The 56,660-nt window shown below is 71.0% G+C and carries 49 protein-coding genes and 1 pseudogene (2 of these 50 cut by a window edge); 23 read left to right on the top strand and 27 right to left on the bottom strand.

Annotated features, from left to right (window positions below; all coding sequences use genetic code 11):
* On the top strand, window positions 1-250 hold the final stretch of the coding sequence (locus B0I32_RS06345; protein ID WP_106235781.1) for a glycosyl hydrolase family 18 protein. The gene continues 1,706 nt to the left of window position 1, outside the view; the window shows 250 of its 1,956 coding nt (coding positions 1,707-1,956); its start codon lies beyond the left edge, outside the window; it ends in the stop codon at window positions 248-250.
* A gap of 172 nt (window positions 251-422) precedes the next feature.
* Here B0I32_RS06345 and B0I32_RS06340 read toward each other — a convergent pair whose 3' ends face one another.
* A complete protein-coding gene (locus B0I32_RS06340) occupies window positions 423-1,268 on the bottom strand; it encodes an aldo/keto reductase (protein ID WP_106235779.1) in 846 nt (281 codons plus the stop codon).
* Window positions 1,269-1,413: 145 nt separating this feature from the next.
* Here B0I32_RS06340 and B0I32_RS06335 point away from each other — a divergent pair, with 145 nt between their 5' ends.
* Complete coding sequence (locus B0I32_RS06335) at window positions 1,414-3,015, top strand: M28 family metallopeptidase (protein WP_106235777.1); 1,602 nt, start codon at window positions 1,414-1,416, stop codon at window positions 3,013-3,015.
* Window positions 3,016-3,123: 108 nt separating this feature from the next.
* Here the strand turns inward: B0I32_RS06335 and B0I32_RS06330 are convergent, their stop codons facing one another.
* The 5 genes from B0I32_RS06330 to B0I32_RS06310 all read right to left on the bottom strand — a co-directional run bounded on the left by B0I32_RS06330 (window position 3,124) and on the right by B0I32_RS06310 (window position 8,552).
* Window positions 3,124-4,485, bottom strand: coding sequence for a sulfatase family protein (locus tag B0I32_RS06330; RefSeq protein WP_181307076.1), 1,362 nt, complete (start codon window positions 4,483-4,485; stop codon window positions 3,124-3,126).
* A 14-nt stretch (window positions 4,486-4,499) separates the two neighbouring features.
* Complete coding sequence (locus tag B0I32_RS06325; RefSeq protein WP_106235775.1) at window positions 4,500-5,306, bottom strand: carbohydrate ABC transporter permease; 807 nt, start codon at window positions 5,304-5,306, stop codon at window positions 4,500-4,502.
* Window positions 5,306-6,181 (bottom strand): carbohydrate ABC transporter permease, encoded by an 876-nt coding sequence (locus B0I32_RS06320; RefSeq protein ID WP_106235773.1) that lies wholly within the window; start codon window positions 6,179-6,181, stop codon window positions 5,306-5,308. Before B0I32_RS06320 ends, B0I32_RS06325 begins: the two co-directional genes overlap by 1 nt.
* 89 nt (window positions 6,182-6,270) lie before the next feature.
* A complete protein-coding gene (locus B0I32_RS06315; protein WP_106235771.1) occupies window positions 6,271-7,536 on the bottom strand; it encodes an ABC transporter substrate-binding protein in 1,266 nt (421 codons plus the stop codon).
* A gap of 14 nt (window positions 7,537-7,550) precedes the next feature.
* Window positions 7,551-8,552 (bottom strand): LacI family DNA-binding transcriptional regulator, encoded by a 1,002-nt coding sequence (locus B0I32_RS06310; RefSeq protein WP_106235770.1) that lies wholly within the window; start codon window positions 8,550-8,552, stop codon window positions 7,551-7,553.
* 334 nt (window positions 8,553-8,886) lie between these two features.
* Here B0I32_RS06310 and B0I32_RS06305 point away from each other — a divergent pair, with 334 nt between their 5' ends.
* The 4 genes from B0I32_RS06305 to B0I32_RS06290 all read left to right on the top strand — a co-directional run bounded on the left by B0I32_RS06305 (window position 8,887) and on the right by B0I32_RS06290 (window position 13,790).
* Window positions 8,887-10,497 (top strand): multicopper oxidase family protein, encoded by a 1,611-nt coding sequence (locus tag B0I32_RS06305; protein ID WP_245955633.1) that lies wholly within the window; start codon window positions 8,887-8,889, stop codon window positions 10,495-10,497.
* Window positions 10,498-10,656: 159 nt separating this feature from the next.
* Window positions 10,657-11,595 carry a thermonuclease family protein gene (locus B0I32_RS06300; RefSeq protein ID WP_181307075.1) on the top strand — a complete coding sequence of 313 codons (939 nt, stop codon included), beginning with the start codon at window positions 10,657-10,659 and terminating at the stop codon, window positions 11,593-11,595.
* Window positions 11,596-11,671: 76 nt separating this feature from the next.
* Complete coding sequence (locus B0I32_RS06295; protein WP_106235766.1) at window positions 11,672-12,280, top strand: hypothetical protein; 609 nt, start codon at window positions 11,672-11,674, stop codon at window positions 12,278-12,280.
* A gap of 178 nt (window positions 12,281-12,458) precedes the next feature.
* The gene (locus B0I32_RS06290; RefSeq protein ID WP_106235764.1) at window positions 12,459-13,790 is read left to right on the top strand and encodes a glycoside hydrolase family 30 protein; all 1,332 of its coding nucleotides are present in this window, start codon (window positions 12,459-12,461) and stop codon (window positions 13,788-13,790) included.
* 69 nt (window positions 13,791-13,859) lie between these two features.
* Here the strand turns inward: B0I32_RS06290 and B0I32_RS06285 are convergent, their stop codons facing one another.
* The 4 genes from B0I32_RS06285 to B0I32_RS06270 form a co-directional block, all read right to left on the bottom strand.
* Window positions 13,860-14,675, bottom strand: coding sequence for a carbohydrate ABC transporter permease (locus B0I32_RS06285; protein ID WP_106235762.1), 816 nt, complete (start codon window positions 14,673-14,675; stop codon window positions 13,860-13,862).
* Window positions 14,668-15,627 (bottom strand): carbohydrate ABC transporter permease, encoded by a 960-nt coding sequence (locus B0I32_RS06280; RefSeq protein ID WP_245955632.1) that lies wholly within the window; start codon window positions 15,625-15,627, stop codon window positions 14,668-14,670. The genes B0I32_RS06285 and B0I32_RS06280 overlap by 8 nt, the downstream gene beginning before the upstream one ends.
* A gap of 1 nt (window position 15,628) precedes the next feature.
* Window positions 15,629-16,885 carry an ABC transporter substrate-binding protein gene (locus B0I32_RS06275; RefSeq protein ID WP_106235759.1) on the bottom strand — a complete coding sequence of 419 codons (1,257 nt, stop codon included), beginning with the start codon at window positions 16,883-16,885 and terminating at the stop codon, window positions 15,629-15,631.
* 70 nt (window positions 16,886-16,955) lie between these two features.
* On the bottom strand, window positions 16,956-18,083 hold the full coding sequence (locus tag B0I32_RS06270; protein ID WP_106235757.1) for an ROK family protein: 1,128 nt from the start codon (window positions 18,081-18,083) through the stop codon (window positions 16,956-16,958).
* Between the two features lie 75 nt (window positions 18,084-18,158).
* Here B0I32_RS06270 and B0I32_RS06265 point away from each other — a divergent pair, with 75 nt between their 5' ends.
* Window positions 18,159-19,406, top strand: a complete 1,248-nt coding sequence (locus B0I32_RS06265) for a Gfo/Idh/MocA family protein (protein ID WP_106235755.1) — start codon at window positions 18,159-18,161, stop codon at window positions 19,404-19,406.
* A gap of 6 nt (window positions 19,407-19,412) precedes the next feature.
* On the opposite strand, the gene B0I32_RS06260 is transcribed toward B0I32_RS06265, so the two are convergent.
* From B0I32_RS06260 to B0I32_RS06250, 3 genes are read right to left on the bottom strand one after another with little or no spacing between them, the layout of a single operon-like run.
* Window positions 19,413-20,516 carry a 5-methyltetrahydropteroyltriglutamate--homocysteine S-methyltransferase gene (locus B0I32_RS06260; protein WP_106235753.1) on the bottom strand — a complete coding sequence of 368 codons (1,104 nt, stop codon included), beginning with the start codon at window positions 20,514-20,516 and terminating at the stop codon, window positions 19,413-19,415.
* A gap of 6 nt (window positions 20,517-20,522) precedes the next feature.
* Entirely contained in the window at window positions 20,523-22,004 is a 1,482-nt protein-coding gene (locus B0I32_RS06255) for an acyl-CoA synthetase (RefSeq protein ID WP_106235751.1), read from the bottom strand.
* Window positions 22,005-22,055: 51 nt separating this feature from the next.
* Complete coding sequence (locus tag B0I32_RS06250; RefSeq protein ID WP_245955631.1) at window positions 22,056-22,847, bottom strand: PaaX family transcriptional regulator; 792 nt, start codon at window positions 22,845-22,847, stop codon at window positions 22,056-22,058.
* A gap of 108 nt (window positions 22,848-22,955) precedes the next feature.
* Between B0I32_RS06250 and B0I32_RS06245 the strand changes: the two genes are divergently transcribed.
* The 5 genes from B0I32_RS06245 to B0I32_RS06225 are packed head-to-tail and all read left to right on the top strand — an operon-like array spanning window position 22,956 to window position 27,395.
* The gene (locus B0I32_RS06245; RefSeq protein ID WP_106235748.1) at window positions 22,956-24,143 is read left to right on the top strand and encodes an ABC transporter substrate-binding protein; all 1,188 of its coding nucleotides are present in this window, start codon (window positions 22,956-22,958) and stop codon (window positions 24,141-24,143) included.
* Between the two features lie 3 nt (window positions 24,144-24,146).
* Window positions 24,147-24,917, top strand: coding sequence for an ABC transporter ATP-binding protein (locus tag B0I32_RS06240; protein WP_106235747.1), 771 nt, complete (start codon window positions 24,147-24,149; stop codon window positions 24,915-24,917).
* Entirely contained in the window at window positions 24,914-25,573 is a 660-nt protein-coding gene (locus B0I32_RS06235; RefSeq protein WP_106235745.1) for an ABC transporter ATP-binding protein, read from the top strand. Before B0I32_RS06240 ends, B0I32_RS06235 begins: the two co-directional genes overlap by 4 nt.
* A complete protein-coding gene (locus B0I32_RS06230) occupies window positions 25,570-26,430 on the top strand; it encodes a branched-chain amino acid ABC transporter permease (protein ID WP_106235743.1) in 861 nt (286 codons plus the stop codon). The genes B0I32_RS06235 and B0I32_RS06230 overlap by 4 nt, the downstream gene beginning before the upstream one ends.
* On the top strand, window positions 26,427-27,395 hold the full coding sequence (locus B0I32_RS06225; protein WP_106235742.1) for a branched-chain amino acid ABC transporter permease: 969 nt from the start codon (window positions 26,427-26,429) through the stop codon (window positions 27,393-27,395). The genes B0I32_RS06230 and B0I32_RS06225 overlap by 4 nt, the downstream gene beginning before the upstream one ends.
* On the opposite strand, the gene B0I32_RS06220 is transcribed toward B0I32_RS06225, so the two are convergent.
* Complete coding sequence (locus tag B0I32_RS06220) at window positions 27,363-28,103, bottom strand: class I SAM-dependent methyltransferase (RefSeq protein ID WP_181307073.1); 741 nt, start codon at window positions 28,101-28,103, stop codon at window positions 27,363-27,365. The two genes, B0I32_RS06225 and B0I32_RS06220, sit on opposite strands and share 33 nt — an antisense overlap.
* Window positions 28,104-28,282: 179 nt before the next feature.
* Between B0I32_RS06220 and B0I32_RS06215 the strand changes: the two genes are divergently transcribed.
* Complete coding sequence (locus B0I32_RS06215; protein WP_106235738.1) at window positions 28,283-29,740, top strand: COG1361 family protein; 1,458 nt, start codon at window positions 28,283-28,285, stop codon at window positions 29,738-29,740.
* 32 nt (window positions 29,741-29,772) lie between these two features.
* Here B0I32_RS06215 and B0I32_RS06210 read toward each other — a convergent pair whose 3' ends face one another.
* Complete coding sequence (locus B0I32_RS06210; RefSeq protein WP_106236084.1) at window positions 29,773-30,222, bottom strand: Lrp/AsnC family transcriptional regulator; 450 nt, start codon at window positions 30,220-30,222, stop codon at window positions 29,773-29,775.
* Window positions 30,223-30,395: 173 nt separating this feature from the next.
* Between B0I32_RS06210 and B0I32_RS06205 the strand changes: the two genes are divergently transcribed.
* Both B0I32_RS06205 and B0I32_RS06200 read left to right on the top strand, forming a co-directional pair.
* The gene (locus B0I32_RS06205; protein ID WP_106235737.1) at window positions 30,396-33,752 is read left to right on the top strand and encodes an indolepyruvate ferredoxin oxidoreductase family protein; all 3,357 of its coding nucleotides are present in this window, start codon (window positions 30,396-30,398) and stop codon (window positions 33,750-33,752) included.
* Window positions 33,753-33,976: 224 nt separating this feature from the next.
* On the top strand, window positions 33,977-35,125 hold the full coding sequence (locus tag B0I32_RS06200) for an acyl-CoA dehydrogenase family protein (RefSeq protein ID WP_106235736.1): 1,149 nt from the start codon (window positions 33,977-33,979) through the stop codon (window positions 35,123-35,125).
* Between the two features lie 414 nt (window positions 35,126-35,539).
* On the opposite strand, the gene B0I32_RS06195 is transcribed toward B0I32_RS06200, so the two are convergent.
* On the bottom strand, window positions 35,540-37,003 hold the full coding sequence (locus tag B0I32_RS06195) for a serine hydrolase domain-containing protein (protein WP_106235734.1): 1,464 nt from the start codon (window positions 37,001-37,003) through the stop codon (window positions 35,540-35,542).
* A 364-nt stretch (window positions 37,004-37,367) separates the two neighbouring features.
* On the opposite strand from B0I32_RS06195, the gene B0I32_RS06190 reads away from it, so the two are divergent.
* The gene (locus tag B0I32_RS06190; RefSeq protein WP_106235732.1) at window positions 37,368-38,105 is read left to right on the top strand and encodes a TetR/AcrR family transcriptional regulator; all 738 of its coding nucleotides are present in this window, start codon (window positions 37,368-37,370) and stop codon (window positions 38,103-38,105) included.
* A 40-nt stretch (window positions 38,106-38,145) separates the two neighbouring features.
* Here the strand turns inward: B0I32_RS06190 and B0I32_RS06185 are convergent, their stop codons facing one another.
* Together B0I32_RS06185 and B0I32_RS06180 are read right to left on the bottom strand one after the other, a co-directional pair.
* On the bottom strand, window positions 38,146-38,802 hold the full coding sequence (locus B0I32_RS06185) for a DUF3159 domain-containing protein (RefSeq protein ID WP_106235730.1): 657 nt from the start codon (window positions 38,800-38,802) through the stop codon (window positions 38,146-38,148).
* Window positions 38,799-39,944 carry an FAD-dependent oxidoreductase gene (locus B0I32_RS06180; protein WP_219911664.1) on the bottom strand — a complete coding sequence of 382 codons (1,146 nt, stop codon included), beginning with the start codon at window positions 39,942-39,944 and terminating at the stop codon, window positions 38,799-38,801. The genes B0I32_RS06185 and B0I32_RS06180 overlap by 4 nt, the downstream gene beginning before the upstream one ends.
* A gap of 168 nt (window positions 39,945-40,112) precedes the next feature.
* Between B0I32_RS06180 and B0I32_RS06175 the strand changes: the two genes are divergently transcribed.
* Together B0I32_RS06175 and B0I32_RS06170 are read left to right on the top strand one after the other, a co-directional pair.
* Complete coding sequence (locus B0I32_RS06175) at window positions 40,113-40,652, top strand: TetR/AcrR family transcriptional regulator (protein WP_219911663.1); 540 nt, start codon at window positions 40,113-40,115, stop codon at window positions 40,650-40,652.
* 426 nt (window positions 40,653-41,078) lie between these two features.
* On the top strand, window positions 41,079-41,708 hold the full coding sequence (locus tag B0I32_RS06170) for a class I SAM-dependent methyltransferase (RefSeq protein WP_106236081.1): 630 nt from the start codon (window positions 41,079-41,081) through the stop codon (window positions 41,706-41,708).
* A gap of 14 nt (window positions 41,709-41,722) precedes the next feature.
* Here B0I32_RS06170 and B0I32_RS06165 read toward each other — a convergent pair.
* From B0I32_RS06165 to B0I32_RS56330, 4 genes and pseudogenes are all read right to left on the bottom strand, one after another.
* Window positions 41,723-42,621, bottom strand: a protein-coding gene (locus tag B0I32_RS06165; protein WP_146178070.1) for an IS5 family transposase whose coding sequence is annotated in 2 segments (ribosomal slippage) — window positions 41,723-42,271 and window positions 42,274-42,621 — 897 coding nt in all. Because the reading frame shifts where the segments join, the coding sequence is not laid out codon by codon here.
* A 61-nt stretch (window positions 42,622-42,682) separates the two neighbouring features.
* Window positions 42,683-43,108: a tetratricopeptide repeat protein gene (locus B0I32_RS06160; RefSeq protein ID WP_106235727.1), complete on the bottom strand. Its 426-nt coding sequence runs from the start codon at window positions 43,106-43,108 to the stop codon at window positions 42,683-42,685.
* Between the two features lie 101 nt (window positions 43,109-43,209).
* A pseudogene (locus B0I32_RS61370) lies at window positions 43,210-43,361 on the bottom strand (IS630 family transposase); the annotation flags it as partial.
* A 281-nt stretch (window positions 43,362-43,642) separates the two neighbouring features.
* Window positions 43,643-43,858 carry a hypothetical protein gene (locus tag B0I32_RS56330; RefSeq protein ID WP_146178061.1) on the bottom strand — a complete coding sequence of 72 codons (216 nt, stop codon included), beginning with the start codon at window positions 43,856-43,858 and terminating at the stop codon, window positions 43,643-43,645.
* A gap of 148 nt (window positions 43,859-44,006) precedes the next feature.
* Between B0I32_RS56330 and B0I32_RS06155 the strand changes: the two genes are divergently transcribed.
* Window positions 44,007-44,186 carry a PIN domain-containing protein gene (locus B0I32_RS06155; protein ID WP_106235725.1) on the top strand — a complete coding sequence of 60 codons (180 nt, stop codon included), beginning with the start codon at window positions 44,007-44,009 and terminating at the stop codon, window positions 44,184-44,186.
* A 448-nt stretch (window positions 44,187-44,634) separates the two neighbouring features.
* On the opposite strand, the gene B0I32_RS06150 is transcribed toward B0I32_RS06155, so the two are convergent.
* Genes B0I32_RS06150 through B0I32_RS06140 form a run of 3 tightly spaced genes read right to left on the bottom strand, consistent with a single transcriptional unit; the run spans window position 44,635 to window position 47,100 of the window.
* Window positions 44,635-45,051: a Dabb family protein gene (locus tag B0I32_RS06150; RefSeq protein ID WP_106235723.1), complete on the bottom strand. Its 417-nt coding sequence runs from the start codon at window positions 45,049-45,051 to the stop codon at window positions 44,635-44,637.
* 36 nt (window positions 45,052-45,087) lie between these two features.
* On the bottom strand, window positions 45,088-45,945 hold the full coding sequence (locus B0I32_RS06145; protein WP_245955630.1) for an SDR family oxidoreductase: 858 nt from the start codon (window positions 45,943-45,945) through the stop codon (window positions 45,088-45,090).
* Between the two features lie 60 nt (window positions 45,946-46,005).
* Window positions 46,006-47,100 carry an MFS transporter gene (locus tag B0I32_RS06140; protein ID WP_245955629.1) on the bottom strand — a complete coding sequence of 365 codons (1,095 nt, stop codon included), beginning with the start codon at window positions 47,098-47,100 and terminating at the stop codon, window positions 46,006-46,008.
* Window positions 47,101-47,434: 334 nt separating this feature from the next.
* Here B0I32_RS06140 and B0I32_RS06135 point away from each other — a divergent pair, with 334 nt between their 5' ends.
* Window positions 47,435-49,738, top strand: coding sequence for a M20/M25/M40 family metallo-hydrolase (locus B0I32_RS06135; protein WP_181307071.1), 2,304 nt, complete (start codon window positions 47,435-47,437; stop codon window positions 49,736-49,738).
* A 274-nt stretch (window positions 49,739-50,012) separates the two neighbouring features.
* A complete protein-coding gene (locus B0I32_RS06130) occupies window positions 50,013-51,518 on the top strand; it encodes an ATP-binding protein (RefSeq protein WP_106235717.1) in 1,506 nt (501 codons plus the stop codon).
* Window positions 51,519-51,860: 342 nt separating this feature from the next.
* On the opposite strand, the gene B0I32_RS06125 is transcribed toward B0I32_RS06130, so the two are convergent.
* Window positions 51,861-52,070: a hypothetical protein gene (locus B0I32_RS06125; RefSeq protein ID WP_106235715.1), complete on the bottom strand. Its 210-nt coding sequence runs from the start codon at window positions 52,068-52,070 to the stop codon at window positions 51,861-51,863.
* Between the two features lie 91 nt (window positions 52,071-52,161).
* Window positions 52,162-52,809, bottom strand: coding sequence for an adenylate kinase family protein (locus B0I32_RS06120; protein WP_106235714.1), 648 nt, complete (start codon window positions 52,807-52,809; stop codon window positions 52,162-52,164).
* A gap of 147 nt (window positions 52,810-52,956) precedes the next feature.
* Here B0I32_RS06120 and B0I32_RS06115 point away from each other — a divergent pair, with 147 nt between their 5' ends.
* Window positions 52,957-54,201: a peptidase C39 family protein gene (locus B0I32_RS06115; RefSeq protein ID WP_106235712.1), complete on the top strand. Its 1,245-nt coding sequence runs from the start codon at window positions 52,957-52,959 to the stop codon at window positions 54,199-54,201.
* 129 nt (window positions 54,202-54,330) lie between these two features.
* Window positions 54,331-56,660 carry the 5' portion of a caspase, EACC1-associated type gene (locus B0I32_RS06110; protein ID WP_106235710.1) on the top strand. The gene runs 2,167 nt beyond the window's last position, so only the first 2,330 of its 4,497 coding nucleotides appear in the window; it begins with the start codon at window positions 54,331-54,333; its stop codon lies off the right edge, out of view.

The following is a 56,660-nucleotide window of genomic DNA, read 5'->3' as shown; positions in this document are numbered from 1 at the left end:
GGGGACGTACGAGCAGGGCATCGAGGACTACAAGGTGCTCAAGACGCGCTGCCCGGCCACCGGCACGGTCGGCGGGACGGCGTACGCGTACTGCGGCAACCAGTGGTGGAGCTACGACACGCCGGCCACCATCGGCGGCAAGATGAGCTACTCGAAGAACCAGGGCCTCGGCGGCGCGTTCTTCTGGGAGCTCAGCGGTGACACCACGAACGCCGAACTGCTCACGGCCATGCGCAACGGCCTGGGCTGACCGGCGGCAGACCCGATCGGCCGGTCACGAACCGGCCGATCGGCGGCACCGGCTGATCGGCCGACCAGCCCACCGGCTGATCCGCTGTCCGGCCGGCCGCGTGACCGGCCGATCGGAATGAGCGGCCGGTCGGCAGGCGGGCCGGCCCTCCGTCCGGGGAGGGCCGGCCCGCTCAGCCGAGCTCGCGCACCTGCTCGTCCGTCAGCGTCACCGTCGAGGCCCCCAGGTTCTCCTCCAGGTGCGCGATCGACGAGGTGCCGGGGATCGGCGCGACCACCGGCGAGCGGGCCAGCAGCCAGGCCAGGGCCACCTGCGAGGGCGTCGCCCCGACGGCCTTGGCGACGTGCTGGACCGGGCTGCCCGACCCGGCCAGCGCCCCCTTGGCGACGGGGCTGTAGGGGATGAACACGATCCCCTCCCGCTCGCAGTGCTCCAGCACCTCCTCGGAGTCGCGCAGGGTGAGGTTGTAGCGGTTCTGGACACTGGCGATGCCGGTGACGCGGCGGGCCCGTTCCAACACGTCGACGGTCACCTCCGACAGGCCGATATCGGCGATCTTGCCCTCGTCCCGCAGCGCCTTCAGCTCGCCCACCTGCTCCTCCAGCGGCACCCGCGGGTCCACGCGGTGCAGCTGCAGCAGGCCGAGCCGCTCGGCGCCGAGCCGGCGCAGGCTCATCTCGACCTCCTGCCGCAGGTATTCCGGCCGCCCCACCGGATGCCACTGGCCCGGCCCCGTGCGCACGAACCCGGCCTTCGTCGCGATCAGCAGGTCCTCCGGGTAGGGGTGCAGCGCCTCGCGGATGAGCTCCTCGTTGACGTAGGGCCCGTACGAGTCGGCGGTGTCGATGAAGTTCACGCCCAGCTCGACCACCCGGCGCAGCACCCTGATCGCCTCGTCGTGATCGCGCGGCGGCCCCCAGACGCCGGGCCCCGTGAGGCTCATGGCCCCGTAGCCGAGGCGGTGCACGGTCTTGCCGCCGAGGGTGACGGTGCCGGTGGACGGGAGGGAGATGGACATGCGGTTCCCCGTTTCGAGTGCGACGTTCCAGGTCCGTGATGCAACGGATACGCGGTCAATCTTCCCTATCACCCCGCCGATGAATACGTTTCGGGGGCACGTGCGCATTTTGACCCGATTCACCGTCCACGTTCGAGGAGCAAGCATGCGTTCCCGCTTACGTAAGGGCGTGCTCGGCGCCATCACCGCCGCCGCCGTGGCCCTGTCGCCTCTGGCCATCGCCTCCCCCGCCGGCGCCCAAGGACCCGGACACGGGCACGGGCCCGGACACGGACACGGACCCGGTCCCGGACAGGGGCACGGACCCAAGGACGCCGTGGACAAGCTGGTCAAGGCGGTCTCCGGCAAGAACGTCAAGAAGCACCTGAAGGCGTTCCAGGCCATCGCCTCCGCGAACGACAACACCCGTGTCTCGGGGACGCGCGGGTTCGACGCCTCCCGCGACTACGTGGCCGGCAAACTGCGCCACGCCGGGTACGACGTGACGATCCAGCCCTTCGAGTTCACCTTCGAGGGCTACATCACGCCGCCCGTGCTGCAGAAGACCGACGGGACGCCCAAGTCGTACACGTACGGGTTCTTCAGCGACTACGTCGCGATGGTGGACTCCCCCGCCGGCGGCGTCACCGGCACCGTCCAGAACGTGGACCTCGTGCTGCCGCCGGGTGAGCCGAACTCCTCGACCTCGGGCTGCGAGGCCGCCGACTTCGCCGGGTTCACGGCCGGAAACATCGCGCTCATGCAGCGCGGCACCTGCAACTTCCGCGTCAAGGTGGACAACGCCATGGCCGCCGGCGCCTCCGGCGCCATCGTCTTCAACGAGGGGCAGGAGGGCCGTACGGAGGTCGACCTCAACCCGACGCTGGGCGGGCCCGGCGTGACGATCCCGTCGTTCTTCGCCAGCTTCGCCGTCGGCCAGGAGCTGGCCGCGGCCGGCAGCACGGTCAAGATGAACTGGGACCCGATCGTGGAGACCAGGACCACCTACAACGTGATCGCGCAGAGCAGGAAGGGCGACCCGGACAACGTCGTCATGCTCGGCGCGCACCTGGACAGCGTCCAGGAGGGCCCCGGCATCAACGACAACGGCTCGGGCAGCGCCGGCACCCTGGAGGTCGCGCTGCAGATGGCCAAGATCAAGCCGAAGAACCAGCTGCGCTTCGCCTTCTGGGGCGCCGAGGAGTTCGGCCTGCTCGGCTCGCAGCACTACGTGGACACGCTGACGCCGGAGCAGCGGGACAAGATCACGCTGTACCTGAACTTCGACATGATCGGCTCGCCCAACTACACGTTCGGCATCTACGACGGCGACGGTGACGCCTTCGGCACCGCCGGGCCGCCCGGATCCGACGTGATCGAGGAGGACTTCGAGAAGTTCTTCGCCAAGCGCGGGCAGCCCTTCACGGCGACGGCGTTCACCGGGCGCTCCGACTACGGGCCGTTCATCGCGGTCGGCATCCCGTCGGGCGGCCTGTTCACCGGCGCCGAGGTGCGCAAGACCGAGGAGGAGGCGGCGATCTTCGGCGGCACGGCCGGCATCCCGCTCGACCCCTGCTACCACAGCTCCTGCGACACCATCAAGAACATCAACGACAAGGCGCTGGACGTGAACTCCGACGCCATCGCGACCCTCGCGGGCCGGTACGCCTTCGACACCGGCACGATCGGCACCACCCCGCCGGCGCCGGCGGCCCGGAGCGGCGCCGCCGAGGCGCACACCCACGGGCCCGCGGTCTCCGCGAGCTGAACCCCGGCCGCCCCGCGCCTCCTCCCGGAGAGGCGCGGGGCGGCCCTATGAGCGGGGCTGTCCAGGGGCGGGCTGTTCAGGGACAGGGCTGTTCAGGGAGAGGGCTGTTCAGGAACGGGGCTGGTGGCCGAAACGGACTGGTTTCGGGCCGCGGAGCCGTACCTCCGGGTCGGGCATCGCCTGCTCGCGCCCCGCCCGCGCCACGGCCGGCTCGACGACCGGCTCGGCCTCGCCCGCCGCCACGATCCGCCGCACCAGCCGCTCCCGCAGCCCGGCGGCGACCTCGGCGTGCGAGCCGTACCCCGCCAGGTTGACCAGCTCGTACGGATCGTGCTCCAGGTCGTAGAGCGCCTGCTCCCGGTAGCGGTCGGCGGCCGGGACGTCCCACGGGTCGGCGCCCTCGGCGACGGCGTAGTACTTCCACCGCGAGGTGCGGATGCCGCGCCCCACCTCCGACTCGCTCACCTGGAAGAAGACCTCCTCCGGCCAGTCGGCGCGGGAGTCGCGCACCAGCGGCAGGAACGAGCGGCCCTGCATCTCCGCCGGCACGTCCAGCCCGGCGGCGTCCAGCAGCGTCGGCGGCAGGTCGAGGGTGCTGACCGGCCGGCCGATCGCGCCGCCGCCGTCGAAGCCGGGCCCGCGCAGCGCCAGCGGCACCCGCAGGGAGGCGTCGTGGCAGGAGCGCTTGTACTCGCCGTTGCGAGTCTTGAAGTGGTTGCCGTGGTCGGAGGTGTAGGCCACGATCGTGTCGTCCAGCAGGTCCATGCTGCGCAGCGCGTCGAGCAGCCGGCCGAGCCCTTCGTCCAGGCGTTTGACCTGGCCCAGGTAGCCGCCCATGTGCCGGTGCGCGGTCCCGCCGAGCGCGGCCAGGTCCGGCGGCATCCAGCGGCCCTGGTGGCGCTCCTCGTAGCCGTCGGGGGCCGGGTAGTCGTCCGTCTCGTTCTGGTGGTGCGGCTCCAGCAGCGACAGGAAGAGGAAGAACGGCTCGCCGGCGTGGTCGGCGACGAACCGCACGGCCGCGTCCATCAGCGCGTCGGAGCGGTAGCCGGGCAGCAGGACGGGCTCGTTCGCCTCGTCGTAGACGATCGTCCGGTAGGCGTCGGAGGTGTGCTCAAGGGCGTTGGCGCCCAGCCACGACCGGTAGCCGCCGCGCCGCTCCTCGGGGACCGGCTCGGTGCCGGCCAGGTGCCACTTGCCGATGTAGCCGGTGGCGTAGCCGGCCGCGCCGAAGTGGTGCGCCAGCGTGCGCTCCTCCGGCGGCAGCACGCGGCCGTTGCGGTGCACGCCGGTCGTGGTCGGATAGCGGCCCGTCTGCAGGGCGGCGCGGGCGGGCGCGCACACCGGCTGCGGGGTGATCGCCACCGTGGCCTGCGTGCCGTGCCTGGCCATCCGGTCGAGGTTCGGGGTGAAGGGACCGACGGTGTCCCACCGCTGCTGGTCGGTGAAGACGACGATCACGTTCGGGCGCAAGATGCTGGAACTCCTTATTTGAGGCCGGTCAGGGCGATGCCGCGGACGAAGTAGCGCTGGGTCAGGACGAACAGGACGGCGGTGGGGACGAAGAGGATCACCGAGCCGGCCGCCGTCAGGTGCCACAGCGTGAAGTACTCCTGGTTGAACAGGGTGAGCCCGACCGGAATGGTGCGCATCTCGGGCGTGCTGGTGGCGACCAGCGGCCAGAGGAACTCGTTCCACTGGAAGACGAAGGTGAACAGCCCGAGCACGGCCAGCGCCGGCCGCGTCTGCGGCAGGATGACGCTGCGGTAGATCCGCAGCTCGGAGGCGCCGTCGATGCGGGCCGCGCTGATCAGGTCGTCGGGGATGGGCTGGATGAACTGCCGCATGAGGAAGATGCCGAACGCGTCCATGAGGAACGGCGTGATCAGCCCCTGGTACGTGTCGAGCCACCCCAGGTTGGCCATCAGCACGTACAGCGGGATCATCCGCACGAAGAACGGCACCATCAGCGTGGCCAGCAACGCCACGAACAGCGTGTTGCGCAGCGGGAAGCGGAACTTGGCGAAGACGTACCCGACGAGCGGGTCGAACAGCAGGTGCGCCAGCGTGATGCAGCCGGCCACGACGAGGCTGTTGACGATGAAGTCGCCGAACGGCGCCCGCGCGAACAGCTCGGCGTAGTTGCCCCACTGCGGCGCGTCCGGCCACAGGACGGCGTCGGCCGCCAGCGTCTCCGCCTCCGTCTGCAGCGACAGCGAGACCATGTAGAGCAGCGGCAGGACCGTGACCAGGCAGGCCAGGCCGAGCAGGGTGTAGAGCAGCGGCCTGCGCATCAGTACGTCACCTCCCCGCGCCGCCCCGCCCTGAGCTGGACCAGGGTGAAGGCCACGATCACGATCAGCAGCAGCACCGACTGCGCCGAGGAGTAGCCGAAGTCCCTGGTACGGAAGGCGACGTTGAAGATGTGGAAGACCGACAGGTCGGTGGCGTCGCCAGGGCCGCCGCCGGTGATGATGTACGCCTGCCCGAACGCCTGCAGCCCCGAGATGACCGCCATCACCGACACGAACAGCGTGGTCGGGGCGAGCAGCGGCAGCGTGATCCGCCAGAAGCGGCGCCAGGCGTCGGCCCCGTCGATCTTCGCGGCCTCGTGGTAGGTCTCCGGGATGCCCTGCAGCCCGGCCAGGAACAGCACCATCGTGTAGCCGACGCTCTGCCAGAGGGTGACGGCGGCGATCGTGAGCAGCGGCGCGGTGTTGAGCCAGGTCTGTCCCGGCAGGCCCATCGCGCCCAGCACCCGGTTCAGCACGCCGAGTTCGGGGTCGAGGATGTTGCGCCACAGCAGGCCGACGATGGCCACGGAGGTCAGGTACGGCACCAGCAGCAGCACCCGGAACAGCACCCGGCCCCTGAGCGGCTGGTCGATCGCCATGGCCAGGGCCAGCCCGATGACGATCGACCCGGCCACCACCATCACGGCGAACCCGGCCGTGACCAGGAACGAGTGCCGGACGGCCGGATCGGACAGGGCCTGGCCGTAGTTGTCCAGGCCGGCCCACTGGTCGGCCATCGGGCCCGTGCGGAAGCCGGTGGCGACCACGTTGCCGATCGGCAGGTAGAAGAAGGCGGCGAAGAACAGGATCGCGGGCAGCAGGAACAGGTAGGCGGTCCTGGCGTACCGGCCCTGCAGCGTGCGCGGCCGGAACACGGCGAGGCCACCGGGGCGGGGCCGGTGCGCGGCAAGGCCACGGGACGTGGCGGACCGGTGCGCGGCGGGGGCAGGCGGCGTGCGGGGCCTCACTTCAGGAAGCTCTCGGCGCTCGCGGCGAACCTGCGCAGCGTCTCGTCCGCCGGCTGGTTCTGGATCAGCACCTGCTGGTACATGACCTTGAGCGCCTCCTCCCACTTGCCCAGCTTTCCGGTCAGGCGTACCTGCTGGGAGGAGTCCCTGGCGTCGGGGAGCGCGTCGGCGAAGACCTTGAGCGCCGCGTCCGAGCGCACCTCGGGCAGCTCGGCCCAGGAGACGCGCGGCATGAGCATGCCGGTCTCCTTGGTGGCGGCCCGTTCGACGTCGAGGGCGGTGACGCGCTTGATGAAGTCCCACGACAGGTCGGGCCTGGCCGCCTTGGCCGGCACGAACATGCTGACCCCGGCCGCCTGCGTGGCCGCGACCTTGTGCTTGAGCGGCGGCGCGACGCCCAGGTCGATGTCCGGGCTGGTCTTCCTGATCGGCTCCAGGTCCCAGGGGCCGGTGAGGATCATCGCGGCGCGCCCGGCGGAGAACAGCTTCTGCGGGCCCGAGTAGTCGGTGCCGGACACCGGCACCGGGGCGACCTTGTGCTTGTGCACGAGGTCGGCCTGGAACTGGAGCGCGGCGACCGCGTCCGCGATCGGGGTCATCACCTTGCCGGTCTCCGGGTCGTACGGGGTGACGCCGGCCTGCACCATCCACGGCCACAGGTAGGTGTAGTCCTGGTTGAGCGCCACGCCGTGGACGCCGTCCCCGGTCAGCTTCTTGGCCGCGTCGAGGAACTCCTCCCAGGTGGTGGGCACCGCCACGCCCGCGTCGCGGAGCATGGCCTGGTTGTAGAGCAGCGTGTTGCAGGTCAGGTGCAGCTGCACCCCGTACACCTTGCCCTGGTAGGAGTTGCGCTCGACCGTCACCGGCTGCCAGTCGGAGGGGAAGCCCATCGCCTCGCCGTCGCGGTCGACGTAGTCCTGCAGCGAGCGGGCGTTGCCGGAGATCGCGAACTCCTGCACCCATCCGCCGGGCTCCTCCACCAGGTCGGGAACGGTCCCGGAGGCGAAGTCGGCCAGCAGCCTGGTCCGCAGGTCGGGCCACTGGTACTTCTGCAGGTTGACCTTGACCTTGTTGGCCTGCTCGAACTCGGCGATCACCTTGCGGTAGGCCTGGTAGTCGTGGCCGGCGTTCCAGTAGACGGTGAAGGTGCCGGGGGCGGCGCTCTGCGTGGTGGGCGCTCCAGCGCAGGACGCCAGCACCGGAACGGCGGCGGCCGCCCCGGCGAGACGGAACAGGTCACGGCGTGAGGGGTGGGAGGGCATCTCGGATTTCCCTTCTAGGACGAGCCCCGCCGGATGAAGGTCCACGAACGGACGATCTCGCGGGCGGGCGGCGGCTCCTCGGCCTGGAGGCGGTCGAAGAGCAGGCGTACGACGTCGGTGTAGTCGTGCCGGAGCGGGCCGACGGTGCTGAGCGGCGGATTGCTGATGAGACCCTCGTCGATGTTGCCCGCGCCGACGATCGCGACGTCCCCCGGCACGCTCAGCCCGAGGTCCCTGGCCGCCCAGATGGCGCTGATCGCGGCCCGGTCGGAGGCGGCGAAGATCGCGTCGGGCCGGTCGGGCGAGCTCAGCAGCTCGGTCGCCGTCTGGTACGCCGAGACGCGGTCGTCCGCGCCCCCGGTGACGATCCGCTCCTCGACGCCGTGCCGGTCGAGGGCCGTGGTGTAGCCGAGCAGCCGCCCCGCGGGCCGATCCCGGTAGACCTCGTGCCGGTGCGCCATGAACGCGACCCGCCGGCGCCCGCTGCCCAGCAGGTGCCCGACCGCCTCCGCGGTCGCCTCGGCCTCGGGCGTGCGGACGACGTCGCAGCCCGCGAGCCCGCTCTCGTTGCTCATCACCACCAGCGGCAGCCCCGTGCCGGCCAGGCCGGCGAGCAGGTCGCGGGTGAGGTGGTCGCCGCCGAGGTTGACCAGGGCGCCGTCGGCGATGCCGCCGCGCAGCACCTCGACCGCGGACTTCGCGCGGGCCTCGGAGTAGACGGACAGCGACACCACGGAGTAACCCCGCGCGTCGGCCATCTCGTGCAGGTCGGTGGCCAGCCGCTCGTCGCTCGGCACGCCGCCGAACGAGCTGAGCACCAGGCAGACCCGCTGGGTGCGGCGCTTGCGCAGGCTCCTGGCGGCCTGGTCGGGGGTGTAGCCGAGCTGTCTGGCGGCGTCGAGCACCCGCTGCCTGGTCTCGGCGGCGACCGGACGGTTCCTGCCGCTGAGCACGTAGGAGACGGTCGCCACTGACACGTTCGCCAGTTCGGCCACTTGTCGCGCTGTTGGTCTCATGTTAGTCGAATAACCTAGCATTCCTACAGGACATTAGGGTAATTTCGGAGGCCGGATCTCGGTGGACAGGTCAGCCTAGGGAGGATGTTCATCCCCCGGCTCACGGGCGATGTGAATCGATTAACACCGTATGCCGCGCCCTGCGCCCGGATCAAGAGCCGATTCCGGATGGGCGTCACCCGCTCGGGACGGAGGCGGCTCGCGTGCCGCTGGAGCGTGGCGCGCGGATTTCTTGATCACTCTCGGTTACCTTGCCAGGTGGATGGGGGGATCTGTTGTGAATGGTTCGGCACGCGCGCGGGGTCCGGTTTCTCGCAGGTTGTTCGTCACCGGCATGTTCGCCGCCCTGGGCGCCACCCCGGCCGCCGCTCGGGCGGCCACCGGGGGCGCTGGGGGCGCTGGGGGCGCTGGGGGCGCTGGGCTCGCCGGGAGCGCCGAAGGCGCGGGCAGGGCGGCGCGGCCCGCGCGCGGGGTGACGTTGCGGGCGCGTCCCGCGTCGGTCTCGCTGGGGCGGCGTACCGTCTCCACCTGGGCCTACGGGGAGTCGCTGCCCGGGCCGCGCATCGAGGCCACCGCCGGCGGCATCGTCCGGGCCAGGCTCGTCAACGACCTGCCCGCGCCGACCACCGTGCACTGGCACGGCATCAGGATCGACCCCCGGATGGACGGCGCCCCCGGCTACACCCAGCAGGCGACCCGGCCTGGCGGCACGTTCGACTACGTCTTCGAGGTCCCCGATCCGGGCACGTACTTCTACCACTCGCACGTCGGCATGCAGAACGACCGCGGCCTGTACGGGCCGCTGATCGTCGAGGACCCGCGCGAGCCGCTCGGGTACGACGAGGAGTTCACGGTCGTGCTCGACGACTGGCTCGACGGGATCTCGGGCACGCCCGACGACGCGCTGCGCCGGCTGAACGCCAGCACCGAGCACGACGACACCCTGCGCAGCGACCTGCTGGGCGGGGTCGTGGGCGAGCTGGTCCATCCGTACCACCTGGTCAACGGCCGCACGCCGGACGCGCCCGCGGTGTTCACCAGCCGTCCGGGGCGGCTGGTCCGGTTCCGGATGATCAACGCGGCGGCGGACACGCCGTTCCGGGTGGCGCTCGGCGGGCACCGCATCGCCATCACGCACACCGACGGCTTCCCGTGCCGGCCGGTCACGGTGGACACGTTCCTCATCGGCATGGGCGAGCGGTACGACTTCCTCGTCCGGCTGGGGCCGGGGGCGTTCCCGCTGGTGGCGGAGGCGGAGGGCAAGCGGGCGCGGGCGTTCGCCGTCGTCCGTACGACGAAGATCGCCGCCACCCCGAACAGGAACGTCCGGCTGCCCGAGCTGGACGGGCGCATCCTCACCTACGCCGACCTGGAGGCCCGCGGCTCCGACGAGCTCCCGCGCCCGGCCAGGCGGGTGACGGTGACGCTCGGCATGCGGCCGTCGGGCAACGAGTGGACGATGAACGACCGGCTGGCGAACGACCCGATGCGGCTGCGCGTCGAGCGGGGCGAGACGATCAGGATCGTCCTGGACAACCAGTCGCCGATGTGGCACCCGATGCACCTGCACGGCCACACCTTCCAGCTGCGCGGCACGGGGTGGGGCGGGCCGCGCAAGGACACCGTGAACATCAAGCCGCGCGAGCGTCTGAACATCGACGTGAAAGCCGACAATCCCGGCGAATGGATGTTCCACTGCCACAACCTCTACCACCAGGAACAGGGCATGATGGGCACCTTCGGCTACGGCCCTCCCCCGGCCGGCGTCGGCCACGGCGGCCACGGCGGACAGGGCGGTCGCGGCGGCCAGGACGCTCGCGGCGGTCGCGGCCGCGATGCCGGCCACGCCGGTCACGGCGGCGACGGCGGTCGCGGCGCGAGCCGTCCCGACAAACCGGCCGAGCGGGCCGACTCCCGCCGCCACCGGCGCAAGCCCAAGCGCTGAGCCGGCCCGAACCGCCGCACCGGCGGCGATCCCGTAGTGCTGCCACGACCCGCCACACTGCCGTGCCCGGCCGCGCCGTCCATGGACCGGGCTGTTCCGGCGAGTTACGCTCCGCTGGCGACCTGTCGGGGGACAAACCGACACCGATGGGGGGCCATCATGACGTACACCCTGATCCGCGGCAGCTTCGTGATCCGGTATCCGGACCGGCCGCGTCAGGGCCCCGAGCCCGACGGCGACACCGTCAAGTTCAAGCCTGACACGCCCGCCCTGGTCGAGGCGCTGCCCCGGCGCTCCGGCCGGCCGGCGGCGATCACCGCGCGCGGCGTCTCCGCGCGGCTGGAGGCGATCGACGCCCTGGAGACCCACTTCGCGGAGACCCACCAGGAGGAGGACGGCGCCTACGCGGCCCGCGACGAGCTGCTGCGGCTGCTCGGCTTCACGAACGTGACCTTCTGGGAGGACCTGCCCAACCGGGTGCGCTCGGCCGACCAGGACTCCCTGCGCGGCCACGTGCTCAGCAACGGAATCGACGCCAACGGCCGCATGATCGCGTTCTGCTACGCCGGTGACCATCTGGACCCGGACGGGACCACCGTGTTCGTGGACGGGCCGATGGCCGATCGTTCCGCGAACGCGCAGTTGCTGGGCGCCGGGCTCGCCTACCCGGCGTTCTACGCCACGTTGCCCGCGGACCTGCGGGCGCATCTGGCGGAGGCGTCGCAGGCGGCCAGGCGCAAGGGCTCAGGGCTGTGGCCGCGCTCGGACGCCGACCCGGACGGCGCGGCCACCGTGCGGGATCTGGCCGAGCTGGAACGGCTGGTGATGTGGCCGAAGCTGTTCCGGCGGATCGTGCCGTACCTGGCGGCGGGGTTCGCGGACTTCGACGGCTTCGACGCCTGGCTGCGCGCGGATCCGGTCAACCGGGACGACGAGCTGTTCCTGATCCCGAAGCTGGAACGGGGCAACCTGCACGACGTCGTCATCGGGGCGGGGGCCGGGATCCAGCTCACGATGTGGCCGGAGGACTTCATCATCAGCCCGGACCCGCCCGCCCCCGGCGCACCCGTCACCCCACCACCGGACGCACTCCCCTGACGGGGGGCTACCGAGTTGATCCGGCGCGGTCCCCGTCGGAGACTGGGCGTTCCGACAGCCGAACGAAGGAGACCGTATGTTCTCGCTCGTGCCGCGCTCGCTGTTCAGGCTCGCGACCGGAGCGGCGGCAGGCTACCTGTTCGCGCTCCGGCCCTGGCAGCTGCGCTGGGGCGCCGACGAACGCGAGGTCCACGCGGAGATGCCCGGCGACGACCTGGCCGGCCGCGCGCAGTACCAGGCCACCCGCGCGATCACGGTGGCGGCTCCGCCGGCCGGCGTCTGGCCCTGGCTGATCGAGCTCGCCGGCGACCGCCCCGGCGCCGGGACCGACCGGCCCGCCTCCGCCCCCTCGGCCGGCACCCCCGGGGAGGAGCCCGCCGGGCAGGGGCTCAAGGTCGGTGACGTGCTGCTCGGCCGGAACGACGGCAACGCGTTCATCGTGGAGCGGATCGACCCCCCGCACACGCTCGTCCTGGCCATGCGCGGCGCCGACGCCACCACCACCTGCTCCGTCTCCCTGCGCGAGGTGGACGGCGGAACCCGGCTGATCTTCCGCACACGCGTCCGCGCCGAGCCGAACGTGCGCGGCACCACCTACCTCGCGGCCACGGACCTCGGCGACTTCCTCACCACCCGCCGCCGGCTCCTGACCATCAAGGAGCGCGCCGAGTCCACCCACCAGTAGCCGCGCGTCGGCCGGACCGCCCCGCTGAAAGTCCGCGGGCGCTCCGGCCGCCGAGTCACTTGACGCAGCCGTCGACTCCACGGTTGACGGCGCTTATTGACGGGGGAGCCTCCGCGAGCTTACGGTTCCGGCGATCGGCGAAACATATCGTCACGAGCCCGAAATTTTCGGAGGCGCCATGTTACGAGGACTCGTCGCCATCTCGCTGCTCGGCCTCCCCGCCGTGCATCCCACACCCCCCGCCGGCCCGCCCGCCATCACCGTGAACGAGCGCGTCCGGCACCAGGAGATCGACGGCTTCGGCATCTCCCAGGCCTTCCGCCGCAACGAACTGCTCGCCGCCCTGTCTCCGGCCCAGCAGCGGGAGGTCCTCGACCTGTGGTTCGACCGCCGGAAGGGGGCCGGTCTGAGCATCCTGCGGCTCGGCATCGGCTCCTCCCCCGCCGGCAGCCCGTACGACCACATGGTGTCGATCCAGCCCGAGAACCCCGGCGGCCCCGACGCCCCGCCGAAGTACGTGTGGGACGGCGACGACAACAGCCAGGTCTGGGTGGCCAAGGAGGCCAAGCGGTACGGCGTCGAACGCTTCTTCGCCGACGCCTGGAGCGCCCCCGGCTACATGAAGGACAACGGCGACGACAAGAACGGCGGCACCCTGCTGCCCGAGTGGCGGCGCGCGTACGCGAACTACCTGGTCGCCTACACGAAGTTCTACCGCCGTGAAGGCATCAAAATCACCGACCTGGGGTTCACGAACGAGCCCGACTGGACGGCCACGTACGCCTCGATGCGCTTCACCCCCGAGCAGGCCGCCGACTTCGTCAAGGTGCTCGGCCCGATCGCCAAGGACGTCAAGCTGGCCTGCTGCGACTCCTTCGGCTGGACCGAGGCGAAGGCGTACACGGCGGCGATCGAGGCCGACCCCGAGGCCCGCCGCTGGGTGAAGACGCACACGGGCCACACCTACGCCAGCCCGGTGGACGGCCCGCTGCCGACGGCCAGGAAGACGTGGATGTCGGAGTGGAACCCCAACGGCGACACCTGGAACGAGAACTGGGACGACGGCAGCGGCTACGACGGCCTCACCATCGCCCAGGCCGTGCACGACGCGCTCACGCTGGGCCAGGTCAGCGCGTACGTCTACTGGCTGGGCGGCTCGCGCGGGGCGACCAGGGCGCTGCTGCAACTCGACGACGCGGCCAAGCAGTACCACGTGTCGAAACGGCTGTGGGCGCTGGCCGGCTACAGCCGGTTCATCCGTCCGGGCGCGGTGCGGCTGGAGGCGTCGGCGGCCGATCCGGCGGTGAAAGTTTCAGCCTTCAAGAACCGTGACGGCTCCCGGGTGGTGGTGGCGCTCAACACCGGCACCGCTCCCGTCGCGTGGCAGGGCGTGCGCGGCCGGGCGGCGGCGTACGTGACCGACGAGACCCGTTCGCTCACGCCCGCCCCGATCAAGGGCCGCACGGTGACGCTGCCACCGCGGGCCCTGACCACGATCGTCGTGAGCTGACGGGTTCGAGCCCGCCGAGGTCCGCGCGGGCCACGCGGACGTCCGCCCGACCGGCCGCAGGGGAAGAGCTCAGCCCTTGCTGCCGGTGTGGGCGACGCCCTGAATGAACTGCCGCTGCAGGAACACGAAGACGGCGATCACGGGCAGCGAGGCGATCAGCGAGCCGGCCATCAGCACGGGATAGTCGGTCTGGTACTGCCCCTGCAGCGCCGCCAGCCCCGCCGACAGCGTCATCTTCTCCGGATCGGTGTTGACCACCAGCGGCCAGAACAGGTCGTTCCACGCCCACAGCAGGGTCAGGATGCCCAGCGCGATCAGCCCGGGCCGGGCCAGCGGCAGCATGACCGACCAGTAGATGCGCACGGGGCCGGCCCCGTCGAGCCGGGCCGCCTCCTCGATCTCGCGCGGCAGGGCGAGGAAGAACTGCCGCAGCAGGAACACCCCGAACGCGCTGAACAGGCCGGGCACGATGATCGCCTGGAGGCTGTTGAGCCAGCCGAGCGAGGACATGATCTGGTACTGCGGGATCACGAACAGCTGCGGCGGCACCATGAGCACCGACAGGAAGACGCCGAACAGCAGGTTCCGGCCGGGGAAGCGCAGGCGGGCGAAGGCGTAGGCGGCCATCGAGCAGAACAGCACCTGCCCGGTCACCCGGCCCGCGGCCATGATCACGGTGTTGAGGAACTGCTCGCCGAACGGCAGCAGGTCGAAGACCTTGGCGTAGTTGTCCCAGCGTCCCTCGGGCAGGAACGTCGGCGGCACCGCGGTGGTGCTGCTGAGCGTCTTGAGCGAGGTGATGATCTGCCAGACGAACGGCGCCACCATCAGCAGCGACGAGACGGCGAGGATGGCGTGCACGCCCAGCGGGCGGCGCTCAGACATAGTGCACCCACTTGCGCTGGAGGCGGAACTGCGCGACCGTCAGCGCCGCGATGAGCACGAGCAGCGCGATCACGATGGCGGCGGCGTAACCGCGATCGTTGGTGACGAACGCCCGCTCGTAGAAGAGCTGGACGACGGTCTGCAGCCGCGAGTACGCCGGGTTGGCCCGCGCCGACTGCCCGGACCCGGTCATCACGAAGACCAGGTCGAACAGCTGCAGCGAGCCGATCACCGACACGATCGAGATGAAGAACGCGGTCGGCGACAACATCGGCAGCGTGATCCTGAAGAACTGGCGGACGCGGCCGGCGCCGTCCATGGAGGCGGCCTCGTACAGCTCCTTGGGGATGCCCTGCATGCCGGCCAGGAAGATGATCAGGTTGTAGCCGACGCTGCTCCAGATGCCGACCACGACCAGGGCGTACATGGCGGTGGCCGGGTCGGCGATCCAGTTGGGCCCGTCGATGCCGGCGATCGAGAGCACCTGGTTGACCAGGCCGTAGTCGCCGTTGTAGAGCCAGCGCCAGAGCATCGCGACCGCGACCGGCATGGTCACCACCGGCAGGAAGAACGCCGTGCGGTACACGCTCACCCCGCGCAGCCCCTGCCGGTTCATCAGCGCGGCGAACACGATGGCGACGGGGATCCCGATCAGGCCGAGCGCGGTGTACATGAGCGTGTTGAGCATCGCCCGGCCGACCTCGGGGTCGGCGATCAGCCGCGTGTAGTTCTCCAGGCCGACCCAGGTGTGCCCGCCGAACGCGCCCCATTCGGTGAAGGAGAAGTAGGCGGTCTGCAGGACGGGCCACAGGTAGAAGACGGCCAGGCCGAGGCCGGTGGGGGCGATGAACGCGTACCCCCACAGGGCCTCGGTGCGCGGCCCGCGCCGCTTCGCCGCGTGGGCGGCTCCCGCGGACGAGCGCGGGGGCCGCGTTCCGGCGGTGGTGGTCACGTCACTCCTTGGCCAGCAGGTCGTTCATGCCGGCCGCGAGGTCCGCGGCGGCCTTCTCGACCGGCACCTCGCCGGTCCACGCCTTGGTGAGGTGGGTGAGCTCGGCCTCCTGCCAGGCGGCGGTGTTCTTGGACACCGGGTACGGCACCGCGTACGCGACGGAGTCGAGGAACGTCTGCAGCTTCCACTCGGGGTGGGCGGCCACCCAGTCGTTCTGGGTGCCGTTGTAGGCCGGGATCGGGCCCTTCTTGCCGAGGATGTCGGCGGCCGGCTTGGAACCGAGGAACTTGACCAGCTCCAGCGCCTCGGCCGGGTGCTCGGTCTTGGCCGACACCACGTTGGCCACGCCGTGGATGATCGTGGCCTGCTTCTCGCCCTTGGGCAGCGGGGCGACGTCGACCTTGTCCTTGGTGTAGTCGTTCTTGCCGAACTCGGCCACGTTCCAGGACCCGCCCCAGTACATCGCCAGCTTGCCGGCCTCGAAGAGCTGCAGCGGGGCGGTGTCGGTCATGGTCTTGAGGTCGGGCGACTGCTTGGCGGCGATGAGGTCGGTCCAGAACTTCAGGCCCTGGATCGTCTTCGGGTCGTCGTAGCCGGACTTCTTGCCGTCGGGCGAGATCACGTGGCCGCCGGCCTGGTAGATCGTGTTGTACTGGTATTCCTGGAAGCTGGTCAGCTCGGCCCCGACGGCGTAGACGCCCTTGTCCGGGTCGGTGAGCTTGGCGGCGCTCTCCTTGAAGTCGGCCCAGGTCCAGTCGTCGGCCGGATACTTCACCTTGGCCTGGTCGAAGAGCGTCTTGTTGTACCAGACGCCGACGGTGTCCATGTCCTTGGGCAGGCCGTACAGCTTGCCCTCGTAGGTGTAGAGGTCCACCAGCGCCTTGGGGTAGACCGAGGTGTCGACCTGCTCCTCGATCGGCTTGATCACGCCGTTGGAGGCGTAGAGCTGGAAGTTGGGGCCGTTCATCCAGAAGACGTCGGGCGCGGCGCCGCCGGTGACGGCGGCCTTCATCTTCGTCCAGTAGTCGGCCCACGGGGTGAGCTGGACGTTGACGGTGACGTCCGGGTGCGTCTTGGTGAACTCCGCGGCCAGTTCCTGCATGACCGCCTGCTGGGTGGCGTCCCAGACGCCGTAGGACAGCGTCACCTTCTCTCCGGGCTGCGCGTCCGTGCCGCCGGCCTGCTCACCGCCGCCGCAGGCGGAGGCGAGCAGCGCCGCGCAGAGGAGGGCCGCACCGCTCCGTGCCGACTTCCACATCTCCCAGTCCTCTCCTAGAACGTGGGAGTAATCATGGAGTCCAGTGAAATACTTGGCAAGAGTGAGCGTGTTACAGATGGCTCACGAGCGGGCTGCGGCCGTCGAGCACCCGGTCTTCGACGTCGTCCAGCGCGAGCCGTACGGCGCCGAGCACCACGGCCTCGTCGCCCAGTGCCGACATGCGCACCTCGGGGGTGCGGATGCACCAGCGGTCCAGCTCCCGCCTGAGCGGCTCGATGAGCACGTCGGCCGAGCGCGAGTAGCCGCCGCCGACCACGACCATCTGCGGATCCAGCGTCAGGACCAGCGCGGACGCCCCGAGCGCGAGGTCCTTGACGTAGCGGCGCACGGCCGCGACCGCCGCCTTGTCGCCCTCCCGCGCGGCGGCGAACACGTCGCCCGCCTCGCCGCTGGCGGCCACCAGGTGTTCCTGGGCGCGGATCCAGCCGAGCACCGGCAGCGCCCCGATCTCGCCCGAGGCGTTGGCAAAGCCCCGGTGCAGCTTGCCGTCGATGATCAGACCGGCTCCGGTACGCAGCCCGGCCAGCAGGAACACCAGGTCCTTGGCGTAGCGGGCCACCCCCCGCCAGCACTCGGCCAGGGCGGCGAGCTTGCCGTCGTTCTCCACCAGCACCGGGGCCGGGACCATTCGGCGGACGTGGGCGGCCAGGTCGACGCCGGTCCACTCGGGCAGCGCCTCCGACAGCAGCACCCGGCCGGCGCCGTCCACCAGGCCGGTGGTGCCGACGCCTGAGGCCCACACGTCGCCGCCGGTCAGCCCGGCGCCCTCCAGGCACTCCGCGACCGCCCGGTCCACCGCCGCCAGGCGTTCGAGCCGGCCCATCTCGGGCGTCACGGCGACCCACGCGCCGTGCTGCACCTCGCCGTCGAGGTCGGCGACCACCGCGCGGATCTTGTGCCCGCCGATGTCGACGCCGAGCACCCGGCCCGCCTCGGACCTGAACCGGTAGCGCCTGGCCGGGCGGCCCACCCCGCCGGCCGTGGCGCCCGCCTCGGCGACCCAGCCCTTCTGCAGCAGCTCGCGCACCACGTCCTCGGCCGACGCGCGTGACAGCCCCGTGCTCTTGGCCACCTCGGTCAGCGTGAGCGACGAGCCGCCCTGCAACACCTTGATCACGGCCTGCGCGTTGAGCTGCCGCAGCCTGGACAGGTCGCCGCCGGTCACATCCCCGGCCATCGGCCCCCCTTGCTGTCAGCATTCCAGAACCGAATAATGATGCTCTCCATGATATTTCTTCGGGGGGAAGGTTCCATGACTGAGGTGACTCTAGCCGTCGTCGGCGGCGGCCTGCGAGGGCTGACGTACGCGCGCCGGGCGCACGCGACGGGAGCCGGGCGGGTGGTCGCCGTGGCGGAGCCCGATCCCGGGCGGCGGGCGGCGTTCGCGGCCGAGTTCGGGATCGCGCCCGAGCGGGTCCACGAGGACTGGAAGGACCTGGCGGCGGCCGGCCGGCTGGCGGACGCGGCCGTCATCGCCACGCAGGACCGGCTGCACACCGACCCCGCCGTGACGCTGGCCGACCTCGGTTATCACATCCTCCTGGAGAAGCCGATGGCCACGGAGGAGCACGAGGCGGCCGCCATCGCCGCGGCGGCCGTGCGCAACGGCATCATGCTGGCGGTCTGCCACGTGCTGCGGTACACGCCGTACACGCGGGTGATGAAGGAGTTGCTGGACGAAGGCCGGATCGGCCGGCTGGTCAGCGTGCAGCACCTGGAGCCGGTCGGCTGGTGGCACCAGGCGCACTCGTTCGTCCGCGGGCACTGGCGGCGCGAGGACACCTCGGCGCCGATGCTGCTGGCCAAGGCCTGCCACGACGTGGACTGGCTGGTGCACCTGTTCGGCCGCCCGCCGGCCCGGGTGTCGTCGTTCGGCTCCCTGTCGCACTTCCGCGCCGAGGAGCGGCCCGCCGCCGCGGCCGACCGGTGCCTCGACTGCCCGCTGGAGCCGTCGTGCCCGTACTCGGCGCCGCGGCTCTACCTGGGCTGCCTCGGCGATCCCGAGAGCGAGTTCTGGCCGCTCGGGGCCGTCACGCCGGGGCGCACCGAGGCCGACGTGCTGGAGGCGCTGCGCACCGGGCCGTACGGGCGCTGCGTGTACGCCTGCGACAACGACGTGGTCGACCACCAGGAGGTGGTGATGGAGTTCGACGACGGCGGGACCTGCTCGTTCACGATGAGCGCGTTCACCCCGATGGAGCACCGCCGCACCCGCCTGTTCGGCACCCACGGCTACATCGAGGGCGACGGCGGCACGCTGCGGGTGATGGACTTCCGCACCGGCGCGGAGGAGGTCATGACGGTGGACGAGGCGGGCGGCCCGTCGGCGGCCGACGGCCACGGGGGCGGCGACGAGGGGCTCACCGACGCCTTCCTCGCCGCCGTCGCCTCGGGTGACGCCACGCTGCTGCGCTCGGACGCCGAGCAGAGCCTGATGACGCACCGCGTCGTCTGGGCCGCCGAACGCGCCCGCCTCAGCGGCACGGTGGTCACCCTGTGACCGGCGCTATCCCCACACCTCCTGGGCGGTCTCGACGATCAGGCGCAGCTTGGCGAACTGCTCCTCCGAGGTGAGCTCGTTGCCCTCCAGCGTCGAGGAGAACCCGCACTGCGGCGACAGGCAGAGCTGGTCGAGGTCGACGAACTTGGCCGCCTCGTCGATCCGCCGCTTGAGCGTGTCCTTCGACTCCAGCTCGCCGCGCTTGGTCGTGACCAGGCCGAGCACGACCATCTTGCCGGGCGGCACGTACCGCAGCGGCTCGAAGCCGCCCGAGCGCTCGTCGTCGAACTCCAGGAAGAACCCGTCCACGTTCAGCTCGCCGAAGAGCGCCTCGGCCACGAAGTCGTAGCCGCCGGCGGCGGCCCAGGAGGAGCGGAAGTTGCCCCGGCACATGTGCGTCGTGATCGTCATGCCGGCCGGCTTGGCGGCCAGGGCCGCGTTGATCTGCTTGATGTAGCGCAGGTGCATGTGGTCGGCGTCGTCGCCGCGCTCGCTCAGCTCCGCGCGCTGCGCCGGGTCGTTCAGGTAGGCCAGGCTCGTGTCGTCGAACTGCAGGTACGTGCAGCCCAGCGCGCCGATCCTGCGCACCTGCTCGGCGTAGGCGGCGCTCAGGTCCCGCCAGAACTCCTCCACGTCGGGGTAGACGCCGGGGTCGATGGAGGCGGGACCGCCGCGGTAGTGCACCATGCTCGGCGACGGGATGGTCAGCTTGGGCGTCACCCCCGGCTCCACCGTGTCGCGCAGGAACGCGAAGTCGTCGGCGAAGATCGGCTCGTTCAGCCGGATCCGGTCGTGCACCCGCAGGGCGGCCGGGGTGAACTCGATGTCGCCCTGCTCGTTGTGGAAGCGGACCGTGATCTGCTCGTCGGCGGCCTGGCCGATGCCGCCCAGCTGGTAGATGAAGTCCATGTGCCAGGAGGCCCGGCGGAACTCCCCGTCGGTGGCGCTCTGCAGGCCGGCCTCACGCTGGCCGCGGACGACCGCCCTGATCGCCTCGTCCTCCGCCTCGCGCAGCGCCTCGCCGGTGAGGGTCTGCCGGGCGCGCAGCAACTCCGGCGGGCGGAGCAGGCTGCCGACGTGATCGGCGCGGAAGGGCGGTGAGGTACGCATGGGCGATCATCCTCCGTAGAGCTCTCTCAGCGGGGCCTTGAGCAACTTGCCCGCTGCGTTCTTAGGCAGTTCAGCCACGAATTCAACATATTTCGGGATCTTGTAGCGGGCCAGACGGCCGTCCAGGTGTTTCAGCAACTCCTCCGGCGCGGCCGTGGCGCCGGGGCGCGGCACCACCAGGGCCTTGCCCACCTCGCCCCACTTCTGGTCGGGCACCCCGATCACCGCGCACTCGGCCACCGCCGCGTGCTCGTACAGGGCGCCCTCCACCTCGGCGGGGTAGACGTTCTCGCCGCCGGAGATGATCACGTCCTTGATCCGGTCGGAGATGCGCACGTAGCCGTCCTCGTCGGCGACGCCGACGTCGCCGGAGCGGAACCAGCCGTCGGCGGACAGCACCTCGGCGCTCGCCTCCGGCCGCCGCCAGTAGCCGGGCATCACGTTGGGGCCCTGGACGTAGAGCTCGCCCGGCTCGCCGGGCGCCGCGGGCGAGCCGTCGGGGGCGACCAGGCGGACGTCGGAGAAGAAGTGCGGCACGCCGGCCGTGCCGGCCTTGTCGACGGAGCGCTCGGCGCCCAGGAAGAGCGCGCCGGGCGCGGCCTCCGTCATGCCGTACCCCTGCAGGAACATCAGCCCGCGCTCCTGGTAGGTCCTGATCAGCGGCTCGGGCACGGGCGCGCCCCCGCACAGCAGGTGCCGCAGGCTCGACAGGTCGGCCTTGTCCCAGCGCGGCGAGCGGGTGAGGAAGCCGAACATCGACGGCACCCCGAACATCACCGTCACCCGTTCCGACTCGATCAGGTCGAACGTGCGCTCCACGTCGAACGACGGCTCCAGGATGACCCGCCCGCCCTTGAGCACGCTCGGCACCAGCGTCTGGGCCAGCGCCGCGATGTGGAACAGCGGCGCGCTGATCAGCACCACCTCGTCGTGCGCCAGCGGCACGTCCACGAGCAGGTTGACGGTGTTCCAGGTGAGGTTGCCGTGGGTGAGCATGGCGCCCTTGGGATGGCCCGTGGTGCCCGAGGTGTACATGATCAGGCACACGTCGTCGAGGCCCACGGGCTCGTCGATGGGCTCGGGCGATCCCGACGCCAGCAGCGCCTCGTAGCCGGCGGCGGGCAGGTGCCGTCCCGGTAAGCCCGCGCCGTCGCGTTCCGCGCCGAGCACGAGGACCGCCGGCTCGGCGTCCGTCAAGACGTAACGCAGCTCGGGCAGGGCCAGGCGGGTGTTGAGCGGCACGAACACGGCCCCCAGCAGCCCCGCCGCGAAGAACGTCTCCACCGCCGAGGGCTGGTTGACGCCGAGGAAGGCGACGCGGTCGCCGCGTCGTACCCCGTGGCTGGCGGCCAGCGCCGAGGCCAGCCGGTTCACGCGTTCGCACAGCTCGCGGTAGGTGTGATCGCGCCCCCGGTACGACAGCGCGACCCGCTCCGGCGTCATGCGGGCCCTGCGCGCGGGCCACGACCCCATCCCCTGATTCCGCATCGGCACTCCTCCGCGCTCAAGCCCTCAAGTTAGGCCACTATGCGATCGCTGTCACCGTTCTGCCCAAGTTTCATCGGGCACGGTGTCCAGGAGGTCCGCCACGAGCCGCGCCGCCTCGGGCCGGAACCGCTCGTGCAGCGAGTGGCACACCCGCTGCGCCTTCTCGGCCGGCCAGTCGTGCGGCAGGTGCCGCAGCGGCAGCCGCGGATCGGTCCTGATGATCTGCAGCCAGTCGGTGAGCAGCGTCAGCGACCTGGCCAGGTCGTCGGGGACGTCCGGCGCCGGATCGGCCTGGTCCCAGCGGCGCAGGAAGGCGCGGTAGCGGGCGCCCAGATCGGCCAGGTCGTAGGCGTCGGCGACCAGGGCCTGCATGTCCGTCGGGGGACGCGGTTCGGCGGAGAAGACGCGCACGTTCGCGCCCAGGTCGTCGATCACGCCGGCCGCGTCCACCTCGCCGGGGGCGATCCACAGCCCGTTCTGCAGCGGGCCGAACCCGGCCCAGACCAGCCGGGAGCGCAACTCGTGCCGCTGCCGCTGCCAGGACTCGGGCAGCGAGAAGCCGATCAGGGTCCACCGGTCCTCGTCGGCGTCGTTGACCACGCCGCTGTGCCAGATGCGCCGCTCGCCGTCGCTGAGCACTTCCGCGCTGGTCGGGGTGAGGCCGAAGTACATGCGCCGGCCCGACCGCTGCCGGCGCAGCAGGCCGCGCCGCACCATCCGGGTCAGCGTCGAGCGGGTGGCCTCCTCCGAGATCCCCACCCTGGCGAACGCCTCGATGAAACTGCCCGACGAGACACAGACCCCGCGGCCGTATACGTGGTCCCCGAGGAAGGTCAGAATCACCGACTGAGGCCTCATAACAGCTTGTCTCCCGAAATTCGGCACTCTATTGACAGCCGTAATGTACCTGCCTACATTCGGGGCCACGTCGCCCGGTCCAGGAGGTCCCCGATGCGCAGGCTTCTTCCGTCCCTGGCCTGTTTGCTGCTGGCCGTGACCGCATGTGGCGGAGGCGAGCAGGGCTCCGGCTCCGCAGATCCGATCAAGGTGGGCCTCATCGTCTCCCTGACCGGCAACTACACTCCGCTCGGCAGCGAGGACAAGAAGGCCGTCGAGCTGGCGGTCGAGCAGGTCAACGCCCAGGGCGGGCTGCTGGGCCGCAAGGTCGAGCTCGTCACGCGCGACGACAAGACCGCCCCCGACCAGGGCATCGTGGCCTACAACCAGATCAAGGGCGACATCGACGCGCTGATCGGCCCGGTGTTCTCCAACTCGGCGCTGGCGGTCGAGCCGCTCGCGCAGCGCGACAAGATGCCGTACCTGTCGCTGGCGCCGGCTCAGGAGCAGGTCGAGCCGATAAAGTCCTACATCTTCGTCACCCCCGCCCTGTCCAGCATGTACGCCGAGCGCTTCCTGCAGTACATCCAGGCCGAGGGCATCAAGACGATCGCGGTCGGCTGGGACTCCAAGAGCGCCTACTCGGTCTCCGGCCACGAGTCGATGGTGGCCCTGGCGCCCAAGTACGGCGTGACGATCGCCGTGGACGAGCCGTACGAGACGACCACCTCCGACTTCAGCCCCCTGTTCACCCACGTGCGCGACTCCAAGGCCGAGGCCCTGGTCTTCTGGGGCTCGGGCGCGCCCGGCGTGACGGCGGCCAAGCAGTACGTGGCCTCCGGGCTGAAGACGCCGCTGTTCCTGACCGCGTCGCAGGCCAGCAAGCTGTGGCTGGAGCCGATGGGCGCGGCGGCCGAGGGCATGACCGTGCAGAGCGCCATCGGCGTGGTGGGCGACCACCTGCCCGACGGCAAGCAGAAGCAGGTCATCGAGCAGATGGCCAAGCCGTACCAGGACAAGCACGGTTATCCGCCGCCGCAGTTCGCCCAGGACGGCTACAGCGCCTCGCTGCTGCTGTTCGAGGCCATCAGGAAGGCGAACAGCACGGACAAGACCAAGATCCAGCAGGCGCTCGAGAAGATGGACCTGATCACGCCCAACGGCCGCTTCCGCTACTCCGCCACCGACCACTCCGGCCTGTCGCCCGAGTACATCTCGGTCAACACGGTGAAGAACGGGCAGTTCGTGCCGACGGAGTGGGCCAAGGAGCAGCTCGCCAAGACCGTCAACGCGGCGGGGTGAGGCGTGCCGGAGGAAAGCGCGCTCTCGGTCAGCGGGGTCTCCCGGAGCTTCGGGGGCGTCTACGCCGTCCGCGACGTCTCACTGAGCGTCGCGGACGGCGAAGTCTGCGCGGTGATCGGCCCGAACGGGGCCGGCAAGTCCACCCTGTTCAACCTGATCACCGGGCATCTGGCGGCCGAGCACGGCCAGATCACGTTCCACGGGCACCGGGTGGACCGGCTCGCGCCGCACCGGCGGGCCCGGCTCGGCATGTCGATCGTCTTCCAGGCGGCCCGGGTGTTCGGCGGCATGACGGTCAGGGAGAACGTCATGGTGGGCTCGCACGGCCGCACCAGGGCCGGGTTCGTCTCCGCCGCGCTGCGGCTGCCGCGGCACCGGCGCGACGAGCGTGAGATCGCCGCCGAGGCCGACGTCGCGCTCGAACGCGTGGGGCTGGCCGAATGGGCGGACCGGCCCGCCGACCGGCTGCCGATCGGCCAGCAGCGGGCCCTGCAACTGGCCCGCGCCCTGTGCGCCCGGCCCCGCCTGCTGCTGCTCGACGAGCCCGCCTCCGGGCTGCGCGGCGAGGAGCGCGAGCGCTTGGCGTCGCTGGTGGAGGAGCTGCGGGCGGGCGGGCTGACGATCCTGCTGATCGAGCACGACGTGGCGTTCGTGACCCGGCTGGCCGACCGCATCGTGGTGCTCGACCTGGGCCAGGTGATCGCCGACGGCCCACCGGCCGAGGTCCGCGCCGATCCCCTGGTGCTGGCCGCCTACCTCGGACAGGCCTCATGATCGAAGTCCAGGACCTGGTGGTCTCGTACGGCACCGCGACCGCGCTCGACCACCTCACGCTCACGGTCGGCGAGGGCGAGATGGTGGCCCTGCTCGGCCCGAACGGCGCCGGCAAGTCCACCCTGGCCAACACGCTGGCCGGCATCATCGCCCCCGCGTCCGGCACGGTGCGGATCGGCGGGCGGCTCGCGCTCATCCCCGAGGGCCGCCAGCTCTTCCCCGATCTGTCCGTCGCCGACAACCTCGCCCTCGGCGGCTGGCGCTCGGGCCTGCGCGACCCCTCCTCCGTCTACGAGCTGCTGCCCCGGCTGGCCGAGCTGGCGGGCCGGCGCGCGGGCGTGCTGTCCGGCGGCGAGCAGCAGATGGTGGCGTTCGGGCGGGCGATGATGTCGCGCCCCGAGGTGCTGGTGGTGGACGAGCTGTCGCTCGGGCTCGCGCCCGGTGTCACCGCCGACCTGGCCGCCCATCTGGCCGAACTCAACCGGTCGCAGGGGCTGGCGGTGCTGCTCATCGAGCAGAACGCCCGGCTGGCGTTCGAGCTGTGCTCGCGGGCGTACGTGCTGGAGTCCGGACGGCTGGTGACCGAGGGGGCCTGCGCCGAACTGGCCGACGACCCGCGGGTGGCGGCCGCGTACCTGGGCGGTGCCGTCACATGAGCGCGTTCCTGAGCTATCTGCTGAACGGCCTGGCGGTCGGCTGCGCCATCGCCCTCATCGCCAGCGGCCTGGTCACCATCCACCGCGTCACGGGCGTGGTGAACTTCGCCCAGGGCACGTTCGCCGTCGTCGCCGGACTGTGCACCTCCTCGCTGCTCGGGCTCGGCTTCCCGCACGGGCTGAGCGAGCTGGCCGCCGTGCTCGCGGCGGCGGTGGCGGGGCTGCTGACCGGGCTGGCCGCGATCGGCAAGCGGGGCACCACGCCGCTCGCCTCGCTGATCGTCACGCTCGGGGTGGGCGTGCTCGCGTACGCCGTGGAGATCGTCCTGTGGGGCGACCAGCCGCGCTCGGCCCCCGGGCTGGCGGGCTCGGTGACCGTCGCGGGAGCCCACATCCAGACGCAGCACCTGCTCGTCATCGGCGTCACGGCGGCCACGTTCGTGCTGCTCGCGCTCTTCTTCGGCCGCACCTACCTGGGCAAGGCGCTGACCGCCTGCGCCTCCAACCCCTACGCGGCCCGCGTCGTCGGCATCGACGTCCGCCGCATGGGGCTGCTCGCGTTCGCGCTCGGCGGGCTGCTCGGCGGCATCGCCGGGGTGCTGGTGACGCCGCTGCGGCCGATCTCGTTCGACACGGACGTGACGCTCATCGTCAACGGCTTCGCCGCCGCCGTCTTCGGCGCGCTCACCCGGCCGGTGATCGCGCTCTTCGGTGCGCTGCTGCTCGGCGTGGCCGAGACCATGGCCGCCGGGTACGGCTACGGCTCCCACCAGTTGGAGGTGGCACTCGGCCTGATGATCATCGTCATGATCGTGCAGGCCGGCCGCCGCTCGGCCATCTCGGAGGAGACGGTATGACCAGGTTCGTCAGACCGGCCGCTCTCCTCCTGGTCGCCGCCGTGACCCTCGTGCTCCCGGCGACGCTCGACGACAGCGCGCTGGCCGTCTACATCCTGCTCGGCCTGGCCGCCATCGTCACGGCCGGGGTCTCCCTGCTCATGGGCTACGCCGGCCAGGTCTCGCTCGGGCAGGGCGCCTTCTACGCCATCGGCGCCTACACCGCCGCGCTCCTGTCGCTGGGCGGCGTCCCCCCGCTCGTCGGCCTGCTCGCCGCCCCCGTGGCCGCGGCCGTCTTCGCCCTCGTCATCGGCACGCCGCTGCTCCGCCTGCGCGGCCATCACCTGGCCTTCGCCACGCTCGCCATGCAGCTCATCCTGCTGTCGCTGGCCGGGCAGCTGGAGTTCACCGGCGGGGACATCGGGCTGCAGGCGATCCCGCAGTTCAGCCTGGGCTCGTTCGAGGCCAGCGGGGCGGCGGCGTACGCGTACATGACCTGGGCCGGGCTGGCGGTGGTCATGCTGATCACGCACAACGTGATCTCCTCCCGCCCCGGCCGCGCGTTGCGCGCGCTGGCCACCAGCGAGACGGCCGCCGCCTCATCCGGCATCCCGGTGGGCCGCTACAAGCTGGTGGTCTTCGCCCTGTCGGCCACGTTCGCCGGGCTCGCCGGCGGCATCTACTGCTTCTACACCGGGTACGTCGCGCCGGGGTCCTTCCCCGTGCTCATCTCCATCCAGTACATCGTGATGGCGGTGGTCGGCGGGCTCGGCACGATCTGGGGCGCCGTCGTGGGGGCCACCGCGATCACGCTGCTGGTGCAGGGGCTGGACCGGCTGGCGTCGCTGCCGGGGATGCCGACGTACGCGCCGAGCGTGCTGTCGTACGCGGTGTATGCGCTGGTGCTCATCGTGGTGGTGCTCTTCATGCCGCGCGGCCTGGTGCCGGCCCTGTCACGCCGGCCGGACCGCAGGCCCCGCCGCTGAGCCTTTGACGCATCTCATGACGAGGAAGACGGGATGCCGGGCGGCCTCCGGCCGGCGCGCCGCCCACGCCGGATCCGGCTCCGGCTCGGCCAGCTCGTCCAGCCACAGCTCGTGGCGGCGGAAGGTGTTGACGTACGTCGCCAGCGTCCGGTGGTTGGCGCCCACCTGACGGCGCAGCGACGACTGCTCACCGTCGGCCCGCCACCAGCCCTCGGCCTGGTAACGCGCGTGGGCGGGCCAGGAACCCGAGACGCCGGGGCCGCCGGGGAAGCACGGATGCAGGATCGAGCAGGCGAAGATCCCGCCCGGGCGCAGCGCCGCCGCCGCGGTCGCGACCGCGCCGTCCAGGTCGTCGATGTCGGACAGGCCGAAACCGCACACCACCGCGTCGAACGAGCCCAGCTCCCGCAGCCGCGCCTCGGCGGTGACGTCGGCGTGCAGGTAGCGCACACCCAGCGGGGCCGCGCGCTCGGCGGCCTCCGCCTTGCCGATCAGCGCGGCCGAGATGTCGGCCCCCACGACCTCGGCGCCCCTGCGGGCCAGCTCGCGGCTGATCCGGCCGTGCCCGCAGGCGATCTCCAGCATCCGGCGGCCCGCCACCGGCTCCAGGAGGGCCAGCAGGCGCAGTGAGGCCGGGTCGTCGATGGTGTCGCTCCAGCCGGCCGCGTAGAAGTCGGCGATCTCGTCGTAGCGCGCAACACCTGCCATGGTCCTCACGGTACGCGTGCGGTCCCCGGCTGGAGGAGAGCTGTTCGTCCAGCGCTGAACCCGGCGGGCAAAGATCACGTCATGGAGGCGCATGATTGCGGTCTGACCGGCTTTTCCGCCCGTCCGGAGGGAGGAGGATCGGCCCCGGGCCGAGCACCGTACGACGTCGGGGGTAGGACATGGGCACGCCCAGATTCGGGGCGATCACCGCACTGGTCGCGCTGGCCGCCGCTCTCTGGCCCGCCCCGGTCACAGCCGTGGCCCCACGGCCACCCGCCCCCGTCGACGACTCCGCCCGCGACTCCCGGCGGTTGTGGCCTTCCGCCGGCGACCCCGGCGACCTCCGCGATCCCGGGCTGCCCTCGGCGCGGGCCCCGCGCCATCCTGGGCTGCCCTCCGTGCGGGACCCACGCCGGCCCGGGCTGCCCTCCGCGCGGAAATCGGGCCAGCCCGGGCCGCCCTCCGTCCGTGACCCCCGGCGTCCCCGGCCTCCGGCAGGTGAGGCGGGCAACTCCGGGCGTTCGGCCGGTGACCTGGCCGTGCCACCGCCGCCGGTCAGGAACGCGATCCTGCGCGTCACCGACGTGCTCACCCCCGACCCCCTGATCGCCGGGGCGAGGGCCGTCTACGCCCTGACCGTGGCGAACACCGGTGACCGCGACGCCGACGACGTCCTCGTCACGGGTCTGCTCGACGAGAACCTCGCCCTCGGCCTGCTGCCCGCCGACTGCTCCGCGACCGGGCACACCGTCGTCTGCGGCGGCTCCGGCCTGACGATCGCGCCGGGCCGCGACATCACGTACGAGCTCCCCGTCACGACCAGCCCCGCGCTCCCCGACGGCACGAACCTCACCAACCGCGCCTACGTCACCTCCCCGAACGCGACCGCCGACGAGGCCCAGCTCATCATCCGGGCCCGGTCCGTGGCCGACGTGGAGATCGTCAAGCACGCCCCGGCCACGGCCCCGACCGGCGGCACCGTCGCGTACCGGCTGACGGTCGTCAACCACGGCCCGTCGCAGGCGGTGGACGTCACCGTGCAGGACCATCTCGGCGGCGACGGCGCCACGCTGCCCGCCGAATGCTCCGCCGCCGGACCGGCCCTCACCTGTCCCCTCGGGGTGCTCGACCCGGACGAGCGCAGGACGTTCGGCTACACCGTCGTCCCCGGCGTCGCCGGGCTGATGGAGGGCTGCGCCACCGTGCACACCGGCGGGCGTGAGCGGAACACCGCGGACAACCGTTCCTGCGCCGGCACCACCGTCATGGGCGACCCGCCGTCGTCGGACCCCGCGCTCGGCACCGGCGAGACGACCGACGAGGTCGCCGAGGAGGCCGCGGACGAGACGGCCGGCGGGACGGGTGACGGGGCGGCGCGGAGCCGGGAGCATGACGCGCGCGGCCATCATGAGAAGGCGGGGCAGGCCGGGCCCGGGAATGCTGACGGCCAGGACGAGCCGAAGTCCCTCGCCGCCGGCGGCGAGGTGCCGGCGCCCGCGCACCACCGGACCCAGTCCCTCCCCCTGACCGGCGCGTCGCTCTGGATGCTCGGCCTGGGCGTCGCCGTGCTGCTCGCGATCGGCCTGCTCGTCCGCTCGTTCTCCCGCCGCGACCCGCACCCCGGGCGAACCCGCTGACCTGCTCAGGGCACCGGCGCGTCCCGCAGGTCCTACGGCACCGGCGCGTCTCTGGTCCACGACCCGAGCACCAGGAGCGTCTTCGTCCCCGTGACGTCGCCGGCCCTGCGCAGCCGGTCGATGACCTTCTGCAGGTGCCCGAGGTCCCGCACCCGTACGTGGATCAGCGCGTCCGGGTCACCGGCGATGGTGAAGACGGCCTGCACCTCGGCCACGTCCGCCGCGGTGCGGATGATCTCGCTGACCGGCGTCGTGCCCGGATAACGCAGCTCGGTGAACGCCTCGATCCCCCACCCGAGCTTGGCGTAGTCGATCTGCACCGAGAAGCCGGTGATCACCCCGAGCTCGCGCAGCCGGTCCACCCGCCGCTTGACCGCCGCCACCGACAGCCCGATCCGCTCGGCCATCTCGGAGAACGTCCTGCGCCCGTCCTCCCGCAGCAGCCGCAGCACGTGATGATCGATCTCGTCGATCTCAGGCACGGAGAACGCCCCCTTCCGGCGCAAACAAATCGAGCCGGGAACCCCCATCGACTCAGTTTGTTTGCGTCTTCGACCCACTTTCTCCTCTAATACTTGCGCACATCCTGCCCGGGTTGCTGTGCTGAGAATCTCACGTCAGCGCCCAGCACGTACGACAGCCAGGAGGTTCGAGCGTGAGCGAGACTCCCGCCCCCGTATCGCTCGACGACAAGTACACCGCGTCCGGCGGCCGGGTGCTCATCTCCGGCATCCAGGCCCTGGTCCGCCTGACGCTGGAGCAGCGCCGCCTCGATCAGGCCCGCGGCCTGGACACCCGGGTGTTCGTCTCCGGCTACCAGGGCTCGCCGCTCGCGGGCGTCGACCTGGAGATGGGCCGGGCCAAGCGGTTCCTGGACGAGGCGGGCGTGGTGTTCCAGGCCGGCCTGAACGAGGAACTGGCCGCCACGTCGGTGGCCGGCACCCAGCTGCTCGGCCAGGTCCCCGGCCGCAGGCACCAGGGCGTCACCGGCTTCTGGTACGGCAAGAACCCCGGCCTCGACCGCGCCGCCGACGCCATCAGGCACGCCAACGTGGCGGGCACCGCGCCGCTCGGCGGCGCCGTGGCCTGGATCGGCGACGACCCCGGCTGCAAGTCCTCCACGCTGCCCAGCTCGTGCGAGCCGATGTGCCAGAGCCTGTCGATGCCGCTGCTCGCGCCCTCCTCCGTGGCCGAGATCATCGAGTACGGACTGCACGCGGTGGCCATGTCGCGGGCCACCGGCCTGTGGGTGGGCCTGAAGATCGTCGCCGACGTCGCCGACGCCTCGTCCACCGTCGACCTCGATCCGCTGCGCGCGGGCGTCCCCGTCCCCGGACAGGAGTCCAGGGCCCCGTCCCCCATCCTGCTCGGCGCGGCCGCCCTGGACGCCGAGCACGACCTGTTCACCCGCCGCCTCGACCTGGCCCGCGCCTACGCCCGCGCGCACGGCCTCAACCGGATCATGTCCGGCGCCGGCAACACCAGGCTGGGCGTGCTCGCCTCGGGCGCCACGTACGCGATCGTCGAGCGGGCCCTGTCGGATCTCGGCCTCGACGAGGCGGCGCGGGACGAGCTGGGCCTGCGCCTGATCAGGCTGGCGATGCCGTTCCCCGTCGACGCTGGCGAGCTGGCCGCCATGACCTCCGACCTGGACAAGGTGCTGGTGGTCGAGGACAAGGTGCCGTTCCTGGAAGGGCACCTCAAGCAGGCCCTGTACGGCGGCGAGCGGGCCCCCGCCGTGGTGGGCCGCGAACTGCTGACCGCCAGGGGCACGCTCAGCGCCGAGGACGTGGCCAAGGCCGTCGCCACCTGCCTCGGCCTCACTCCGCCACGCAGGGAGCGGCGGCGCGGCCTGCTGCCGGTGGTCGCCGCGCGCACCCCGTACTTCTGCTCCGGCTGCCCGCACAACACCTCCACCCGCACCGCCGACGACACGCTGGTCGGCGTCGGCATCGGCTGCCACGCGATGATCGCGCTGGACGGGCACGGGCGCGGCACGCAGGTCGGCATCACCCAGATGGGCGGCGAGGGCGCCCAGTGGATCGGGCTGGCGCCGTTCACCGAGGACCGGCATTTCGTGCAGAACATCGGCGACGGCACCTTCCACCACTCCGGCTCCCTGGCGATCAGGGCCGCCGTCGCGGCGGGGGTGACGATGACGTACAAGCTGCTCTACAACGACGCCGTGGCCATGACCGGCGGGCAGCGCGCCGAGGGGCGGCTGGACGTGCCCGCGCTCACCGAGGAGCTGGCCGTCGAGGGTGTCCGCAAGATCGTGGTCACCACGCCGGAGCCGGAGACGTACCGGGGGGTGCGGCTGGCGCCGATCGCCTCCGTACGGCACCGCGACGACCTGCCCGAGGTCGAGAAGGAGCTGGCCGCGGCCGGCGGCGTCACCGTGCTCATCCACGACGACCGCTGCGCCGCCGAGGAGCGGCGGCTGCGCAAGCGCGGCAAGGTGCCCGCGGCGGCCGAGAAGGTGCTGATCAACGAGCGCGTCTGCGAGGGCTGCGGCGACTGCGGCGACGTCTCGACGTGCCTGTCCGTGCAGCCGGTCGAGACCGAGTACGGCCGCAAGACCCGCATCCACCAGGCGTCCTGCAACACGGATTTGAGCTGCCTCAAGGGCGACTGCCCTTCGTTCCTCCTGGTCGAGCCGGGCGCCGGGAAGCCGCGCACCTCGCCGCCACCCCTCCCCGTCCACCTCACCGAGCCCGCCACCCACCACGGGGCCGGGGACTCGGTGCTGGTCAGGATGCCCGGCATCGGCGGCACCGGCGTCGTCACCGTCTCCCAGATCCTGCAGATGGCCGCCCACCTCGACGGCCTGCACGCCGCCGGAATCGAGCAGACCGGGCTCGCGCAGAAGGGCGGGCCCGTGGTCAGCGACGTGCGGCTGTCCAGGCGTCCGCTCGCCGGGTCCGTACGCGCCTCGCAGGGCGGCGCGGACGTCATCATCGGCTTCGACGTGCTCGGCGCGGCGGCCGACGCCACCCTCGCCGTGGCCTCGCCGGAGCACACCGTCGCCGTGCTCAACACCGCCGTCGTCCCCACCGCCGCCATGGTGACCGGCCGCGTACCGGTGCCGGGACACGCCGACGCGGTCACGCGGGTCGCCTCGGCCACCAAGGAGCAGCTCTGCGTGGACGCCCACGCCCTGTCCGAGGCGCTGTTCGGCGACCACATGCCGGCCAACCTGCTGCTGCTCGGGGCCGCGTACCAGCGTGGCTGCCTGCCCGTCGGCGCCGACGCGATCGAGCGGGCCATCACGCTCAACCGGGCCGCCGTCGAGCAGAACCTGGCCGCCTTCCGCTGGGGGCGGGCCGCCGTGGCCGACCCGGAGGCCGTCCGCCGGGCGGCGCTCCCCGGCTCGGAGCCGGAAGCGCCGCAGAAGCTGGACGAGGTCGTGGCCACCCGGGTCGCCGATCTGACGGGCTACCAGAACGCGACCTACGCCCGTACGTACGCCGACGACGTCCGTCAGGTGACGGCGCTGGCCGTCGAACGCGCGGGCGCGGAGCCCGGCGCCGCCATCGCCACCGCCTACGCCCGCGGCCTGCACAAACTGATGGCCTACAAGGACGAGTACGAGGTCGCCCGCCTCCACCTCGACCCCGCCGAGGTCGCCCGGCGCGAGCGCGAGTTCGGCGCGGACGCCGTCGTGTCGGTGCTGCTGCACCCGCCGGTGCTGCGCGCGATGGGCATGAAGCGCAAGATCCGCCTGCGCCGTTCGGCCGGCGTCCTGTTCCGCGGCCTGCGCGCCGCCCGCGTCCTGCGCGGAACCGCGTTCGACGTCTTCGGCCGGGCCGAGGTCCGCCGGGTCGAGCGCGAGCTGGTCACCGAGTACCGCACCCTGGTCCACACCGCCCTGACCCGCCTCACTCCCGCCAACGCGGCGGCGGTCGAGGAACTCGCGGGGCTGCCGGAGCTGATCCGGGGGTACGAGGACATCAAGCTCGCCCGGGTCGCGGAGTTCCGCGACCGCGCCAAGAAGACCCTGGAAACCCTGTGACCACGCCGGCGAACCGACGGAACACCACCGAGGCCCTCCACCCCATGGACCAGCACAACCAACCTCCACCCCACGAACCAGAGCAACTAACCTCCACCCCGCGGACCAGCACAACTAACCTCCACCAGACAGACCAGAGCAGCTAACCTCCAACCCATCAGCCCAGAACAGTTGACGTGCTACCCCACCAGAGGTGACGTCGACCGCCACCAGGAGCTCGAACCGTGACTTTTGCCCCAGTTGACCGGCTGCTGCCCGACCAGGACGCCCGCGACCTCATCGAGCTCACCAGGGAGATCGCCGACAAGGAACTGGCGCGCCGGGTGGACGAGCACGAGCGGGCGGAGACGTACCCGGAGGGGCTGTTCGCCACGCTGGGCGCGGCTGGGCTGCTCGGCCTGCCCTACCCGGAGGAGCACGGCGGGGGCGCGCAGCCGTACGAGGTGTACCTCCAGGTCATCGAGGAGCTGGCGATGCGCTGGGCCGCCGTCGCGGTGGCGACCAGCGTGCACACGCTGGCCTGCTTTCCGGTGGCGACGTACGGCACGCCCGAGCAGCGCGAGCGGTGGCTGCCCGACCTCCTGGCCGGGCGTCTCATCGGCGGCTACAGCCTGTCGGAGCCCCAGGCCGGCTCCGACGCCGGCGCGCTGACCTGCAAGGCGGAACGGGTCGAGCACGGCTACCGGATCACCGGCAACAAGGCGTGGATCACCCATGGCGGCATCGCCGACTTCTACGCCCTGTTCGCCCGCACGGGCGAGGGCTCCCGAGGCATCTCCTGCTTCCTCGCCCCCGGCGCCGCCGACGGCCTGACGTTCGGCCGCCCGGAGGAGAAGATGGGCCTGCACGCCGTCCCCACGACCAGCGCGCATTGGGACGGGGCCATCCTGGACGCCGACCGCCTGATCGGCGAGGAGGGCCAGGGCCTGCAGATCGCCTTCAGCGCCCTCGACTCGGGCCGCCTCGGCATCGCCGCCTGCGCGACCGGCCTGGCCCAGGCGGCCCTGGACGAGGCGGTGGCGTACGCGAAGGAACGGCAGACATTCGGCAAGAAGATCATCGACCACCAGGGCCTCGGCTTCCTCCTGGCCGACATGGCCGCCGGCGTCGACACCGCCCGCGCCACCTACTTGGACGCGGCCCGCCGCCGCGACGCCGGCCTCCCGTACAGCCGCCAGGCCAGCGTCGCCAAACTGGTGGCCACGGACACGGCGATGAAGGTCACCACGGACGCGGTGCAGGTACTGGGCGGGTACGGGTACACACGGGAGTTCCGGGTCGAGCGCTACATGCGCGAAGCCAAGATCATGCAGATCTTCGAGGGCACCAACCAGATCCAGCGCCTCGTCATCAGCCGTCACCTGGCCAAGTAGCCCCTGACGTGTGGAACCCCGCTTTCCCGGTGATGGAAGGCGGGGTTCGCTCGTCTTCAGGTCGTGTCCCTCTTCGGGTGCGGTGATGTAGCGGTTCCGCCTGCGGCGGTCCTGGTCCGGTGGCGCGATCACTTCCGCCTTGACGAGTGCGGGCTTCCGTACGATCTCGCCGTAGGTCCGGGACTTGATGTGACGGTCATCCGTCCAGCGGAAGAGCAGGTCGTGCGTGCGCGACCTGCAAGTCGCTTCCAGGTGCTGTCTCGACATCACGTCGCGCGATCTTGCGGGGGTTGACGACAGCCGGCATGTGCGGGCCCGTGGTGACAGAGCTGGGGTGGAAGGCTCGGCGCGGGCGAGTGAGCTGTCTGACGGGCCCGCGCCACCTCCGCCAGGTCGTACGCCTCCTAACCGTCGTCAATCGATCTTGGGGGTGGCGCGCATGCCGACGTACACGCAGGCCGTTCCGTCGGCCAGGGTGGAGAAGACTACGGGCATGTGGTCCTCGCTGAAGGACGGGCCCGCCCCCGTGGCCGCGAAGACGGTCTGGGTCACCGGGAGCAGCTCCATGTCCAGGGGCGGGGACATCTCCTTCATGTCGTCCACGAACTCGTAACGCATGCGCAGGCCGTCACCGTCGTCATCACCGGCGCCTCCGCCGTCGTGGCTGACGGTGATGACGACACCGGCGCGCCGGTAGGTGCCGAGCAGCGGGGTGACGTCCACGGTGGAGGGTTGGGCGGGCGGGCCGAAGGGGGCGGGCATGGCGACGCCGGCGAATTCGGCGAGCAGATCACGGAACAGGTCGGCGTACAGGAGGCGGGCGCTGCCGCCGTTGGTCAGCAGGACCAGGGCGAGGCCGGCGTGCGGGACGACGCGCAGGTAGGCGTACTGGCCGATGGCGGCGCCGTCGTGGCCGTAACCGGGTATGCCGTTCCAGTCGTAGAGGGTCCAGCCAAGGCCCCAGCCATCGGCGGAGACGGTCCACTTGTCGGGCACGTCGGTCTCGCGGCGCTGCATGGCGGCGACCGCCTCGGCCGACAGCACGGGGCCGCCGCCTGCCAGGTGCATGGCGGCCAGGCGAGCCATGTCGCCGGCGGAGGTGATGACGCGACCGGCGGGGCCGGCCGAGCGCGGCATGAGGTCCCAGGCGGGGGCCGGGTCGGGGTCGGTGCCGGGCTCGCCCAGGTGGCTCATCGCGGCCGGGAAGCGCAGCGCCTCCTCCGGCAGCGTCATCGAACGCTCCAGGCCGAGCGGGGTGAACAGCAGGTCCTTGAGGGCTTGGTCCCAGGTACGGCCGGTAAGGACCTCGATGAGGCGACCCAGCACGATGTAGCCGAGCCCGCCGTAGGAGATCGCGGTGCCGGGCGGGCAGTCCAGCGGCACGTCCCGGGCGGCCTCGACGTAGCGGGCCAGGCAGTCGTCGCCGCGCCCGCCGTCGTAGTTGAAGTCGTTGGTGACGCCGCCGGTGTGCGACAGGAGCTGGCGGACGGTGATCGTCCGGGTGGCCACGGGGTCGGGGGTGGCGAACTCGGGCAGGACGTCGGCCACCCGGGTGTCCAGCGTCAGCCGGCCCTCGTCGATCAGCCGCATGACGACGGTGGCCGTGTAGACCTTGGCGATCGACCCGGCCAGGAACACCGAGTCGGTCGTCGCCTCCACGCCGGTGCCTCGGTGCAGCACGCCGCTCGCCAGCTCGTGCACCCGCCCGTTGACCAACACCGCCAGCGACGCGCCCGGCACGTGGTGCCGCCGGCGCAGCTCGTCGAGGCGCGCCTGCCAGCGGGCCAGGTCGAAGGTCCGCCCCTGCGAGCCGGCACTCCCCCAGTCCCCGTCCGCCGTCCAGCCACCCTGCTCGGTCCACTGCACGTTCGTCGCCATGCTTTCCTCCGGTACGTCGTTCCGCCGTTGCGAACACTGTACGCATAACGGATCATCGTGCGCAATTGCGCACGGCGACTACGGCCAAGATGATCGGCAGACCTGAAGCGCCACCCGGCGGCGGTTCGACTGTGCGGTTCTGCGGCACGGCTGTGCGGCGGTACGGTCGTGCGAGCGTGCGGCCTGCCTCTGCCGGCGGACGTGTAGCGCACACGCACGCTCTCGGCGGACATGTAGCGCAGACAAGCGTTCTCGGCGCACGAGTCTTCGGGTGCGCGCCTTCGCTACCCACCAGACAGGATCGCTGTACGCATGAGGCGAACGGCGTACGCTACTCTGGGGCGTCCCCGACGAGGAGACCTGCATGCCAGCCGAGAAGCAGCCCATACCCTCGGTATGGGCCCGTCCGCGCCCCAAGCGGGAGCAGCCGTCGCTGAGCCGCGACCGGATCGTGTCTGAGGCCATCCAACTCCTGGACACCGAGGGCACCGACGCCCTGAGCATGCGCAGCCTCGGCGCCCGGCTCGGCGCCGGAGCCACGTCTCTCTATCGGCACGTGGCCAACAAGGACGAGCTGATCGAGCTGGTCGTGGACGAGATCTACGGCGAAGTACGAGTGCCCGCCGCCGACCCCGCACGCTGGCGGGCGGCCGTCACCGAATCCGCCCACAGCCTGCGCTCGATGGTGCTGCGTCACCCCTGGGTCGCCTCCGTGCTCGGCCAGGTCGGGCTCGCCTACCTCGGGCCCAACCTGATGCGACAGTCAGAGCGCATGCTCGCCCTGTTCAAAGCGGCGGGCTTCGCCGTCGACGAGGCCGATCAGGCCATGAAGCTGCTCATCGCCTATGTCATCGGGATGACCACCAGCGAGGCCGCCTACCTGTCGGTGCTCGCCCGCAGCGGCCAGAACGAACAGGACTGGCTCGAGAGCCTGCGACCGACCACCGAACAGGCCCTGCAGGACTACCCGCTTCTGCGCGACGGACGCACCGCGGAGCAGACCAGAGATCCGGAGCAGATCCGCGCGGAGTCCTTCGTCTACGGCGTCGAGCGCATCCTGGACGGCTTGGAGACTAGGCTCACCCGCCCGCCCGCCTGTTGAGACACGGCCGGAGGGCGACCCGACGGCATGGACGAGCCTGTCAACGGTTCGGCCCGATGACTGCCGGAGCCGGGGTCGGGTTCGTCGGGTCCGCTTGGGCGCGCAGGATCCGCCAGCACAGGTAGATGCAGACGCCCATCGCGGGCGCGCCCCCCAGCAGCGTGGCGGCGATGCCGAGCGATGTCACCTTCCCGGTCAGGTACAGAGGCACCAGCACCATTGTGGCGATGCCGTACTTCGCCAGGAAGACCGCCGTGCACACCTGATAACGCCGTCGCCGTGCAGGGTCTCGCCGCCAGCCGAACCGTTCACCGCGTGCCGCCCCCACCGCCAGCCCGATCATGGGCCACCGCACCAGAATGGATACCAGGAACACCGCACCCCCGGCCGCCTGCATGAGCACGGCCGGAAGGTAGAAGTCGACCGCGCGCCCGGTACTCCCGGCCAGCACTGCGGAGGCCCCCACGACGAACAGCCCGACCCCTGCCTGCCAGTACTTTCTGTCGGCGAACACTCGAGCCGCGGCGAACCCCACCACGCCACCGACCGCCACCAGCGCGGAGGTCGACACCTGATCGGTCACCAGATAGGCGACCAGGAACAGCACCCGGGACGCGGCTCCTTCGACGACCGTCCGCCAACCGCCCACCGCGGCGAACAAGGACAACGACTTCTGGCTCAGTACGCTGAGACTCACGTGCCCGCCTTTGCCGCGGCAGGCGCGGAGAAGCTGATCCGGCGCATCGTCTCTTCGTACGCGTCGATCGCGTCGATCAGGCCCAGCCGGCCGCGATCCGTCTCGACCAGGGCCTCGCAAAGGCGGTGCGCGTCCTGCATCGCCAAATTGCCGCCGAAACCCGGGGCCAGGTGGATGGCGTCACCGATGACCGTCACCGGGCCGGCGGGCCAGGCGGGGATCGGCGGGATCGTCCCGATGCGCAGTGCGACCGTGATGTCCGGCCACGCCTCAGCGACGACCAACCGCAGGACCGAGGGCAGGTCCACTATCACCTCCTGGGCTTGGCGCCACATCGCAGCCGGCGAACCGGCCGCGCCGAGCTGCTCCCGCGTGATCGGCAGAGCCCACATGGCGTAGTCCTCGACTGGGGCGACCGCGCTGAGGGGCAAGGCAGGCAGCCACCGCTGCCGCGCGGCCACCGGCGACTCGGTGAACCGCAGCACGCCCAGCACCATCATCGTGCCGTGCACCCGCACGCCGGCGGGGCTGTGGCCGATCAGCTCGGGCAGCTCGGTATCGGCGATCGCCCGCAGCGCGGTCGCGCCCATGAGCATGCGCCGCCCCGTATCGACCACCCGCGCGTGCGGCAGGTACTGACGGCGGACCGCCGAACCGATCCCGTCCGCGCCGACCAGCACGTCCGCCGTGTCCGTGCCGCCGTCGGCCAGCCACACCTGGACCGTGCCGTCGGCCCGCCGCTCGAACCGGGTGAACTCAGCCCCGGTTCGTACCACGTCCTCCAGCCCCGTCAGCAACACCGCACGCAGCAACGGACGATGAACCTGCCGCCCGGGCCGCGGCCGGCCCGCCACGCCGTCCGACGGCTGAGCGCCTGCGATGGTGAGCGCTCCATCCACCTCGGACAACATCAGCGTTCGCTCGCGCGGCCCGCCCATCGTGGCCTCGGCCATCGCGGCGTGCTCCGAAGGCAGGCACGCTCGCAGCGCGCTGACGCCTCGGTCGTCGACATGCAGGCTGACACCCTGCGCACGTCCGCGCACGCCGTCTCGCTCGTACACGACGACATCGATCCCGGCCCGGCGTAAGCCCTGTGCCAGCGTCAACCCGCCCAGGCCGGCGCCGATCACGATCACCTTCATCACGAACACCTTTCTTCATCGCTGATGAAGTTCAAGCTACCGAGATCCGAGAGGGAAGTCCATCTACGATGAAGAACCATCCGATAGACTCGTCCGGCCATGACAGAACACCGTTCCCCCGCTCGCCCGGGGCGCTGGCGAACAGGGGCGGAGAGCAAGCAGCGGATCTTGGACGCGGCACGTGCGCTGTTCCGCGAGCACGGCTACGGCGGCACCACGGTGCGCGCGATCGCCGCCGCCGCGGGGGTTGATTCAGCGATGGTGTTCTACTTCTTCGGCAACAAACAGGGCCTGTTCGCCGCCGCTGTCGAGATGTCCGCCCAGCTCCCGCCGGCCATCGAATCGATCTTCGCCGACGGCCTCGACGGCATCGGTGAACGCATCATCCGGACACTCGTGGAGACCATCGACGCATCGGGCCGCACCCCGCTCGCGATGCTCACCCGTTCAGCCCGAACCGGCGACCAGTCCGAGATGCTGATCCGCGAATACATCGACCGGGAGATCACCAGCCGAGTGGCGGCACTGCTCGGCACACCGGACGCCACATTGCGGGCCGGCATGGTCAACGTCCAACTCCTGGGCCTCACCGTGGCGCGCTACATCGTACGGATCGAACCGATCGCGTCATCGTCCGTCGACGAACTGGTCAGCCGGTTCGGGCCGCTCGTGCAGCACTGCCTGACCGGACCGACCGCACTGCCCTGAGTGACGCTCGCCGGCACGCCACCGAGCCGGAATCGTCCACCCAGCCTCGCCCACAGCCCACCCGACGAGCCTCCAACCAGCCGACCGATCCCGCATCCGACCGCAGGGCCGGCATCGAAAGCTTCCACGGTCGCAGGTCCTCACACAGCTATGACACGGACGAACCGAGAGGGCCGTGGCTGCGTGGCGGCTCGCGCAGACCATGATCGGGGCGCCTGATGGGCTTGGGCTCCCGTGAGCTGATTTGACGGAGAGCAGCGGCCCTCCGTCATGGGAAGCCCTACACGCCGATCTGCCGAACGTTTCCGGTCACAGCACTAGGCCGTGTCCCGTGATCATGCGAGGGGACGGCGAGTCTCCAGGGGGCGGGGTCGGGATGGGATCCGGAGAAGCTGCGGATGTGCGCGGGTGTTAGCTTCCCTTCTCGTGATGAAGCACCAGGACGAGACCAGGGCGGCCTACGACGGGGTCGTCGAGTTGTATGCGTCGATGTTCGCTAATCGGCTGGAGACGCAGCCGTTCTCGCGGAACATGATCGAGACCTTCGCCGAACTGGTGCGCGGGACGGGGAACCTGCGGGTAGTCGACGTCGGGTGCGGGCCGGGACATCTGACTGCAATGCTGCATGATCTCGGGCTGGATGCTTTCGGGCTCGACCTCTCCCCGGGCATGGTCGACCACGCTCGGCGGGCCCATCCGGCGCTGCGGTTCGACGAGGCGCGGATGGAGGCTCTACCGGTCGAGGACGGCACGCTCGGCGGTGTGCTGGCCCACTATTCGATGATCCACACCCCGTCTGAGGAATTGCCGGCCCTGCTCGCCGAGCAGGTACGTGTCCTGGCGCCAGGGGGCCTGCTCTTGGTTTCGTTCTTCGCCACCGATGGACCCGAGCCAGTCCGCTTCGACCACAAAGTGACGCCCGCCTTTAGCTGGCCGGTGGACCAGTTCGCCGAAGTGCTGGCCGGTGCCGGGCTCGTCACGTTCGCCCGGCTGCTCCACGACCCTGCCTCCGAGCGGGGCTTCCTCGACGCCCACTTGCTGGCCCGCCGCCGTTAGGGCGAATCCCGTGATCATGTGACGGGGTGTCGGAGCCAGATGCGGATCGAGGCGACGTCGATGGTGCCCTGGTAGATGGCTTCTCTCTTGTCGTAACGGGTGGCGACCGCACGGAACTGGCGGAGCTTGTTGACGCAGCGTTCGACGGTGTTGCGTTCCTTGTAGGCCTGCCGGTCGAAGACCGGCGGCCGACCGCCCTTGGAGCCGCGATTGACGCGGTGGGCAGCCTGGTCTTTCTTGATCGGGATGACGGCCTTGATGCCACGTCGCCGCAGGTAGCGGCGGTTGGCGCGGGAGGAATAGGCCTTGTCGGCCAGCACGCGGGCCGGCTTGGTGCGAGGCCTGCCCACGCCGCGGCGGCGGATGCGGATCGACTCCATCAGCGCGATGAACTTGGGGCAGTCGGCGTGCTGGCCAGGCGAGGTGAGCCGGGCGATCGGACGGCATCGCCGGTCGGCCACCAAGTGAATCTTCGTGGTCAACCCGCCGCGCGACCGACCAAGCGCTTCACGGCCTTTCGTCACCCGCTCGTGATCCTTACCGGCCCCCTTTGAGGGATGTCCACCGCCGAAGCGCGCCGCGCTCCAGCCGCGTGCTGGTGCGCACGAACGATCGTGGAGTCGGCGCTGACCGTCCAGTCCTCGCCTTCGGCCTCGTCACAGGCCGCGCGCAACCCGTCCAGGATCTGTTCCCACGTCCCATCCAGCGACCAGCGGCGATGCCGGTTATAGACCGTCTTCCACCTGCCGTAACACGGCGGCAGATCACGCCAGGTGCAGCTCGTCCGAGCCCGGAAGAACACCCCGTTGATCACCGTCCGGTGATCGCTCCACCGCGCCCCATAAACATTCTGGGCAGGCAGCAGCGGCTCCAGCCGCTGCCACTCCTCATCCGTGAGGTCATGCCGCTTCAGACGCTCCTCATCCACACAGACGATCTACACCAAACCGCCACCAAAGATCACGGGACACGCCCTAGCCGTCGTCGTCCTGAGAAGGTGAGGCGGATCCCGTCTCCAGTCGACTCAAGACGCGCTCATGGCTCTTCCGGAGAATTTCGTCATCCGGACGGACGTCGATCGCTCGCTCATATGCGCGAGCCGCCTCCTCATATCTTTCCAGGAAATCCAGGGCATAGGCTCGATGCCTCAGCCCGGTCGCATCTTCAGGATTGATGGACAGCGCAGCTTCAAGCCATTCTTCGTCACGGCCCAGGTGGCTCAGCGCAGCAGCGCGTGAAAGACGGTGGACGATTTCATCGGGATGGCGGGGGATCGCTCTGCCGAAAGAGACGAGGGCGGCCGCATATTTCCCCACCTCATGCAGAGTCCGCCCATGCCAGTGAAGTATATAGAAGGTGTCGTGGACCCCGACCTGGAATGGGTGCTCGCCGACCTCCATGCCGATGCTGATGAGTGGATCGCCACTGGAATGTGTGCCTGATCCAGAATTCGGCCGTCGTTGACACACCGATACGGCTGTGCCACCTGAGCGGCATTGCCGAGCAGCTCAGCGATCTGCGCTGCCAGCAACCCGTGCACCGAGTGCAGCACCATCACCGCCCGCGTTGCCTGCCGACACCGGCCTCGTAACTCCGCCTGCAACTGCTCGATCGACCGGCCGAAGCATTAGCGAACACGACAGGAGGGCGCATACTGACCACGACCTCGTCGGGACCGGAAAGACAGTGTGAGCAACCTCGATCCAACCCCCGGCGAGGCCCCTGTCAATACCTGCCCTTCCCGCAGATCCCGCACCCTGTTACGCGCAGACGTCCTGGATTCCCGCTTAGCCGCAACCGTAAATCCTGCTCAGGCTCTTGATCGTCGAACTTTCTAGTGGTTGGGCAGGGCATCGGAGATCATGCAGATCTTCGGAGGGCACCAACCAGATCCAGCGCCTTGGCGAGGTCCTGGGCGGCGCGGTATCCTTTGGTCATTGCTCCCCGCCGTCCTCCGGGATTAGCGGGGCTTTTTCATGCTGGGAGGCGTGATGGCAGACCGCGTTGTGGTCTTCTTGGACTAGCAAAATGTCCATCTTGGAGCGCATGAGCGCTTCGCCGCAGGCCTTGAACGGTGTACGACCTTGGTCCACCCCCTGTCTGTGGCGGAACGGATCGTTGCGAAGAGAAAGCGCGGCGGAACCCTTCAAGGAACGAAGGTGTTCCGGGGACAGCCGAACCCCCAGCATGAGCCGACGCTTGCCGCCGTCAACGATGCCCAGAGCGCGACCTGGAGCCGTGATCCGCCGCCCGTTGAACTACCGGGGATAGCCCAGCGAAAGGCCGCGGGAGAAGGGCGTGGACGTCGCCCTGGCCATCTCACTCGTTGAGACGGCCCTGCCTTCCCACTATGACGCCGCGGTGATCTTCACTAACGACACCGACCTGCTACCCGCTATCGAGATGGCTTTCCACAGAACACGGCCCGATGATCGAAATCGCAGCATGGGTCGGGAAGAAGTCCCTGTGGTTCCCTGAGGAACTGTAGATGAAGCGCTATCTGCCCTACTGCCACTTCCTGTCCGAGGTCGACTTCGAAGACGTACGCGATCGCGCTACGTACATCTAGCATCCACCCTGAACCGTCGACCTGGTGATCGCTTGCCGCGGATCACCAGATCGACGGCTTTTGGAAGCCGTGCGATCAAGTGTCTGTCTGCCGTCGCCGTTCGCCGTACCGCAAGCTTGCTCCAGGCGCTTCACCTGGGTGTGGTAGCCCCGCCTGAGGCCGGGTCCGGAGACGGTCAAAGCCCACCAGCCATCACTCCTGCCCGCGGTGATGGTGTAAGTCCGGCTCTTGCTCACTGCTCCCCCTGCTTCTTCGCGGCCTCAGCAAGGATGCTCTCCCTGTTCTCTCTCGCCGTACGCTCGTCGGCTCTGAAAGCGCTGTGTCAGAGCGCGGCCCCGACCCAGGCGTGTGACGTGGTCAGTCGGAGTTGGCCGGTGGGGTGGCGCTGCCGGTGTATTCGGGGAGTTCGGCGACCAGGGCGGCGATCTCGGGGACGGTGGCGTAGCGACGGCGGTGGATTTCGGCGATCTTGGCGCCGATCTCCGGGTCCGGGTCGTCGGTGATGTCGAACGAGGCGAACCTGTCGACCAGCGGCAGCCCCTTGCGGTCCACCTCAAGATGGGCCGGGTGGTTCATCATCTCCGCGTAGCCTTCGAGGTCCTCCACCACGGAGATGGAGCCGTATTCGTAGTCCCCGCCGAAGTCGGGGCCGACGACGTGTGACTTGATGGCCGGGATGGCGCGGGCGGCCTCGCGCATGCTCTCCAGGGCGGCCTGCCGGTCCGCCTCCGCGACGCCGGGCTTGGCGGTGAAACGGATGCAGTGGTAGATCATCGAGCCTTTCCCTTCGGCTGATGTCCGTCCGGGAGGTCACGCCGGGCCGAACGCGGGGGCGAAGTCGCGGGCGAAGTCGGTGATGTCGCGTGCGGGGCGTCCGGTGAGATCGGGGACGGACGTGTGCACCTCGGCGGCCTCGCCGCCGGCGTAGTGGGCGTAGTCCTCGACCAGGCCGTCGATCTGCCAAGGCGGAAGGACCCCGGTCAGTGCGGCCGTGAACTGGTCGGCGGGGACGCCACGGAAGGCGATGTCCCGTCCGGTGGCCGCGGAGAGCGCCTCGGCGATCTGGCCGTGGGTCACGGCGCGGGGCCCGGTCAGGGTGTAGATCTGGCCGGTGTGCCCCGTGCCGGTCAGGACGACCGCGGCCGTCTCCGCGATGTCCCTGGTGTCGATCGCGCTGACGGCCGCGTCACCGATGGGCGCGCCGAACCAGCCCTGCGCGATGGTGCCGGCGAAGCCGAGCAGTGCCTGCAGGTAGAGGTTGGGGCGCAGCACGGTGTGGTCGAGGCCGATCCGCTGGAGGTGAGCTTCGACTTCGGCGTGCCAGCGCAGGAACCGTACCGGGGAGTCGGCGCGGGCCGCGTACTGGGAGAGCAGCACCAGCCGGTTCAGGCCGGCGTCGCGGGCGGCATCGGCGAACTGGATCTGGAGGGCGGCGGCGTCCGGTGCGGAGGGGCTGTTGAGGAACGCCGCGTCGACGTCTTTCAACGCGGCGGTGACCGATGCGCGGTCGCGCAGGTCGGCGACGACGTTCTGGACGCCGGGGACGGGACGGTCGGGGTTGCGGATCATGGCGCGGACGGTGGCGCCGCGGGCCTGCAGGGCGGAGATCAAGTCGGATCCCACGGTTCCGGTCGCTCCGGTGACGAGGACGGTGGGGCTGTTCATCATGGTGTTCCTTCCTGTGGTTCCGCCGAGGTCCTGTTCCCCGGGGAGAGTGGTGATGCCGGGTCAGCGCGTTCCCGCGGAGGCGGGGTCCGGCCGGGTCTTGACGGTGGGGACGAGTGACAGTCCGAGCGCGATGAGGATGAGCGCGGCCTGCCCCAGGAGCGCGGTCGTGAACGCGATGTCCTCTCCGGCTCCAGCGGTGCCGATGGCGATCCCGGCCAGGGCGGCGAGCCCGACCGCGCCACCCAGCTGCTGTGCGGCGTTGACCAGCCCGCTGAGCAGCCCCGATTCGCCTTCGGCGCTGTCGCGTACCGCCATCGCGGTGACGGCGCCGAGCCCGAGGCCGGCGCCGATCAGCACGAACGCGCCCAGCAGCGTGAGGGAGAAGCCGCCGGCCGTCCGGTCGAGCGCCAGCCACACGAAGCCGGCGAGCAGCACGACGAGGGCGACCGGCAGCGCGCGGGCCGGCCCGATGCGCTTGGCCAGCGGCGGCGCGGCGGCACTGCCCATGATGATCATGACGGCGATGGGGAGCTGGGCCGTCCCGGCCGCCGTCGGGCTCATCCCGAGTACCTCCTGCTGGTACTGCGGCAGGAAGAAGAACAGGCTCGTCAGCGTGCCGCCGATCAGCAGCACCACCACGTTCGCCAGGACCACCGGCCCTCTGCGGAAGACGCCGAGCGGGACCAGCGGGTGTGCCGAGCGTCGCTCGACCGTCACGAACGCGACCAGGGCGGCCAGGCCGGCCGCGAGACCGGCGACGGTGCCGGGCGCGTCCCACCCGGCCTCGGCGGCCGCGACCATCCCCAGCGCGAGGGCGGAGATCGCGACGGTGACGGCGATGGCGCCGGGCAGGTCGAACCGGCCGGGCCTGCCCGGAGCCGGCGGCGCCGAGCGCCACACGATGATCGCCCCGATGAGGCCGAACGGCACCGGGGTGACGAACACGGCCTGCCAGCCGAGCATCCCGGTCCGCGTTCCGCCGAGGAAGACCCCGACGAGACTGCCGGCACCCGCGACCGCGCCCCAGACGCCCATCGCGCGCGTGCGTTCCGCGGACGAGGAGTGCAGGGCGAGGACGAGCGAGAGCGCGGCCGGTATCACGACCGCGGCTCCGGCTCCCTGCCCGATCCGCCCGGCCGTCGCCAGACCGGCCATCGCCACTCCACGCGACGCCTCGGGGCGACCGTCCGCCCCGGGGTGCACCCGTCCACTGCCCATCTTTCGACCTCCTCCGCCTAGAGCAGTGCTCCGTTGAGTTATAGCTTCTAACTATATTGAGCATGTATCACGAGTGCCTGTCATGTCAAGAGATGCTTGACGTGCTCGGCATTCACGGAAGGTCACTCGTGGACGTGGCGTGGATGACACGGAGGGCGGCATCACGTTCCCGCGTACCGCGACTTGCATAATTTTTTCTGCAGCATTTTTTCTGCAATACTCCTTCGTGGCGATCACCCGACAGTGGAACGCCAGCATGGGAGCGAACGACATGACATCACCCGAGAACCGGCACCCGACGGGACGGCGGACCCGCGTCACCGGTCTCATCGCCCTGTGCGTGCTCGTGCTGATCGGCATCGCCGCGATCAGGGACATCACCCCCACCGCGGTGAGCCCCGCCGACGCCCCCGACCGGACGTTCAGCGCGGAGCGCGCCTTCACCCAGGTCGAGCGCATCGCCGTCGCCCCTCACCCCGTCGGCACGGCCGAGCACGCCCGGGTCCGGGACCACCTGGTCGGCGAGCTACGACGACTGGGCCTCAAGCCCGAGGTGCAGGAGGCGGTGGGCGTCGCACCGCGCGGCGAACGAGGCGAACCCGTCACCGCCGGACGCGTCTACAACATCGTCGCGGTCATACCGGGGACCGCTCCCACCGGCCGGGTCTTCGTCACCGCCCACTACGACTCCGTCCCCGAAGGCCCCGGCGCCAACGACGACGGAGCCGGCACGGCCAGCGCGATCGAGACGGCCAGAGCACTGGTCGCGGCCGGCACCCGGCTGCGCAACGACGTCGTCTTCCTCATCACCGACGCCGAGGAGACGGGACTCCTGGGATCGGAGGCGTTCGTCAAGTCTCACCCGCTCGCAACAGGGCGGAACGTCGTACTCAACAACGAAGCCCGCGGCTCGAAGGGGCCGGTGCTGATGTTCCGCAGCACCGAGCCGAACGCCGGCCTGATCTCCACCTACGGATCGGCCGCTCCCCTGCCCGTGGCCGACTCCGTGTACGCCGAGCTCATGAAACTGCTCAACAACGACACCGACTTCACCGCCTTCGAACCCGGCGGGATGGCCGTACTCGACTCCGCCTACGCCAACGCCGGCACCCTCTACCACAGCGTCCTCGACGATCCCGCGCACGTCGACCTCGCCGCACTCCAGCAGATGGGCGACAACACTCTCGCGCTGGTACGGGCCTTCGGCTCCGCCGACCTCGCGAGGCTGACCAGCGGGAACGACAACCTGGTCTACTTCAACCTCCCACCCGGCCTGCTGATCCGCTACCCGGCCTGGGCGGCCACCGGACTGGCCGTCCTCGCCCTGCTGGCGGCACTCGCCCTGATCCTCCTGGCCCGCCGCCGCGGCGTCGTCACGCTGCGACGCACCCTCCTCGGCACCGCACTCGCGCTGATCCCGATCGCGGCCGGGGCAGGCGCCGGCGTCTACTTCTGGGACCTGCTCAAGGCCATCCGCCCCGCGCTGAACGGCACCGCCACCACGACGCCGTACCGTCCCGAACTGCTGTGGCTCGCCGTCCTGACCCTCGCCACCGCCATCCTGATCACCTGGTACGCGCTACTCCGCCGCCGCATCGGCACCACCGAACTGTCGCTCGGCATCCTGACCTGGGCCGCCCTGATCGCCCTCGGCCTCGGCCTCGTCTCGCCCGGAGCGTCCCACCTCGCCGCCTGGCCCACCCTCGGAGCGGCACTGGGCGGCCTGGCCGCACTCCACTGCCCGCCGCGCCGTCGCGCCCTCGCCCTCACCACCGGCCTCGTCCCGGCCGCCCTCATCCTCCTGCCCAGCGCATGGAACACCCTGCCAACCGGCCTGCAGTACGTCGGCTACGCCCCCATCCCCCTGATGATCCTGTTCACCGGCCTCCTGCTCCCGCTGATCGAAACCGTGTGGCCGCACAGGCGCTCCCCACTGATCCCGCTGACCGCCCTGACCGTGTCCATCGCCCTGCTGGCGGCGGGCCTGCTGGTCGAACCCTTCGACAAGGAACACCCCCGGCGCACCAGCCTCGCCTACGGCCTCGACGCCGACACCGGCCAGGCCGTCTGGCTGACCTCCGAGAACCCCGACGAGTGGGCCCGGCGCTACGGCGGCACCACCGCGACCGGCCACCCGCAGGCGGAGCTGTGGGGCGGCGGATCGAAACTCCTCAGCCCGGCGAAACCCGCCACCCTGCCGGCGCCCACGCTGCAGGTGCTCGCGCACACGACCTCGCGCGGCGAGCGAACCCTGCGCGTCCGGATCCGCTCAGAACGCGGAGCGAACACGATCGCCCTACGAGTGGACGGGGGCACGGCGGCAGTGCGCGCCCTGACCGTCGAGGGCCGCACGATCACCGCCGACCCAGCGGGCTTCGCCTTCCACGCCCCCGGCCCGGGGGGCGTGGAGGCAACGCTCACCGTAGCGGCCACGAACGACGAGCTCCGGCTGCGCGTCACCGACATCAGCCCGAACCCCAGCGAAATGTCCGCACTCCCCGGCTTCATCGCGCCACCGGGTTGGCTGTTCCTCGGCGACACCAAGATCTCCGTCACCAAGGCCTATCCCCTGTGACGACCATCGCGCTGAGCAGGGTCCATCCCCGCCAATGCCCTGCCTGCGGGAATGGACCCTGCTCAGGGCGATCGCCATCGACGCCCCCTGGAGATCGGAGGATGTAGTCGCAACCGAGCGACGCCGATGACCCGGCCTGATCCACAGGATCGCGAGTCCACCGAGTCATGTGCCGACTCACTGCGAGCTGACGCATCCGTACATGTGCAGTGTCGCAGGTTCCGTCGAAGTACAGTTGGACAGAATCCGTCGCAGTCGATGTATCGGAGATCGCATGGAGCAGGGTCTGCCGGTCAAGCCGGACGATGTGGTCGACCGCGACCGGGAGTGGGCTCTGCTCGCGGAGTTCCTCACCGATCCCGATCCCGCCATGCGGCTCGGCATCGTGTCCGGGCGGCGGCGGCACGGAAAGTCGTACCTGCTCCAAGCCCTGTCCGAGCAGGTCGGCGGCCTGTACGTGGCCGCGGTCCGCGAGGAGGGGCGGCTGCCCGCGATGCGGCGGTTCAGTGACGCGGTCGCGGCTCATGCCGGTCTTCGGCCCGGGAGTCTGCGTCTGACGGACTGGCGTGACGTCCTGTCCAACGCCCTGGAGGTGAGCGCCCGTTCGTCTCACCCGCTCCTCGTGATCGACGAGCTGCCGTATCTGCTCCAGCACTCACCTGAGATCCCTGGACTGCTCCAGCAGCTCTACGACGAACGCCAGCGCGGTGCCCGTACGGGTGCCGGGCCAGGTCCCCGGCTGATCCTGTGCGGCTCCGCGATGAGTGTCATGCACGAACTGCTGTCCGGGACGAAGCCGCTGCGGGGTCGTGCCGTGATCGATCTACGGCTCGGGCCGTTCGACTATCGGGACAGCCGGGCCTTCTGGCAGATCAGCGATCCGCTGACGGCGCTGAAGGTGCACGCGGTCCTCGGCGGGGCGCCGGGCTACCGGCCGGTGGCCGGGCGGCCGCACCCGGACGACGGTTACGACACCTGGCTCACCCGGACGCTGCTCGACCCGGGCAGGGCGGTCTACTCCCGTACCGAGACCGAGTACCTCCTGCGCGAGGACCCGCGAATCACGCAGCACACGCTCTACTACGACATTCTCACCGCGATCGCGCAGGGAGCCACCACTCCCAGCAAGATCGGCGCCGCCCTGGAACGCCCGCGCAACGCCGTCGCCCATCCGCTGGGCGTGCTGGAATCGACCGGTTACATCCGGCGCGAGCAGGACATCCTGCGCGCCCGGCATCCGGTCATCACCCTCGCCGATCCGGTGATCCGCTTCAACCAGCTCATCACCCTCCCGCAGGCCGCCGCCGTGGAGCAGGGGTTCGCCGAGCAGGTGTGGCAGCAGGCCGCCCCGACCTTCAACTCCAAGATCCTCGGCCCGCACTTCGAGGACCTGGCCCGCGACTTCACCCGCCGTTACGCCCATGCCCTGCTGCCCGGCGGGCTGCCGGGCCCGGTCGGCACCACCGAGGTCGCCGACCCGGCCGCTCGGACGAAGCACGAGGTCGACGTCATCGCCCTCGCCGCGGGCGAGCGCCCGCAGGCTCCCCGTGCGCGGATCGCGCTCCTGGGGGAGGCCAAGGCGACCGTCGCCCGCCGGGGTATCGGTGACGTGGAACGTCTGGAGCGCATCCGAGATCTGCTGACCGATCAGGGGCACGACACCGCCGCCACCACCCTGGCGCTGTACTCGCTGCACGGCTTCTACCCGGACGTGGTCCAACTTGCCGACCGTCGCGATGACCTCCTCCTAGTCGACCTGCCCGCCCTCTACGGGGGTTGAGGTCGGACAACCGGCCGAGCAGCGGTGCTCATCATGGGCCCGGCGGGCGCTTCTGCTTCCACCCACGTGTTGCCGGCCAACGACAGAGCGGCTCTGTATCGCTTGAGAGACACCAGGCGACACATTTCGTTATAAGTCACCCGACGGCGACGAGCGCAGGATGGTGGCGATTATCACCATCAATCACACCAGCCACTCTTGACTTCCGAGCGGCGAAGGACAGGCAGGTGAAGCCGCCGGGCGCCGAGTCCGCGGCGTAACAGGTCCTCCTCCCTCTGCGCGTACGCTCTCGTGCTCGGCCTGCGCAGTGGGCGACATGCGATCTTGGGGTTGTGGAGAGAATCAATCCCCGTCCGATGCACAGCCGCCCTTGCCGTCAGCGCGGTCGTAGGGGTCGTAGAGGGCGTCGTTGACGTGGCGGTTCATGTCTTCGCGGTACTTCCGGTCATCCAGTAGCGGCATGTCGGAGGATGCGGCGGCGAAGTCGGCGCGTGAGACGGTCCGGTGCCGACGGCCGGTGGGAATCAGGTGATGGTGCTCAGGAGTGCTCACTCGTCGGCTCCGTCTCGGTGTGCTGTCCGGTGCTCCAGAGTGGCACGGCGCCGGCGGAGTCGGGTATGCCCGTGCGGCGGTCGCGCGCCCGCTACCCCTTGTACGGCGGCAGGTTGAAGCGGGTGCGGATGGCGCGTTGGACGGTGGTCTTGTCGGCACGGGCGTCGATGGTCATGACGTACTCCTTGCGCCGGAACAGCTCCAGCACCGGATCCGTCTTGCTGTGGTAGTCGAGCAGCCGCCGGGCCAGGGCGTCGGGGCTGTCGTCCTCGCGGGTGACCAGGTCCCCGCCGCACACGTCGCACCGGCCCTCCACCTCCGGCCGGTGGGCGATGAGGTTGTAGTCCATGCCGCATCGTGAGCACAGCCGCCGGGCCAGGACGCGGCGGCGTACCTCGTCGTCGGGCAGGTCGAGGTGGATCACGCCGTCGAGGTCGTAGCTCTCCAGGAAGAACTCCGCCTGGGGACGGTTGCGGGGGAAGCCGTCGATGACGAAGCCGTAGTTCCAGTCGTGCAGCTGGAGCCGGTCCTTGACCACGTCGGCCACCAGGTCGTCGCCCACCAGCTCGCCCGCCGCCACGAGACGGCGTACCTGGGCGCCGAGTTTGGTGTGGTTCTTGACGTGCCAGCGGAAGATGTCGCCCACGCTGATGTGCACCAGGTCGAGATCGTTGGCCAGCAGGGCGCCCTGGGTGCCCTTGCCACTGCCCTGGACGCCCATGATCACATATTTCCGCATGTGTCCACTCCTTGCCTCGTGGTCATGCCACCCTCCCATCGAGGCCGGTACGGCGGAACCACGGTGATACGTAGATCTGCGGATGCTTTGCCAGGCCCGCCGTGCCTAGGGTCGGCCGCGACGAGCGTGTTCAGAGAGGGTGAGTCCATGCGTGTGCTGACCGTGTTCCTGTCCACCCTCGCCCTGGTCACGACGGTGGCGGCCCCGGCGCGCGCGAGACCGGCCGCGACGATCCCCGGCGTCGTCTTCCACCGGGCCGACTTCGCCACCGGCGCCGGTGAGGGCACGACGGCCGGCGACGGGCTGGCGTTCCGCGAGGCGGCGGGCACGGTCACCCACACCGACGCGCTCGGCACGAAGACCTGGGAGTACGCCCGCTGGACCGGCCCCGAGCGGGCCATCGGCTTCGCCGCCACCGAGCTGATCGCGTCCTGGACGGCGGACGTGCCGCAGGGCAGCTGGCTGCAGGTCGAGGCCCGGGTCAGGAACACGGAGGGGCTGACGAGGTGGTATGCGCTGGGCCGCTGGTCCTACGCCGAGGGTGACGTGCTGCGCACGTCGGTGCCCGGCCAGGGCGACGCCGACGCCAAGGTGGCGGTCGACACGCTGGTCGCGGCGGCGGGCCGGCCGATGAGCGGCTACCAGCTCCGCCTGACCCTCTACCGCCTGCCGGGCTCGGGCGTGACGCCGCACGTGCGCACGTCCGGCGTGATGAGCTCGAACGTGCCCGGCCGCAAGACCGTGCCGGTCAGCCCGGGCGGGGGCGCCTGGGGGAAGGAGCTGGCCGTGCCGCGCCGCTCCCAGAACACGCACCAGGGCCACTACCCCGAGTGGAACGGCGGCGGCGAGGCGTGGTGCAGCCCGACCTCGACCACCATGGTGATGGGCTACTGGGACGTGTGGCCGAGCGAGCGCGACACCGCCTGGGTCGACCCGGCGGACCCCGACCCGGAGGTCGACCACGCCGCCCGGCACACCTACGACCACGCCTACGCGGGCACCGGCAACTGGCCGTTCAACACCGCCTACGCCGGTCGTTACGGGCTCGACGGGTTCGTCACCCGGTTGCGGTCGCTGACCGAACTGGAGCTGCTGATCAAGGCGGGCGTTCCGGTCATCACGTCGCAGTCGTTCAAGAAGGGCGAGCTGCCGGGGGCCGGGTACGGCACCGACGGTCACCTCATGGTGGTCGTGGGCTTCACCGCGAGCGGTGATGTGATCGCGAACGATCCCGCCTCGCCGAACAATGAGGCCGTACGGCGCGTCTATCCGCGGGCGGCGTTCGAGAACGTGTGGTTGCGCGGCTCCAGCAGCGGTGGCGTGGCGTACGTCATCCATCCGCCGGGGCGCCCGCTGCCCGCCACGACGCCCGGTCTGCCCGCCAACTGGTGAGACTCCGTCAACCCCCTCGACGCCCGGCCGAGATCTGCGTACCGTAACAACCGGGCAACGGGGGGTTGACCGCGCCCTGACCTTCCCTGCCACCATGGCCGCAAGCATTCCCACGTTGTGGAGCGCCGGATGAGCGAGGACGAGTCGACGATCGAGAAGACCCGGCTCGTGCGGCCCCCCAGGTGGAACGGTCCACCGCTGCTGCTGTCCGCGGCGGAGACCCGGGTGGTGGTGGCGGGCACCGGCACGCATCAGCCCTCCTCACGGCTGCCGCAGGTGCCGGCGGTTCCGGCCACCGTCGCCGATCTCGGTCAGGCGCTGGTCGAACGGGCGGGTCTGGCGCCGGCCAACCTGTCCGTGCTGCTCGATCCGGCGACCCCGGCGAATCTGGGCGAGGCCCTGGAACGGGCGGCGGGCGAGGCCACCGGCGTGCTGTTGTTCCACTATGTCGGGCACGGGCTGTTCGGCCCGGGGAACGAGCTGCACCTGGCCACGCGGGCCACGGCGGACCTCGGGCAGGGGGTGGCCGGCTACCAGGCGCTGCCGTACTCGATGGTGCGCCGGATCCTGGCGTCGTCGCGGGCCGAGCTGGTCGTCGTGATCCTCGACTGCTGCTTCACCGCCGGCCCGCGGCCGGTGCCGGCCAAGGCGATGGAGCAGGCGCTCGACGTGTCCGCGCGGGGCGCGTACGTGCTGGCGTCCTCCAGCAAGGACGAGAACGCGTGGGCGCTGCCCGGCGTCAGGCACACCGCGATGACCGGCGCGCTGCTGCGGCTGCTGAACGAGGGTGACCCGTCGGGGCCGCGCGCGTTCACCCTGGACCACGTGCACCACCACCTGTCCCGGGTGCTGCCCGCGGCCGGGTTCCCCAAGCCCCGGCGGCAGGCCGGCGCGCTCAAGGAGCTGCCGCCGCTGGCCGTCAACCCGGCTCACGACGCTCCCGCCTCCCAGACGGGCCCGCCGACCGGCTCCCCCGGCGACCTCAACAGCCCCTACCGCGGGCTGGCGGCCTTCGGGCCCGAGCACGCGGGGCTGCTCTTCGGTCGTGCGGAGCAGACGAGGTCGCTGGTGACGCGGGCGCGCCAGGCGTTGCGGTCCTCGGGGCCGCCGGTGGTGATCGGGTCGCAGGCGTTCGAGGCCGGCGGGCCACTGGTCCTCACCGGCCCGTCCGGGTGCGGGAAGACCTCGCTGCTGCGCGCGGGGCTGATCCCCGCGCTGGCCAAGGAGGGCGGCCGGTACGTCGTCATGACCCCGGGCGCGCGGCCGGTGGCCGGGCTGGCACGGGAGCTGGCGGCCCTGACGGGAAACGATCAGGAACGGCTGCGCGCGGTGATCGAGTCCGACCCGGGCGCGGCCGGGCGCGGGCTGCCCGCCCGCACGCTGCTGGTCGTGGACCAGTTCGAGGAGCTGTTCACCGTCTGCACGGACGAGCCCGCGCGGCGGCGTTTCGTCGAGGCGCTGGTCGCGGTCTCCCGTTCCGCCGCCGTGGTGATCGCGGTCCGCGGCGACTTCTTCGGGCGCTGCGCGAGCTATCCCGGCCTGCTGGAGACGATGCGGCGGCCCGAGATCGTCGCGCCCATGACGCCGGCCGAGCTGCGCGAGGCGATCGAGGAGCCGGCCGTGCGCTCGGGGCTCTCCCTGGAGCCCGGCCTGGTCGAGCTGATCCTGGAGGACGTCCAGGCGGTCGAGGACGACCTGCTGCCCAGGCTCTCCCACGCGCTGCTGGCCACCTGGCAGCGGCGCGCCGGTGGCGTGCTGACCATGGCCGGCTACCGCTCCGCCGGCGGGGTGGCGCGGGCGGTGGCGATGAGCGGCGAGGAGACGCTGCGGCGGCTGGGCGCGGAGTCCGAGCCGGTGGCGCGCGGCCTGCTGGTCCGGCTGGTGCACGTGGACGAGCAGGCCGGCGGCCTGCGGCAGCGGGTCCCGGTGAGCGAGCTGAGCCCGGGGCCGTCGTCGATCGAGGGGCAGGTGCTGGCGGAGTTCGTCCGCGCCCGGCTGGTCACGCTGGACGGCACCCAGGCCGAGCTCGCGCACGAGGCGCTCATCCGCGCCTGGCCGCGGCTCGGCACCTGGGCGGAGACCGGGCGGGCCCAGCTGCTGGTACGGCGCCGGCTGGCCGAGGACGCGCTGATGTGGCAGCGCGACGGGCAGGACGCCGGTTACCTGTACGCCGACGACCGCCTCGCCATCGCCCAGGCGGCCGTGAGCGCGTCCGCCCCCGCGGCGCCAGCTCCGCAAGCCGCCCAGCCAGCCCAAGGCCCCATGGCCACACGCGGGCCCGCGGCAGCCGCCCCCACCATCACCCCCGTCGAACGGGACTTCCTGGCCGCGTCGCGCGGCCGGCAGGCGCGGCGGTCACTGATCACCCGGGCCGCCATCGCCTCCTTGGCCGTGCTGTTCCTCGTGGCGGCGGCAGGCGGTGTCGTGGCGCTGGTGCGGAGCGGGCAGGCCGGCAGGCT

It is taken from the genome of Nonomuraea fuscirosea, from assembly GCF_003001935.1.
Lineage (GTDB): Bacteria > Actinomycetota > Actinomycetes > Streptosporangiales > Streptosporangiaceae > Nonomuraea > Nonomuraea fuscirosea.
The sequence above is the reverse complement of the archived record's forward strand: the minus strand, read 5'-3'. Positions and strand labels throughout refer to the sequence as shown.

What these genes read in the sequence shown, in the direction of transcription:
- B0I32_RS06265 (WP_106235755.1), top strand. Translation starts at nt 18,159, where the DNA reads ATGACTGAGGTGACTCTAGCCGTCGTCGGCGGCGGCCTGCGAGGGCTG.
- B0I32_RS06275 (WP_106235759.1), bottom strand. Translation starts at nt 16,885, where the DNA reads ATGTGGAAGTCGGCACGGAGCGGTGCGGCCCTCCTCTGCGCGGCGCTG.
- B0I32_RS06285 (WP_106235762.1), bottom strand. Translation starts at nt 14,675, where the DNA reads ATGTCTGAGCGCCGCCCGCTGGGCGTGCACGCCATCCTCGCCGTCTCG.
- B0I32_RS06300 (WP_181307075.1), top strand. Translation starts at nt 10,657, where the DNA reads ATGACGTACACCCTGATCCGCGGCAGCTTCGTGATCCGGTATCCGGAC.
- B0I32_RS06310 (WP_106235770.1), bottom strand. Translation starts at nt 8,552, where the DNA reads ATGAGACCAACAGCGCGACAAGTGGCCGAACTGGCGAACGTGTCAGTG.
- B0I32_RS06140 (WP_245955629.1), bottom strand. Translation starts at nt 47,100, where the DNA reads ATGGCCGGTCTGGCGACGGCCGGGCGGATCGGGCAGGGAGCCGGAGCC.
- B0I32_RS06255 (WP_106235751.1), bottom strand. Translation starts at nt 22,004, where the DNA reads ATGCGGAATCAGGGGATGGGGTCGTGGCCCGCGCGCAGGGCCCGCATG.
- B0I32_RS06130 (WP_106235717.1), top strand. Translation starts at nt 50,013, where the DNA reads ATGGAGCAGGGTCTGCCGGTCAAGCCGGACGATGTGGTCGACCGCGAC.
- B0I32_RS06135 (WP_181307071.1), top strand. Translation starts at nt 47,435, where the DNA reads ATGACATCACCCGAGAACCGGCACCCGACGGGACGGCGGACCCGCGTC.
- B0I32_RS06215 (WP_106235738.1), top strand. Translation starts at nt 28,283, where the DNA reads ATGGGCACGCCCAGATTCGGGGCGATCACCGCACTGGTCGCGCTGGCC.
- B0I32_RS06150 (WP_106235723.1), bottom strand. Translation starts at nt 45,051, where the DNA reads ATGATCTACCACTGCATCCGTTTCACCGCCAAGCCCGGCGTCGCGGAG.
- B0I32_RS06270 (WP_106235757.1), bottom strand. Translation starts at nt 18,083, where the DNA reads ATGGCCGGGGATGTGACCGGCGGCGACCTGTCCAGGCTGCGGCAGCTC.
- B0I32_RS06305 (WP_245955633.1), top strand. Translation starts at nt 8,887, where the DNA reads ATGTTCGCCGCCCTGGGCGCCACCCCGGCCGCCGCTCGGGCGGCCACC.
- B0I32_RS06180 (WP_219911664.1), bottom strand. Translation starts at nt 39,944, where the DNA reads ATGAAGGTGATCGTGATCGGCGCCGGCCTGGGCGGGTTGACGCTGGCA.
- B0I32_RS06225 (WP_106235742.1), top strand. Translation starts at nt 26,427, where the DNA reads ATGACCAGGTTCGTCAGACCGGCCGCTCTCCTCCTGGTCGCCGCCGTG.
- B0I32_RS06145 (WP_245955630.1), bottom strand. Translation starts at nt 45,945, where the DNA reads ATGATGAACAGCCCCACCGTCCTCGTCACCGGAGCGACCGGAACCGTG.
- B0I32_RS06335 (WP_106235777.1), top strand. Translation starts at nt 1,414, where the DNA reads ATGCGTTCCCGCTTACGTAAGGGCGTGCTCGGCGCCATCACCGCCGCC.
- B0I32_RS06160 (WP_106235727.1), bottom strand. Translation starts at nt 43,108, where the DNA reads ATGGAGGTCGGCGAGCACCCATTCCAGGTCGGGGTCCACGACACCTTC.
- B0I32_RS06340 (WP_106235779.1), bottom strand. Translation starts at nt 1,268, where the DNA reads ATGTCCATCTCCCTCCCGTCCACCGGCACCGTCACCCTCGGCGGCAAG.
- B0I32_RS06220 (WP_181307073.1), bottom strand. Translation starts at nt 28,103, where the DNA reads ATGGCAGGTGTTGCGCGCTACGACGAGATCGCCGACTTCTACGCGGCC.
- B0I32_RS06230 (WP_106235743.1), top strand. Translation starts at nt 25,570, where the DNA reads ATGAGCGCGTTCCTGAGCTATCTGCTGAACGGCCTGGCGGTCGGCTGC.
- B0I32_RS06290 (WP_106235764.1), top strand. Translation starts at nt 12,459, where the DNA reads ATGTTACGAGGACTCGTCGCCATCTCGCTGCTCGGCCTCCCCGCCGTG.
- B0I32_RS06190 (WP_106235732.1), top strand. Translation starts at nt 37,368, where the DNA reads ATGCCAGCCGAGAAGCAGCCCATACCCTCGGTATGGGCCCGTCCGCGC.
- B0I32_RS06245 (WP_106235748.1), top strand. Translation starts at nt 22,956, where the DNA reads ATGCGCAGGCTTCTTCCGTCCCTGGCCTGTTTGCTGCTGGCCGTGACC.
- B0I32_RS06115 (WP_106235712.1), top strand. Translation starts at nt 52,957, where the DNA reads ATGCGTGTGCTGACCGTGTTCCTGTCCACCCTCGCCCTGGTCACGACG.
- B0I32_RS06295 (WP_106235766.1), top strand. Translation starts at nt 11,672, where the DNA reads ATGTTCTCGCTCGTGCCGCGCTCGCTGTTCAGGCTCGCGACCGGAGCG.
- B0I32_RS06120 (WP_106235714.1), bottom strand. Translation starts at nt 52,809, where the DNA reads ATGCGGAAATATGTGATCATGGGCGTCCAGGGCAGTGGCAAGGGCACC.
- B0I32_RS06235 (WP_106235745.1), top strand. Translation starts at nt 24,914, where the DNA reads ATGATCGAAGTCCAGGACCTGGTGGTCTCGTACGGCACCGCGACCGCG.
- B0I32_RS06325 (WP_106235775.1), bottom strand. Translation starts at nt 5,306, where the DNA reads ATGCGCAGGCCGCTGCTCTACACCCTGCTCGGCCTGGCCTGCCTGGTC.
- B0I32_RS06195 (WP_106235734.1), bottom strand. Translation starts at nt 37,003, where the DNA reads ATGGCGACGAACGTGCAGTGGACCGAGCAGGGTGGCTGGACGGCGGAC.
- B0I32_RS06260 (WP_106235753.1), bottom strand. Translation starts at nt 20,516, where the DNA reads ATGCGTACCTCACCGCCCTTCCGCGCCGATCACGTCGGCAGCCTGCTC.
- B0I32_RS06315 (WP_106235771.1), bottom strand. Translation starts at nt 7,536, where the DNA reads ATGCCCTCCCACCCCTCACGCCGTGACCTGTTCCGTCTCGCCGGGGCG.